40 protein-coding genes and 2 pseudogenes (1 of these 42 running past the window's edge) are annotated in these 57,671 nt (G+C 71.4%); 27 read left to right on the top strand and 15 right to left on the bottom strand.

Annotated features, from left to right (window positions below; all coding sequences use genetic code 11):
• Positions 1–737: the 5' portion of a MurT ligase domain-containing protein gene (locus NW895_RS35345; protein WP_289940938.1), read on the bottom strand. It extends 502 nt beyond the left edge of the window; 737 of the gene's 1,239 nt are visible here — the first part of the coding sequence; it begins with the start codon at positions 735–737; its stop codon lies off the left edge, out of view.
• Positions 738–844: 107 nt separating this feature from the next.
• Here NW895_RS35345 and def point away from each other — a divergent pair, with 107 nt between their 5' ends.
• On the top strand, positions 845–1,399 hold the full coding sequence (def, locus tag NW895_RS35340) for a peptide deformylase (RefSeq protein WP_289940936.1): 555 nt from the start codon (positions 845–847) through the stop codon (positions 1,397–1,399).
• A gap of 10 nt (positions 1,400–1,409) precedes the next feature.
• Here def and NW895_RS35335 read toward each other — a convergent pair whose 3' ends face one another.
• Positions 1,410–2,051, bottom strand: coding sequence for a TetR family transcriptional regulator (locus NW895_RS35335; protein ID WP_289940935.1), 642 nt, complete (start codon positions 2,049–2,051; stop codon positions 1,410–1,412).
• Between the two features lie 170 nt (positions 2,052–2,221).
• Between NW895_RS35335 and NW895_RS35330 the strand changes: the two genes are divergently transcribed.
• Together NW895_RS35330 and NW895_RS35325 are read left to right on the top strand one after the other, a co-directional pair.
• On the top strand, positions 2,222–3,448 hold the full coding sequence (locus tag NW895_RS35330) for an acyl-CoA dehydrogenase family protein (protein ID WP_289940934.1): 1,227 nt from the start codon (positions 2,222–2,224) through the stop codon (positions 3,446–3,448).
• 60 nt (positions 3,449–3,508) lie between these two features.
• Entirely contained in the window at positions 3,509–4,168 is a 660-nt protein-coding gene (locus NW895_RS35325; protein ID WP_289940933.1) for a transcriptional regulator, read from the top strand.
• A 9-nt stretch (positions 4,169–4,177) separates the two neighbouring features.
• Here the strand turns inward: NW895_RS35325 and NW895_RS35320 are convergent, their stop codons facing one another.
• From NW895_RS35320 to NW895_RS35300, 5 genes are all read right to left on the bottom strand, one after another.
• The gene (locus NW895_RS35320) at positions 4,178–4,414 is read right to left on the bottom strand and encodes a DUF6213 family protein (protein WP_289940932.1); all 237 of its coding nucleotides are present in this window, start codon (positions 4,412–4,414) and stop codon (positions 4,178–4,180) included.
• 25 nt (positions 4,415–4,439) lie between these two features.
• Positions 4,440–5,825, bottom strand: coding sequence for an NADP-dependent succinic semialdehyde dehydrogenase (locus NW895_RS35315; protein WP_289940931.1), 1,386 nt, complete (start codon positions 5,823–5,825; stop codon positions 4,440–4,442).
• A 65-nt stretch (positions 5,826–5,890) separates the two neighbouring features.
• Positions 5,891–6,367 (bottom strand): NUDIX domain-containing protein, encoded by a 477-nt coding sequence (locus tag NW895_RS35310; RefSeq protein WP_289940930.1) that lies wholly within the window; start codon positions 6,365–6,367, stop codon positions 5,891–5,893.
• On the bottom strand, positions 6,364–7,902 hold the full coding sequence (locus tag NW895_RS35305; RefSeq protein ID WP_289940929.1) for an ATP-dependent DNA ligase: 1,539 nt from the start codon (positions 7,900–7,902) through the stop codon (positions 6,364–6,366). Before NW895_RS35305 ends, NW895_RS35310 begins: the two co-directional genes overlap by 4 nt.
• A gap of 29 nt (positions 7,903–7,931) precedes the next feature.
• A complete protein-coding gene (locus NW895_RS35300) occupies positions 7,932–8,888 on the bottom strand; it encodes an NAD(P)/FAD-dependent oxidoreductase (RefSeq protein WP_289940928.1) in 957 nt (318 codons plus the stop codon).
• Between the two features lie 77 nt (positions 8,889–8,965).
• Here NW895_RS35300 and NW895_RS35295 point away from each other — a divergent pair, with 77 nt between their 5' ends.
• From NW895_RS35295 to NW895_RS35270, 6 genes are all read left to right on the top strand, one after another.
• The gene (locus NW895_RS35295; RefSeq protein ID WP_289940927.1) at positions 8,966–9,541 is read left to right on the top strand and encodes an XRE family transcriptional regulator; all 576 of its coding nucleotides are present in this window, start codon (positions 8,966–8,968) and stop codon (positions 9,539–9,541) included.
• Positions 9,542–9,671: 130 nt separating this feature from the next.
• The gene (locus NW895_RS35290; protein WP_289940926.1) at positions 9,672–10,637 is read left to right on the top strand and encodes an NADPH:quinone oxidoreductase family protein; all 966 of its coding nucleotides are present in this window, start codon (positions 9,672–9,674) and stop codon (positions 10,635–10,637) included.
• Positions 10,634–11,815, top strand: coding sequence for an acyl-CoA dehydrogenase (locus NW895_RS35285; protein ID WP_289940925.1), 1,182 nt, complete (start codon positions 10,634–10,636; stop codon positions 11,813–11,815). The genes NW895_RS35290 and NW895_RS35285 overlap by 4 nt, the downstream gene beginning before the upstream one ends.
• Positions 11,812–12,894: an acyl-CoA dehydrogenase family protein gene (locus NW895_RS35280; RefSeq protein ID WP_289940924.1), complete on the top strand. Its 1,083-nt coding sequence runs from the start codon at positions 11,812–11,814 to the stop codon at positions 12,892–12,894. Before NW895_RS35285 ends, NW895_RS35280 begins: the two co-directional genes overlap by 4 nt.
• 197 nt (positions 12,895–13,091) lie before the next feature.
• Positions 13,092–13,958, top strand: coding sequence for a phosphatidylinositol-specific phospholipase C/glycerophosphodiester phosphodiesterase family protein (locus NW895_RS35275; protein WP_289940923.1), 867 nt, complete (start codon positions 13,092–13,094; stop codon positions 13,956–13,958).
• A 105-nt stretch (positions 13,959–14,063) separates the two neighbouring features.
• Positions 14,064–14,258 (top strand): hypothetical protein, encoded by a 195-nt coding sequence (locus NW895_RS35270; protein ID WP_289940922.1) that lies wholly within the window; start codon positions 14,064–14,066, stop codon positions 14,256–14,258.
• A gap of 2 nt (positions 14,259–14,260) precedes the next feature.
• Here NW895_RS35270 and NW895_RS35265 read toward each other — a convergent pair whose 3' ends face one another.
• Both NW895_RS35265 and NW895_RS35260 read right to left on the bottom strand, forming a co-directional pair.
• Entirely contained in the window at positions 14,261–15,499 is a 1,239-nt protein-coding gene (locus tag NW895_RS35265; protein WP_289940921.1) for a phosphodiester glycosidase family protein, read from the bottom strand.
• Positions 15,500–15,562: 63 nt separating this feature from the next.
• Positions 15,563–15,946 carry a DUF779 domain-containing protein gene (locus NW895_RS35260; protein WP_289940920.1) on the bottom strand — a complete coding sequence of 128 codons (384 nt, stop codon included), beginning with the start codon at positions 15,944–15,946 and terminating at the stop codon, positions 15,563–15,565.
• 225 nt (positions 15,947–16,171) lie between these two features.
• Here NW895_RS35260 and NW895_RS35255 point away from each other — a divergent pair, with 225 nt between their 5' ends.
• The 3 genes from NW895_RS35255 to NW895_RS35245 all read left to right on the top strand — a co-directional run bounded on the left by NW895_RS35255 (position 16,172) and on the right by NW895_RS35245 (position 21,731).
• Complete coding sequence (locus NW895_RS35255; RefSeq protein WP_289940918.1) at positions 16,172–16,738, top strand: GNAT family N-acetyltransferase; 567 nt, start codon at positions 16,172–16,174, stop codon at positions 16,736–16,738.
• A gap of 220 nt (positions 16,739–16,958) precedes the next feature.
• On the top strand, positions 16,959–19,901 hold the full coding sequence (locus NW895_RS35250; RefSeq protein ID WP_289940917.1) for a LuxR family transcriptional regulator: 2,943 nt from the start codon (positions 16,959–16,961) through the stop codon (positions 19,899–19,901).
• Between the two features lie 825 nt (positions 19,902–20,726).
• Positions 20,727–21,731 carry a ParB N-terminal domain-containing protein gene (locus NW895_RS35245; RefSeq protein WP_289940916.1) on the top strand — a complete coding sequence of 335 codons (1,005 nt, stop codon included), beginning with the start codon at positions 20,727–20,729 and terminating at the stop codon, positions 21,729–21,731.
• Positions 21,732–21,807: 76 nt separating this feature from the next.
• Here the strand turns inward: NW895_RS35245 and NW895_RS35240 are convergent, their stop codons facing one another.
• Both NW895_RS35240 and hppD read right to left on the bottom strand, forming a co-directional pair.
• Positions 21,808–22,893, bottom strand: a complete 1,086-nt coding sequence (locus NW895_RS35240) for an alpha-hydroxy acid oxidase (RefSeq protein ID WP_289941114.1) — start codon at positions 22,891–22,893, stop codon at positions 21,808–21,810.
• A 31-nt stretch (positions 22,894–22,924) separates the two neighbouring features.
• Positions 22,925–24,025, bottom strand: coding sequence for a 4-hydroxyphenylpyruvate dioxygenase (gene hppD, locus NW895_RS35235; protein ID WP_289940914.1), 1,101 nt, complete (start codon positions 24,023–24,025; stop codon positions 22,925–22,927).
• A 248-nt stretch (positions 24,026–24,273) separates the two neighbouring features.
• Between hppD and NW895_RS35230 the strand changes: the two genes are divergently transcribed.
• From NW895_RS35230 to NW895_RS35185, 10 genes are all read left to right on the top strand, one after another.
• A complete protein-coding gene (locus NW895_RS35230) occupies positions 24,274–25,365 on the top strand; it encodes a prephenate dehydrogenase (protein ID WP_289940912.1) in 1,092 nt (363 codons plus the stop codon).
• A 134-nt stretch (positions 25,366–25,499) separates the two neighbouring features.
• Positions 25,500–27,986: an aminotransferase class I/II-fold pyridoxal phosphate-dependent enzyme gene (locus NW895_RS35225; RefSeq protein ID WP_289940911.1), complete on the top strand. Its 2,487-nt coding sequence runs from the start codon at positions 25,500–25,502 to the stop codon at positions 27,984–27,986.
• Positions 27,987–28,132: 146 nt separating this feature from the next.
• On the top strand, positions 28,133–29,248 hold the full coding sequence (dpgA, locus tag NW895_RS35220; protein WP_289941113.1) for a 3,5-dihydroxyphenylacetyl-CoA synthase DpgA: 1,116 nt from the start codon (positions 28,133–28,135) through the stop codon (positions 29,246–29,248).
• A complete protein-coding gene (gene dpgB / locus NW895_RS35215; RefSeq protein ID WP_289940910.1) occupies positions 29,242–29,928 on the top strand; it encodes an enoyl-CoA-hydratase DpgB in 687 nt (228 codons plus the stop codon). Before dpgA ends, dpgB begins: the two co-directional genes overlap by 7 nt.
• Entirely contained in the window at positions 29,925–31,262 is a 1,338-nt protein-coding gene (gene dpgC, locus NW895_RS35210) for a (3,5-dihydroxyphenyl)acetyl-CoA 1,2-dioxygenase DpgC (RefSeq protein WP_289940909.1), read from the top strand. Before dpgB ends, dpgC begins: the two co-directional genes overlap by 4 nt.
• 291 nt (positions 31,263–31,553) lie before the next feature.
• The gene (locus tag NW895_RS35205; protein WP_289940908.1) at positions 31,554–32,432 is read left to right on the top strand and encodes an alpha/beta hydrolase; all 879 of its coding nucleotides are present in this window, start codon (positions 31,554–31,556) and stop codon (positions 32,430–32,432) included.
• Between the two features lie 72 nt (positions 32,433–32,504).
• On the top strand, positions 32,505–32,738 hold the full coding sequence (locus NW895_RS35200) for an MbtH family protein (protein WP_289940907.1): 234 nt from the start codon (positions 32,505–32,507) through the stop codon (positions 32,736–32,738).
• A gap of 61 nt (positions 32,739–32,799) precedes the next feature.
• Positions 32,800–34,896, top strand: a complete 2,097-nt coding sequence (locus NW895_RS35195; RefSeq protein WP_289941112.1) for an ABC transporter ATP-binding protein — start codon at positions 32,800–32,802, stop codon at positions 34,894–34,896.
• Between the two features lie 228 nt (positions 34,897–35,124).
• Positions 35,125–35,778 carry a response regulator transcription factor gene (locus NW895_RS35190; protein ID WP_289940905.1) on the top strand — a complete coding sequence of 218 codons (654 nt, stop codon included), beginning with the start codon at positions 35,125–35,127 and terminating at the stop codon, positions 35,776–35,778.
• 18 nt (positions 35,779–35,796) lie between these two features.
• A complete protein-coding gene (locus tag NW895_RS35185) occupies positions 35,797–37,074 on the top strand; it encodes a HAMP domain-containing sensor histidine kinase (RefSeq protein WP_289940902.1) in 1,278 nt (425 codons plus the stop codon).
• Positions 37,075–37,352: 278 nt separating this feature from the next.
• Here NW895_RS35185 and NW895_RS35180 read toward each other — a convergent pair.
• Both NW895_RS35180 and NW895_RS35175 read right to left on the bottom strand, forming a co-directional pair.
• A pseudogene (locus NW895_RS35180) lies at positions 37,353–38,191 on the bottom strand (transposase); the annotation flags it as partial.
• A 532-nt stretch (positions 38,192–38,723) separates the two neighbouring features.
• A complete protein-coding gene (locus NW895_RS35175) occupies positions 38,724–39,458 on the bottom strand; it encodes a helix-turn-helix domain-containing protein (RefSeq protein WP_289940900.1) in 735 nt (244 codons plus the stop codon).
• 210 nt (positions 39,459–39,668) lie between these two features.
• Between NW895_RS35175 and NW895_RS35170 the strand changes: the two genes are divergently transcribed.
• A complete protein-coding gene (locus tag NW895_RS35170) occupies positions 39,669–40,631 on the top strand; it encodes an ATP-binding cassette domain-containing protein (protein ID WP_289940898.1) in 963 nt (320 codons plus the stop codon).
• A complete protein-coding gene (locus NW895_RS35165; RefSeq protein WP_289940897.1) occupies positions 40,628–41,419 on the top strand; it encodes an ABC transporter permease in 792 nt (263 codons plus the stop codon). The genes NW895_RS35170 and NW895_RS35165 overlap by 4 nt, the downstream gene beginning before the upstream one ends.
• A gap of 1,360 nt (positions 41,420–42,779) precedes the next feature.
• Here the strand turns inward: NW895_RS35165 and NW895_RS35160 are convergent.
• Both NW895_RS35160 and NW895_RS35155 read right to left on the bottom strand, forming a co-directional pair.
• Complete coding sequence (locus tag NW895_RS35160) at positions 42,780–43,085, bottom strand: transcriptional regulator (RefSeq protein ID WP_289940896.1); 306 nt, start codon at positions 43,083–43,085, stop codon at positions 42,780–42,782.
• The gene (locus NW895_RS35155; RefSeq protein WP_289940895.1) at positions 43,082–43,549 is read right to left on the bottom strand and encodes a hypothetical protein; all 468 of its coding nucleotides are present in this window, start codon (positions 43,547–43,549) and stop codon (positions 43,082–43,084) included. Before NW895_RS35155 ends, NW895_RS35160 begins: the two co-directional genes overlap by 4 nt.
• Before the next feature lie 536 nt (positions 43,550–44,085).
• Between NW895_RS35155 and NW895_RS35150 the strand changes: the two are divergent.
• The 3 genes and pseudogenes from NW895_RS35150 to NW895_RS35140 all read left to right on the top strand — a co-directional run.
• Positions 44,086–44,768, top strand: a pseudogene (locus NW895_RS35150) (transposase).
• 160 nt (positions 44,769–44,928) lie between these two features.
• Positions 44,929–55,860, top strand: a complete 10,932-nt coding sequence (locus tag NW895_RS35145) for an amino acid adenylation domain-containing protein (protein WP_354670150.1) — start codon at positions 44,929–44,931, stop codon at positions 55,858–55,860.
• Positions 55,857–57,671, top strand: a 1,815-nt coding sequence (locus tag NW895_RS35140) for a condensation domain-containing protein (RefSeq protein WP_289940894.1), incomplete at its 3' end; no start/stop codon positions are given. The genes NW895_RS35145 and NW895_RS35140, both read left to right, overlap by 4 nt.

Raw genomic sequence — 57,671 nt, 5'->3', positions numbered from 1 at the left:
ATCGGCCAGGCGGAGCCGTGCGGGTCGAGGACGTGGTCGCCGGACAGCGCCCAGCTCGCGGTGGGCCGGCGGAAGCCGCACTCGCCGCAGAACCAGTCGTCGCCGGGGCGCTGCATCACGCCACCGCAGGACGGGCAGGACCAGGCGTCGTCCTTCCACATCTGCCCGGCGGCGACCCAGATCACGTTGGGGGAGGAGGAGGCCGCCCACACCACCAGCGGGTCGTCGCAGTTGGCCACGATGACGGCCTTCGAACCGGCCAGGCCCTCACGCCAGTTCTCGGCGAGCATACGGGTCTCGGCGGCGCGGTCGAGCTGGTCGCGGGAGAGGTTGAGCAGCGCGATGCACTTGGGGTCGGTGTCCCGGGCGACCCCGGCGAGGTACTTCTCGTCGACCTCGATCACGCCGTACCGCGCGTCCGAGCCGCCCGCGAGGGCCGAGGTGATACCGGCCGGCATGTTCGCGCCGAGCGCGTTGGACACGACCGGCCCCGCGGCCCGCAGCGCCTCGGCGATGAGCCGGGTGGTGGTGGTCTTGCCGTTGGTCGCCGAGACCAGGACCACATCCAGGTTCTGGGCCAGCCGGGCCAGCAGGTCGGGGTCGAGCTTCAGGGCCACCCGGCCGCCGATCACCGAACCGCTGCCGCGCCCCGCGGCGCGCGATGCCGCCGCGACCGCCTTGCCCGCGGTCACGGCCAGCTTGGCCCGCGGCGTCAGCGGGTCCGAGTTGCCTGCCATCAGTTCTCGATCCTCCTTGCGTACGCGCCGCTCCTGCCTGACGGCAACGTGGTGGTGGTCAGCCTATCGAGATCCATTCGCACTCCCGAATCCGTACCCTTGCCGCCATGCGAAACGGCTCGATCCCGGGCGCCCGCGGGCGCGTCCGGCCTCTGACCCTGCTCGGCGACACGGTACTGCGCGAGCCGTGCCGGGAGGTCACCGACTTCGGTCCCGAACTGGCCTCACTTGTGGAGGATCTGTTCGCGACCATGTACGCGGCGCAAGGGGTGGGACTGGCCGCGAACCAGATCGGCGAGCCGCTCAGGGTGTTCGTGTACGACTGCCCGGACGACGAGGACGTACGGCATCTGGGGCATGTGGTGAACCCGCGGCTGGAAACGGCCGACGGGGTGGTGGTGCGGGGGCCGGAGGGCTGTCTGTCGCTGCCGGGGCTGGAGGCGGGGACGGAGCGGTACGACCATGCGGTGGTCGAGGGGTTCACGGTGACCGGGGAGCCGGTCACCGTCCATGGGACGGGGTTCTTCGCGCGGTGCCTGCAGCACGAGTGTGATCACCTGGAGGGGCGGGTGTACGCGGACCGGCTGACCGGCTGGCGCCACCGCCGGCTCATGCGACAGGTGACGCGCGCTTCCTGGCATGGGCGGGTGCCGCGTCCCTAGGGGACCACCGTCAGAACCCCGGACCTCCCAATTTGTCCCCCGCGGCGGCGAGCCGCCCCCACAACAGGTCGGCCAGGCTCCGCACCAGATCCGCTCGCGAGCACGGGCGCTCGCCCAGCCACCAGTCCCCGGCGGCGTGCATCATGCCGACGATGCCGTGCCCCCACACCCGCGCCAGCTGCTGACTCTCCGGCCCGAGGTCCAGCCGGTCCTCGATGACCTGCGCCAGCTCCTCGCCCATCCTGCGCAGCAGCGGCGCGCTGTGCTTGCCGACGTCGAAGCCCTGGTCGCCCTGTGAGCCTTCCGCCGGGTGCATCAGGAAGCGGTACACCTGGGGGCGCGCCTCGATGGCCGCCAGATAGGTGTCCAGCGTGGCCGCGACGCGTTCCCGTCTGTCGGCTGGGGCGTCCAGCGCGGCGCGGAGGGAGTCCAGCAGGGCGTCCGTGTGGCGCTTGGCCAACGCTGCGTAAAGTCCGCCCTTGTCGCCGAAGTGCCGGTAGAGGATCGGTTTGGTGATACCGGCCTCCGCGGCGATGGCGTTCATCGAGGCCTGGGGGCCGTCGCGCAGCACCACCCGGTCGGCCGCCTCCAGCAGCTCGCGCCGCCGGCGGTCGGCCGACCGCTGCTGATCGGTCCGCTGCGTGGTGTCCATGTGCTCTCCCCCACCCGTGCTGGTTCGGTGACGCCCTGCGCAAACTAACACTGAAACATGCCCTGCACATCGAACGGGCTGCCGACGGGTCACCAGGAGTTGACTTTCCTACCGGCCAGTAACAGACTGGTGTTACCGCAAGTAACAGCATGTGCGCCGCTGGAGGGGACATGGCCGAGTTCACCATGGAGCTCAATGACGAGCAGAAGGAGGTCCGGGACTGGCTCCATGGCTTCGCCGCCGATGTGATCCGCCCCGCGGCAGCCGAGTGGGACGAGCGTGAGGAGACTCCCTGGCCGGTCATCCAGGAGGCCGCCAAGGTCGGCATCTACTCCCTCGACTTCTACGCCCAGCAGTACTTCGACTCCACCGGCCTCGGCATTCCCATGGCCATGGAGGAGCTGTTCTGGGGTGACGCGGGCATCGCCCTGTCCATCGTCGGCACCGGCCTCGCCGCCGTCGGCGTCCTCGCCAACGGCACCGAGGAACAGATCGGCACCTGGATCCCCCAGATGTACGGCGACGTGAACGATGTCAAGGTCGCCGCCTTCTGCTCCTCCGAGCCCGACGCCGGATCCGACGTGGCCTCCATGCGCACGCGCGCGGTGTACGACGAGGCCAAGGACGAGTGGGTGATCAACGGCACCAAGACCTGGGCGACCAACGGCGGCATCGCCAACGTCCATGTCGTCGTCGCCGTGGTCGACCCGGAGCTCGGCTCCAAGGGGCACGCCTCCTTCATCATCCCGCCGAACACGCCCGGCCTGTCGCAGGGGCAGAAGTTCAAGAAGCACGGCATCCGCGCCTCGCACACCGCCGAGGTGATCCTCGACGGCGTACGCGTTCCCGGCTCCTGTCTGCTCGGCGGCAAGGAGAAGCTGGACGAGCGCCTCGCGCGCGCCCGGGAGAAGGCCAAGAAGGACGGAGAGCGGGTCAAGAACGCCGCGATGGCGACCTTCGAGGCGTCCCGTCCGGCGGTCGGCGCGATGGCGGTGGGCACCGCCCGGGCCGCGTACGAGGTGGCCCTCGACTACGCCAAGACGCGCGAGCAGTTCGGCCGGCCGGTCATCGACAACCAAGGGGTCGCCTTCCAGCTCGCGGACATGCGCACGCAGATCGACGCCGCGCGACTGCTGGTGTGGCGTGCCTCCTGGATGGCGATCAACGGGAAGCCGTTCACCGCGGCCGAGGGCTCGATGTCCAAGCTGTTCGCGAGCGAGACGGCGAAGAAGGTCACCGCGCAGGCGATCCAGATCCTGGGCGGCAACGGGTACACGCGGGAGTACCCGGTGGAGCGCATGCACCGTGATGCGGCCATTTACACCATCTTCGAGGGGACCAGCGAGATCCAGCGGCTGGTGATCGCCCGCACGTTGTCGGGAATGCCGATTCGATAGCGGGAGCCCTGGGTCAGGGCGGGGAACAGTATCCGTGTCGCCGACCTGACGGAGGTACCGATGGCCCGTACGGCCCGGGAGCTGCTGGAGACGATCACTGCCGAGCTGGCCCCGGACCCACGGGCCAACCCGCTCGTCCCGCTGATCGCGCGGGGCGCCGCCACCCGGGACACCCTCGCCCTGCTCGCCCTGGAACAGCGCTGGGTGATCGCCGCCGACCGCCGTGCCTTCCTCCACCTGGCGGAACGCGACGGCGAGGAGGCGGCCGGGTTCTTCGGGGCGCTCGCGGAGGGCGAGGCGCTGGCGGGGGAGCGGTTGGGGGCGTTCGCCGCAGCATGCGGCGTGGACGAGGCGCGGACGGCCGCGTACGAGCCGCTCCCCGGCTGCCAGACGTACCCCGCGTACGTAGCCTGGCTGGCCCTCAACGCCTCACCGGCCGATGTCGTCCTGGCACTCCACGCCAACTTCTCCGCCTGGGGAGGCTACTGCGCCACGATCGCCAAGGCCCTGCGCCGGCACTACGGCTTCCCGGACGAGGCCTGCTCCTTCTTCGACTTCTTCGCGGAACCGGCCCCCGAGCTGGACCAGAAGGCAACGGCCGCCGTGCAGGCGGGGCTGGACAGGGGCCGGCTCGACGAGAACCTCGCCTTCACGTACGGCCGCCTGCTCCAGAGCTACGAGGCGATGTTCTGGTCGACGCTGCACGAGCCGACCGCGTAGGGACCGACCCTACGGCGCAGCGCCACTGCTGTGCGCGATGCAGGCCACGTCGATACGGTCGGCCAGCTTGGCGAGCTCAATGGTCAAAGCCGCAACCGTGTCCTCGTCGAGCCCCTCCTCACCGGCCTCGACCAGACGCACCCACCGCCCGCCCACCATGCGGAGCAGCTTGCTCACGTCGGCCGCGGCCACCTGCAAGGTACCGCGGTCGTCGACGATCAGAGGCAGAGTCACTTCGCGGTTCACAGACGGGATCGTAGCCGCGGAAGCCTCACGCACCGTGCCAAACCGTCGTGATGTTGCAGAACTCCCGGATTCCGTGCCCGGACAGCTCACGCCCGTACCCGGACCTCTTCACTCCGCCGAACGGGAACGCCGGGTGGGAGGCGGTCATCCCGTTGACGTACACGCCACCGGCCTCCAGGTCCCGTACGAACCGGTCGACGTCGGTCTCGTCGCGGGTCCAGACGTTGGAACTGAGTCCGAACGGCGAGTCGTTGGCGATCAGGATCGCCTCGTCCAGGTCGCCCGCCCGGTACAGGGTGGCCACCGGTCCGAAGGCCTCCTCCCGATGGATGCGCATCTCGCGGGTGACGCCGGCGAGGACGGTCGGCGGGTAGTACCAGCCGGGCCCGTCGGGACGCTCACCGCCGCACAGCACGGTGGCACCGCCGCGCACCGCGTCGTCGACCAGCTCCTCCAGGTCGTCCCGGCCCCGCTCGCTCGACAGCGGCCCGACCTCCGTCTCCTCCTCCAGCGGGTCGCCGACCCGCAGCGCCCTCATGCCCTGCGTGAAGCGCTCGGCGAAGGCGTCGTACACGTCGGTGTGCACGATGAACCGCTTGGCGGCGATGCAGGACTGCCCGGTGTTCTGCACCCGTGCGTTCACCGCGACCTCGGCGGCCCGGTCGAGGTCGGCGGACGGCATGACGACGAACGGGTCGCTGCCGCCCAGCTCCAGCACCGTCTTCTTGACCATCTCCCCGGCGGTGGAGGCGACGGCACGGCCGGCGGGCTCGCTGCCGGTGAGGGTGGCCGCCCGGACGCGTTCGTCGCGCAGGACGTCGTCCACCGCCGCGGAGCCGATCAGCAGGGTCTGGAAGCAGCCCTCGGGGAAGCCCGCCCGGTGGAACAGGTCCTCCAGGTACAGGGCGGTCTGCGGCACGTTGGAGGCGTGCTTGAGCAGGCCGACGTTGCCCGCCATCAGCGCGGGCGCCGCGAACCGGACCACCTGCCACAGCGGGAAGTTCCACGGCATCACCGCGAGGACCGGGCCGAGCGGCCGGTAGCGGACCAGGACGCGGGAGGCGCCGGAGTCCTTCACATCGGACGCGGCGGGCTCCTCGTCGGCGAGCAGCTCCGCAGCGTGCTCGGCGTACCAGCGCATCGCCCTGGCGCACTTCGCGGCCTCCGCGCGGGCCTGCTTGATCGGCTTGCCCATCTCGGTGGTGATGACGCGGCCGATCTCCTGCTGGTCCTCCTCCAGGAGGTCGGCGGCCCGGTTCAGCAGACGGGCGCGCTCGTCGAAGCTGGTCGTGCGGTACGTACGGAAGGTGGCCTCGGCGAGCTGGAGCCGGCGCTCCACCTCCTCCTCGCCCATGGCCTCGTACGTCTTGAGTGTCTCCCCGTTCGCCGGGTTCACCGTCGCGATGGGCATGACCGACCTCCCTCGGAGCGGGCTGTGCTTCGACCTTCCCGCGCGGTACCGGGTACCGCATCTCGTCAGTCCGAGTGCTCCGCCAAGCGGTCGAGAAACGCGGCCTGCGCCTTGACGATCACGTCCCGGGCCCGGTCCACGCCGAACCACGCCACGCGGTCCAGCTCGGGGAACTCCTGGAACCGCCCGGACTTCGGCGGCCACTCCATGCGGAAGGTGCCGGGGGCGATCGTCGCGGGGTCGAGGTCGGCCTCGATCGCCCAGACCGTGACGATCTTGCCGCCTGACTGCCGGACCTCGCCGAGGGCGATCGCCTCACCGTCGGGCGGCGGCAGACCCAGTTCCTCCTGGAACTCACGGCGGGCGGCCTCCCAGGCGGTCTCGCCGGGGCCGTACTCGCCCTTCGGTACCGTCCACGCCCCGGCATCACGCCGGGCGAAGAAGGGGCCTCCCATGTGGCCGAGCAGCACCTGAAGGCCGTCGTCGGGGGCGCGACGGAAGAGCAGCAGGCCCGCGCTGCGTCTGCCGACGGGCTCCGTCATGGCCTCACCTCCGGGTGGGCGGCCAGCAGCGTGTCCACCGTGTCCGCGTCCTCAGGGCGCTTGTCCTCGCGGTAGCGGACCACGCGGGCGAAACGGAGGGTGACGCCGGCCGGGTAGCGGGTGGACCTCTGCAGGCCGTCGTAGGCGATCTCGACGACGAGTTCGGGGCGTACGGTCACCACATACCCGTTGTCGTCGACGGCCAGCTCCTGGAGCCGTTCGGTCTGCCAGGCCAGCATCGCGTCGGTCATGCCCTTGAAGGTCTTGCCGAGCATGGCGAGGCCGCCGTCGGCGGTGCGGGCGCCGAGGTGCAGGTTGGAGAGCTTCCCGGTGCGGCGGCCGTGGCCCCACTCGGCGGCCAGGACGACCAGGTCGAGCGTGTGGACGGGCTTGACCTTCAGCCAGGACGCGCCGCGCCGGCCCGCGCTGTAGGCGGCGTCCAGTGCCTTGACCACGACGCCCTCGTGGCCCCGCTTCAGCGTCTCGGCGAGGAACTCCTCCGCCGCCCTCACATCCTCCGGTCCGGACACGACCGTGCGCCGCACCCGCATCGGCTCCGGCACCAGACGGGACAGCTCCGCGTGCCGCTCGGTGAACGGCAGGTCCAGCAGGTCGCGGCCGTCGACGGACAGCGCGTCGAAGAACACGGGGGAGACGGGCACCTCCTGCGCCGCCCTCGCCACGTCCACGCGGGAGCCGACGCGCCCCGCGGTCTCCTGGAAGGAGCGGGGACGGCCGTCCCCGTCGAAGGAGATCACCTCGCCGTCGAGGATGAACCGCTCGCCCCTCAACTCCCGCGCGGCCGACGTCACTTCGGGCAGGCGGTCGGTGATGTCGTCGAGGGTGCGGGTGTAGATCCGTACGGTCTCGCCGTCCCGGTGCACCTGGACGCGGATGCCGTCCAGCTTCTCCTCGACCGCGCAGCCGCCGAGCTTGTCGACGGCCTCCGCCACCGAGGAGGCGCTGTGCGCCAGCATCGGCAGCACGGGGCGGCCGACGGTGAGCCGGAACCGGTCCAGGGCGGGGATGCCGTCCGTGAGCAGGGCCTCGGCCACCGTCTGCAGGGAGCCCGCGAGCATCACCGCCCGCCGCACGTCCGCCGGGGGCGCGCCGGTCGCCTCGGCCAGGCCCTCGACGGCGACGGCGTCCAGTGCGCCCTGCCGGACCTCGCCGGTGATCAGGCCGAGCAGGAAGCGCTGCTCCTCCTCCGTGGCCGCGCCCATCAACTCCCCGACGAGACGGGACCGTTCGGCCTGCGAGCCGGGCCCCGACACCCTGCCGAGCTCGGTGAGCCGGGCGTCCACCTCGCGCACGGTCAGGGTCGGACCGTCGGCCGGTTCGACGCGGCGGCCGAGCACCTTCCAGCCGACGCCGAGCCGCCCCTGCGGCAGCCGTCCCGCCAGATACGGGATGACCACCGGAACGTCCTCCGCCTCCGCGTCCCGGAACAGCTGAGCGAGCAGGGCGATCTTCCGGGACCGCGCCGAGGTGGCGGCGACCTCCCGGGACACACGGGCCAGCCGGGTCAGCAGCATGCAGCCATGGTGCACCTCGGGCGGCCCCTCTACACCTGTACGGCCGCGTCCAGGTCGGTCATGAGCAGCTCGCCGTTGATCGTGGCCGCCGCCCGGTATCCGCCGGCCGCCGCGTGCACGACCTGCTCGGCGAAGCCCATCGCGTTGCCCACCGCCCACACCCCGGGCACCGTCGTCAGGCCCGTCTCGTCGACCACCGGGTACGCCCCGAACGGAGTCTCGCGCAGCTCGGCACCCAGCCGCTCCAGCAGACCCGTCCGCGGTACGGCGCGGGGCGCGACGAACAGCACCGAGCGGTCGTGAGTGGTTCCGCCGGCGAGCCGGACCCCGGTGAGCCGGTCCTCCTCGACCACCAGCCCGGCGACCTCGCCGGGCACCACCTGGACCCCGGCCGCGGCGAGGCGGCGCAGGTCCTGGTCCGGCAGCTCGTCCTCGGCGACGGTGTGCAGGAAGAGGACGACGTCCTTCGACCACTGGGAGACCATCAGCGCCTGGTGCACGCTCATGGGCGTCGAGGCCAGCACGCCGAACGCCTGGTCGCGCACCTCCCAGCCATGACAGTACGGGCAGTGCAGCACGTCCCGTCCGAACCGCTCGGCCACGCCCGGCACGCCCGGCAGCTCGTCCCGCAGCCCGGTGGCGATCACGAGCCGCCGGGCGCGTACGGTCCGCCCGCCGGCGAGCACCACGGCGAAGTCCCCGGAGTCGTGCCTGATGGCGTCCACCGCCCGGTCCCCGACGAGCTCCACGCCGTACCGGGCGATCTCCTCCCGGCCGACGGCCAGGAACTCGGCGGGCGGCATGCCGTCCCGGGACAGATAGCCCTGCATGTGGGCGGCGGGCGCGTTGCGCGGCTCGCCCGCGTCGACGACCAGCGTGCGGCGCCGCGCCCGGCCCAGGACCAGCGCGGCGGACAGCCCGGCCGGGCCGCCGCCGACGACGATCACCTCGTACGGCTCGTCGTGCCGCTCGATGTTCTCGGTCATGGTGACCACCTCCGCGACGACGGTCACCCACCCGGTGCGGCATTGACAAACATGTTTGCCGAAACTGCAATGAGGAGATGACCACCGACGACGTGCTCGCGGGCGTGGGGCCGAGGCTCCGGCGGATCCGGAAGGAGCGGGAGGTGACCCTGGCGGCGCTGTCCGAGGCGACCGGCATTTCCGTCAGTACCCTGTCCCGCCTGGAGTCCGGCCTGCGTAAACCCAGCCTCGAACTGCTGCTGCCGATCGCGCAAGCGCACCAGGTGCCCCTGGACGAGCTGGTCGGCGCCCCGCCGGTCGGGGATCCCCGGGTGCGGTCCAAGCCGATCGTCCGGGGCGGCCGCACCCACTGGCCGCTCACCCGTCAGCCCGGTGGGCTCCAGGCGTACAAGGTGCTGGAACCGCAGCGGACGCTGGAGCCCGACCTGCGGATCCACGAGGGCTACGAGTGGCTGTACGTGCTGTCCGGGAAGCTGCGGCTCGTCCTGGGCGAGCACGATGTCGTGCTGCGGGCAGGGGAGGCCGCCGAGTTCGACACGCGGGTGCCGCACTGGTTCGGGTCGACGGGGGAGGGGCCGGTGGAGTTCCTGAGCCTGTTCGGGCCGCAGGGGGAGCGGATGCACGTACGAGCAAAGCCCGCCCGGGGGACGTGACACACCTGACTGTTCCCGGGACTGTTGCCGGACTGTTCCCAGATGGCAAGCGACCGCTTAGTATGCTGGGGACCCCGGTCATACCCCGGTCATACCCCGGCCAGACGACGCAGTCCCGTGGAGGCCCCGCATGCAGGCATGGCAAGTGCACGAGAACGGCGAGCCGAGCGAGGTGATGCGCCTTGAGGACGTGGCGCCGCCGACGCCCGGCGACGGCCAGGTCCTGCTGCGGGTGCGCGCCGCGAACATCAACTTCCCGGACGCACTGCTGTGCCGGGGGCAGTACCAGGTCAGGCCGCCGCTGCCGTTCACGCCGGGCGTGGAGATCTGCGGCGAGACCGAGGACGGGCGCCGGGTCATCGCCAACCCCGCACTGCCGTACGGCGGTTTCGCCGAGTACGCCGTCGCGGACGCCGCCGCCCTCCTGCCCGCGCCCGACGCGCTGGACGACGCCGAGGCCGCCGCCCTGCACATCGGGTACCAGACGGGCTGGTTCGGGCTGCACCGCCGGGCCGGCCTGGAGGCCGGGGAGACCCTGCTCGTCCACGCTGCCGCTGGAGGGGTCGGCAGCGCGGCCGTGCAGCTCGGGAAGGCCGCCGGCGCCACCGTCATCGGTGTCGTCGGCGGCTCCGAGAAGGCGGCCGTCGCCCGGGAGCTGGGCTGCGACGTGGTGATCGACCGGCGCGGCGAGGACGTCGTCGCCGCCGTGAAGGAGGCCACCGGCGGCCGCGGCGCCGACGTGATCTACGACCCCGTCGGCGGTGCGGCCTACGCCCAGTCCGCCAAGGTCGTCGCCTTCGAGGGCCGGATCGTGGTCGTCGGCTTCGCGAGCGGCACGATCCCCAGTCCGGCGCTGAACCACGCACTGGTGAAGAACTACTCGATCCTCGGCCTGCACTGGGGCCTGTACAACACCAAGAACCCCAAGCTGGTGCAGCACTGCCACGAGCAGCTCACCGAGCTGGCCGCCCGGGGCGCGATCAAGCCGCTGGTCAGCGAGCGGGTGCCGCTGAGGGAGACCGCGGCCGCGGTGCAGAAGGTGGCGGACGGCCTGACCACCGGCCGGATCGCCGTCGTCCTGGAGGAGGCAGCATGATCGACGCCGAGGAACTGCGCCGCCGTACACGGGAGTTGCTGGCCGCGCACCAGCCCGCGCAGACGGACCGACTGGACTTCCTCCGGGCCCGCTTCGACGCCGGACTCGCCTGGGTGCACTACCCGGAGGGCCTCGGCGGACTGGGCGCTCCCCGCTCCCTCCAGGCCGTCGTCGACACCGAGCTGGAGGCGGCCGGGGCCCCCGACAACGACCCGCGACGCATCGGCATCGGCCTCGGAATGGCCGCGCCGACGATCCTCCAGTTCGGCACGGAGGAGCAGAAGCAGCGGTACCTCAAGCCCCTGTGGACGGGCGAGGAGGTGTGGTGCCAGCTCTTCAGCGAGCCCGGCGCCGGGTCCGACCTGGCCGCGCTCGGCACCCGTGCCGTACGTGAGGGCGACGACTGGGTGGTCAACGGGCAGAAGGTGTGGACATCCAGCGCCCATCTCGCCCGCTGGGCCATCCTCATCGCCCGCACCGACCCGGACGTGCCCAAGCACCGGGGCATCACGTACTTCGTCTGCGACATGACCGACCCGGGTGTCGAGGTCCGGCCGCTGCGGCAGATCACCGGCGAGGCCGAGTTCAACGAGGTCTTCCTCACCGATGTCCGCATCCCCGACTCCCGCCGCCTGGGCGAGGTCGGCGACGGCTGGCGGGTCGCGCAGACGACCCTGATGAACGAGCGCGTCTCCATCGGCGGGATGCGGCTGCCCCGCGAGGGCGGCATGATCGGCCCCGTCTCGAAGACCTGGCGGGAACGCCCCGAGCTGCGCACCCACGACCTGCACCAGCGGCTGCTGAAGCTGTGGGTCGAGGCCGAGGTCGCCCGCCTCACCGGGGAACGCCTGCGCCAGCAGCTCGTCGCCGGGCAGCCCGGCCCCGAGGGCTCCGGCATGAAGCTGGCCTTCGCCCGCCTCAACCAGGAGATCAGCGGCCTGGAGGTCGAACTCCTCGGCGAGGAGGGCCTGCTGTACGACGACTGGACCATGCGCCGCCCGGAGCTGGTGGACTTCACCGGCCGGGACGCCGGATACCGCTACCTGCGCTCCAAGGGCAACAGCATCGAGGGCGGGACCACCGAGGTCCTGCTGAACATCGTCGCCGAGCGCGTCCTGGGCCTGCCCGCCGAGCCGCGCACCGACAAGGACGTCGCATGGAAGGACCTGGCCCGATGAGCACGCAGCCCGACCTGCTCTACTCGGAGGAGGAAGAGGCGCTGCGCGCCGCCGTCCGCGACCTGCTCGCCGACCACTGCGACGCGCCGGGCGTCATCGCCCGCACCGAGTCCGGCACCCCGCACGACCTTCAGGCGTGGAAGGCCCTCACCGACGGCATGGGCCTCGCCGGCCTCCTCGTGCCCGAGGCACAGGGCGGCCAGGGAGCCACCCACCGCGAAGCCGCCGTCGTCCTGGAGGAGCTGGGCCGGGCCGTCGCTCCCGTGCCGTACCTGACCAGCGCCGTCGTCGCCACCGAGGCCCTGCTGGCCTGCGATGCCGACGACCTGCTGGCCGAGCTGGCGTCCGGTCGCACCATCGGCGCCCTCGCCGTCGCCCTGAACGTCGCCCCGGGCGGCGCCTACCCGCTCGTACGCCACGAGAACGGCGCCCTCCACGGTGAGCTGACCGGCATCGCGGACGCCGTCGTGGCCGACGTGCTGCTCGTGCCCGCGGACGACGGCGGGCTGTACGCGGTGCGGGCGGACGCCGTGACCGTCACGGAACAGGTGTCCCTGGACCTGACCCGTCCGGTGGCGAAGGTCGTCCTCGACGGGGCGCCGGGGCGCCTGCTGGGCGACGCCGAAACCGCCGTACCACGGGCCCTGCGGGCCGGGGCCGGGCTGCTCGCCTCCGAGCAACTGGGCGTCGCAGACTGGGCGTTGACCGAGACGGTGCGTTATCTGAAGGAACGCAAGCAGTTCAACCGGCCCGTCGGCGGCTTCCAGGCGCTCAAGCACCGGCTCGCCCAGCTGTGGCTGGAGGTCGTCAACCTCCGCGCGGCCGCACGCAACGCCGCGGACGCCCTCGCGACCGGGGAGGACGCCGACGTGGCCGTCGCCGTCGCCCAGGCGTACGCGGCCTCCGTCGCGGTGCACGCCGCCGAGGAAGCGCTGCAACTGCACGGCGGCATCGGTATGACCTGGGAGCACCCGGCGCACCTGTACCTGAAGCGGGCCAAGGCCGACTCGATCGCCTACGGCACCGCGGGCGCCCACCGGGAGGCACTGGCCGGACTGGTCGACCTCCAGGCCCCCTGACCTACACCTGGGTGAAGCACCAGGAAGGCCCGGCCCCTGGAATGCGCCTCCAGGGGGCGGGCCTTTCGCCGTGCCCAGCCCCGGTGAAGCGAACGTACGGCGGCGGTCCGGCCAACTCCCCGCACGGGCCTGCTCCTTGAGCCGACCGGGACGCATACTCGCAAGGGTTCCGTCCGGCACTTCCAGGGAGGCAGAGCATGGCCCTCACCACCCGTCGCAGAGCCCTCAGCACCCTCGGCGCCGCCCTCGCGGGCTCGGTCGCCCTGCCCGCCGCCCGCGCCCTCGCGGGCGAACAGCAGCACGGCCCAAGGCCGTTGTGGCGCGCCCACGCCCACAACGACTACGAACACCCCCGCCCGCTGCTCGACGCCCTGGACCACCGTTTCGGCAGCGTCGAGGCCGACATCCACCTCGTCGGCGACCAACTCCTCGTGGCCCACGGCCCGGAGGACCTCGACCCGTCCCGCACCCTGGAGTCCCTCTACCTCGACCCGCTCGCCGCCCGCGTCAGGGCCAACCACGGCTCGGTCCACCGGGGTGACCGCCGATCCCTGCAACTCCTCATCGACCTCAAGACCGAGGGCTCGTCGACATACCTCGAACTCGACCGTCACCTCAAGCGCTACAAGCGTCTCTTCACGACGTACGCCCACGGCCGGGTGTGCCCCGGCCCGGTCACCGCCGTGATCTCCGGTGACCGGGCGGCCCGTGCACCCATGGAGGCCCAGACCGTCCGGCGGGCCTTCTACGACGGCCGGATCGGCGACCTCACAAGCGCCGCCCCGGCCTCCTTCGTCCCGCTGATCTCCGACAACTGGACGCTGCACTTCACCTGGCAGGGCGTGGGCGCCTTCCCCGGCGCCGAGCGGCAGAAGCTGCACGCCGTCGTCGGCGCGGCGCACGCACGGGGGCAGCGGGTGCGGTTCTGGGCGACCCCGGACCTGCCGGGCCCCGCCCGGGAGGCGGTGTGGACCGAACTGCTCGCCGCCGGCGTCGACCACCTCAACACCGACGACCTCGCAGGCCTGGAGGCCTTCCTGGACGCCCACGACCAGCCGGCCTAGGACACCACACGTTCGGGGGACACGTCAGCCGCCCGGACGAACCCTCCGCTACGCCACACTTGCGGCCGAACGCCGCGAAACGGACGTGGCGGAGGAGGTTGTCCGATGGCCGTTTCCATCTCTGTGGTACTGCTGCTCCTGGTCCTGGCAGTGATCTTCCTGCGCAACGGCGGGCTGAAGATCTCGCACGCGCTGGTCTGCATGCTGCTGGGCTTCTACCTGGCCAGCACCAGCATCGCCCCGACGATCCACAGCGGCCTCACGGCGACGGCGGACCTCGTCGGCAGCCTGAGACCGTGAGGTCACGGCGCCCGGAACACCCCGATGCCGTTCGGGACGGGACGTTCCGCTCCGCCGCTGGGGTGGTTGCGCACGGAGACGACGGACGCGCCCGGTTCGCGGGCCACCAGGGTCGTCGAGCCTCCGCCGTCCAGGCTGAAGGCATCGACCGAACCCAACTCCCGCATGACATCGGCGACTTCCGCGATCGTCAGACCGCTGCGGTACTGGGTCGCCCCGTCCAGCGCGAGCAGTAGCACGCGCCGCCCGCCGTCCGCGATCCCGACGGCGGTGCGCACCGCCGAGGTCCGGCCGTCGAGGCCCGGGAGCGGCTGACCGTCCGTCAGGACCGGGTAGCCGCCGAGGGCGAAGCTGTAGGGGATCCGGGTCGCGGCCGCCACCAGGCTGTGTCTCACCCGCACCCGATCGCCGGTGGAGAGCTTCCGCAGGTGCTGCGCGCCGGCCTCCCGGCCGACCAGCACGGTCGTGCCCGCGGCGATCGGACCCTTGCCCGGCGTGTCGGAGGCGGCGACGACCCGGCCGTCGCGGAGCGTCACCTCGTAGGTGTCCGTGCTGCACGGGGCGGCCCGGTCGGTGTCCGTGCCGCAGGTGGCGCGGACCCGGGAGGCGCTGCCCCACTTCGGGGTGAACGCGCCGATGGACCCCACCGGCAGGGCGTACTGGTTGAGCCCGCCGAGCGGCAGCCGCCCCTCGGGTGTGCGGATCGACCCGCGCAGGGCGAGCCCGTCCAGCCGGGCCCGCCGGTCGATCCCGACGCCGAACACGTCCTCGGTGGTCGTGCCGGGCGGCAGCGCGGGGCCGAAGCGCTGGCCGTCCGGCACCGCCGCCTTCAGCGCCCGGCCGCCCGCGATCGCCGGTCCCACGCTCGCACCGGTCGCCTCGACGCCCGGGTGCTGGGTTTCGCTGATGTTGAAGAAGTCGCCGTTGATGCCCGCGATCGCCCCCTGGGCGTCGGCCAGCTGCGAGACGCGGCCCCGCGCGGCCACCGCTCCCGGATGCAGCAGGCCGAGACGTACGTGCGGGTCGCGCAGGTCGACGCTCAGTAAGTGAGCGTGCGTCACGCCCCCTGCCGCCGGGATGTCGAACTCCTCGTAGCGGACACCCGGCGCGACCCCGCCGGCCTCCTGCACTGCGCCGGCCGGTGCCGCCCCCACCAGGGCGACACCGGCCAGCGTGCTGAGCAACGCGAGAAACGTCAGTGCCGATCCACCCGCTCCGGAACGCTTGCGACGACTCGTCACCCTGCCTCCTGATGTCCCGTCAACTCCCCTCAGTGGAGCAGAAGACGGTGACTTCGGAGGCGGTCAGGCGCCGACTACGCGAGAACGGATGAGAAAGCGCACCCCCTCGGGTGCCTCCAGCGAGAAACCGCTGCCCCGGCCCTCGACCACGTCCACGATCAGCCGGGTGTGGCTCCACACCGCGTACTGGCTCCGCGAGATCCAGAACGGCACCGGCTCCGCCACTCCCTCGACGTCCAGTTCCGCGAGCAGCACGTCCGACTCGCCCGTACGGAACTCGCCCGCGGGATAGCACATGGGGGCGCTGCCGTCGCAGCACCCGCCGGACTGGTGGAACATCAGCGGGCCGTGTGCGGCGCACAGCCGGCGCAGCAGGCCGGCGGCCGCGGGGGTGAGTGCGACGCGCGGGATCTCCTCGGGACCGACGTGCGGGGTGTCCTCGTCCATGCCGACCAGGACAGCACACGGGAGGTTGCGAGAGGGTTGCGTACTCAGCCGTTGCCCGTGCTGTCGCGCGGCAGCAGGGTGACGCGGTGGAAGTTGCACGGTGGAGGTCTACATCGTCGCCTGCTCACCGCCCCGCTTCCAGAGCTTGAGCGATTTGTAACCGGCACGTGTGGTCCCTCCGGCATTCCGGGCGGGTTTGTTCCCCCGGCCGTCTACGCTCTGTGCATGGACATGACCGCATTGCTGCTGGAGACGGAAGCCGCTCCGGGCGCTCCCGCTCTCCTTCTGCGTCCCTGGAGACCGTCGGACGCGTCCGTTCTGGCCGAGTTGTACCGGGACGGGGCACTGCGCCGCTGGGCGAGCGCCGGCGTCGACGGCATGGGGGGCGCGGAGCGGTGGCTGGAGGAGCAGCGACGGGGATGGCAGCGGGGGGACCGGTTCGCGTTCGCGGTCGTCGAACCCGTCGGCGAAGCCGGGGACGGGCAGGTCGTAGGCAACGCGGTCCTCAAGAACGTCAGCCCCGGTGCGCCGGCGGCCGAGGTCGGCTACTGGACCGCGGCGCACGCACGCGGGCGGGCAGTCGCCCCCCGGGCGTTGCGGGCGGTGACGGACTGGGCCTTCGCCACCTTCGGCGACGGCGGACTGACGCGCCTCGACCTTCTGCACCAGATCGACAACGTGGCGTCCTGCCGCGTCGCGGAGAAGACCGGATACGCCTTCAGCGCGCTCCTGCCCGCTTCGCCGCCCGCGTTCCCCCTGGACGGGCACCTTCACATGCGCACCGTCCACTGATCGAATCCGGGACATCCGTCGCACGGATCACTCCAGTCCGATTCAGTCGCATATCGCGGCGCAATTCAACAAGACCGGACGTCTCGTATCGATGGCGCGCATTTTTCTGGTGTGGCAGAATTGGGCCGGGTGGGACAAGTCAGAGTGGAACGATCATTGTCGGCTCTTTAGTGAGATTTGCTGAAGGGAACGCATGGTCAGGATACGGGGGAACTGACTCATGGAACTGGTGGAGCGGGGCACCGCGTTATCGATAATGAACGACACGCTTGAGGCGTGTGCGGCCGGGCGCGGCGGAGTGGTGCTGCTGAGCGGCGCGGCGGCCACCGGCAAGACGGCGCTGCTGCGTGAGCTCGGCGCGCGCGCCGCATCCGCGAAGGTGCTGTTTGTGCAGGCCACAGCGTCAGATGCCGAGCGTTCTCTGCCGCTGGGCGTGATCGAGCAGCTGCTGCTGGGCTGCGCGGTGCCGGGCGCCCGCGCGGAGGTCGCCGTCGGACGCAACGACTGGGGCGCGGCAGCCGGCCCGCAGGACCCGGGGGCGGGGGCGCTGCCCGCGTCCGTGGTGAATGATCTCACCGGAATTTGCGGCATTCTGATGGAAAAGTCGGAAGAAATTCCGCTGGTACTGTGCGTGGACGACGTACAGCATGCCGATCCCTATTCGCTGGAATGCCTGCTGTATCTGGCGCGGCGAAGTGAAACTGGCCGAATTCTGGTGGTGCTCGGAGAGAGCAGCAGCTTCCCGGTGGAGAATCCGCGATTCCGTATAGAGCTGCTCCGGCTGCCGAGCTGCCGGCACGTCCGGCTGCGCCTGCTCACCCGCCAGGGCGTCGGCCGCATGATCGCCGCCGACCAGGACGGGTGGCGGGCGCGCCCGCTCGTCGAGGAGTTCCACCGGTTGAGCGGCGGTAGCCCCCTGCTGGTACGGGCCCTGCTCGACGACCTCCGCCAGCGGAGCGTGCCGGACGTCGAGGCGAACGGCGGCCCGACGGGCGAACGCCTCCCCGGGCCGGCCTTCGAACAGGCCGTCACCACCTGCCTGTACCGCAGCGACGTCACCTTGCGGAACGCCGCATGGGCCCGCGCGGTGCTCGGCCCCGGCGCCTCCCACGCGACCCAGGCCGACGTCCTCGCCACCACACCGGAGTTGGCGCGCCGGAGTCTGGACGCACTGGGGGAGACGGGGCTGTTGAGCTCCGGCTGGTTCCGCCACGAAGCGGTCCGGTCGGCCGTCCTGCACAGCATGGACCCGGTGCACCGCACCCGCCTCGAAGCCCGCGCCGCCCAGGTGCTGCACGACCACGGCGCGTCGGCGACCGTACTGGCCCGGCACCTGATCGCGGCGGAACCCTTCGACGCCCCTTGGGCGTTGCCCACGCTGCTGGAGGCGGCCAACCGGGCACTGGCCGACGACGAGACCGGCCTCGCCCTTGACTGCCTGCGGGCCGCCCGCGACAAGTGCACGGACGAGCGGCAGGCCCTGTCGATCAAGGCCCTGATCATGCGGGTGGGCTGGCGCTCCGGCCCCGGCGCCGGTTCCGGTCAGCTGCCCGAACTGACCGCCGCCGCCCTCGCCGGGCAACTGGGACCCCGGGACACCGAGTCGCTGATCGCGCACCTGCTCTGGTTCGGCCAGCTCGACCAGGCGCTCGACGTGCTCGACACCGCCGAACGGCGCGCCACCCCCGCGTCCGGCCCCGGCAACGGCGACACCCGGCCGGGCCCCCGGGAACGCTTCGACGCCGTACGGCTGCGCATGGCCGTCCGCTTTCCGGGACTCTCGGGGCCCACACCCTCCGGCATGGTCGGCGCCCTGCGTCGCTGCCTGCCCCACACGCAGGGCGTCGAACAGCGTGCCATGCGGCTGCTGGCCGGAATCCTGGACGGGGCCCCCGGCGAACAGCGCGAACGCGATGTCGCCAGCGCACGGGCCGAACAGATGCTCCAGGGCACCCGCCTGGACGACCACACGCTCCCTGTCATCCTCATCGCGCTGTCGGTCCTCTTCGTCGTCGACGAACTGGACAAGGCCGTCTCCTGGTGCGGCCTGCTGGTGAAAGAGGCGGAGGAACGCCGCGCACCGATGTGGCAGGCCCTGTTCGCGACGGCGAAGGCCCTGGTCGAGATCAGACTGGGCGAACTGGAAGCCGCCCGGGAATCCGCCCGCAGCGCCCTCACCCTGGTCCCGCCCGAGGGGTGGGGAGTGGCCGTCGCGGCACCGCTCGGCGCGCTGCTGTACACCGAGGCCGCCACGGGCAGACTGGAGGAGGCTGCCGACCGGCTCGGCGAACCCCTGCCCGACGCGGCCCTCCATACGTGGGGCGGCGTGCTCTACCTCTGGGCGCGCGGCCACTACTACCTCGCCGCCGGACGGCCGTACGCGGCCCTGGACGACTTCCTGGAGTGCGGCAGGCTGACCACCCGCTGGGGCCTCGACCTGCCGGCCGGTCCGCCCTGGCGCGCCGACGCCGCCCAGGCCTGCCTCGTCCTCGGCGACACAGGACGCGCCCGCACCCTCGTCGAGGACCAGCTCGACCGGGTCGGCGAGCACCGCACATGGGCCCGCGGTGTCACCCTGCGCGTCCTCGCGGCCACCGTGCCCGTCACACAGCGGCCGGCCCTCCTCGAAGAAGCCGTGGACATCCTCAGGGAGCGCGGCCACCGCTACGAAGCGGCCCGCGCCATGGACGACCTGGCCCGGGCCCACCGCGAACTCGGCAACATCGGACCGGCCCGGACACTGGCCCGTACGGCGCTGCGGCTGCTGCGCGCGTGCGGGGTCGAGCAGCCGGCGTACGACATGCCGCCCGCCCCGTCCGGGACGGTGGCCGACACCGGAGTCGAACAACCGTCCACGCATGAGCGGTCGTGGCCGTCGACGGACGGAGCCCGCCCGCAGCCGGTGGACGAACTCAGCGACGCTGAGCTGCGCGTGGCGACGCTCGCCGCCCGTGGACACACCAACCGGCAGATCGCCGCCCAGCTGTTCATCACGGTCAGCACCGTCGAGCAGCACCTGACCCGCGTGTACCGCAAGCTCAACGTCAGGCGCCGCACGGGCCTGGCGGAGCTGCTGGAGCACCGCTCCGAGCAGCCGGAGCAACCCGAACGCACCACGGCACAGGGCGAGGACGGGACCCGGGACCGGATGCGGTCCTGTTAGGGCCTGTTGCGAAAGTCCTGGCACGCCCCCGGCCGTCAGGCGGTCGGGGTCGCGCCGGTGCACCGGGGCACGACGTCGCAGGGCTCGGCCCCGGAAGTGCACGGCTTGTCCCCCTTGTGCGCGGCAGCGGTCCCGTGTCCCGACAGTTCTACGAGACGTCCGGTCACACGACGGTCAGAAAACCCTGTGTGACCGGTGACCAGTGTGTGACCTCCGCACGGCCACCCTGGTACCCGAACCCGTGCCCGCTCCTCCCCCTGAGACGCCGCCGGCTCCCCCTACGGCCGGTGCCCGGTCCGTGCTCTCCGCCCCTCTAGGGGAGCGCATAGGGGTGGCTAGGGGTGCCAGTCACCGTGATCCCGTTGATAGGGGTACTGGCCGCAAAGCGGCTGCGTTACTGTGGCTGCTCATCGAGGGCTAATCACCGCAGGTAGTGCGGTGAGGCCAGGTGAAAGTGAATAACACCGGCTTCGGACTGGGTTCTCGCATTCGACTGCACACGCCACTTCTCACCCATCCACCGCACCGCCCGGAACGAAGGCGGTACGGCATTCATCCGGCCCACTCGGGAATGCGTCGGAGACCCCGGCGACTCCGTGTCCGGAGTGCACGTCGAATCCCGGTTCCGACCGCCGACCAGGCCAACCACCCTCGCCGGCGCACCTCCTGGACGACGAGGTGCGCCCGTGCACGCCCTGCTGCGCCCTCGGCGCGGAGGGGCCGGCAGCTTCAGCCAATGGGGAGGCGGAGCGGCCGTCGACGTGCCGGTGGCGCGCGTTCGAGGGCACACCCGGGCACCGGGCACATCAGTTCACATAGGGGGAAGTGGAATTGCAAGCTGGGCACGGGACGGTAGATCAGAACCTGGTTGTCGAAGTCGAAATCGAATCCCTTTCCACAGGCGATTCACCGCGTGTCTCCGGAGCCGATCCGGAACACGTGGAGGCTCTCGTGGCGGCACAGACGCCGCTGCCTCCCATCATCGTGCACCGTCCGACCCTGCGGGTCATCGACGGACTGCACCGGCTGAGCGCCGCGCGGCTCCGCGGCGACGACAAGATCAGCGTGGTGTTCTTCGACGGCGACGAGGCCGAGGCCTTCGTCCTGGCGGTGGAGTCCAACACCACACACGGGCTTCCGCTGACCACGGCGGAGCGCAAGCTGGCGGCCCGGCGCATCATCGCCTCGCATCCGCAGTGGTCGGACCGCATGATCGCCTCGGTCGCCGGCATAGCTCCGGGGACGGTCGCGGCGATACGCCGGCAGAGCCGGCACGGCGCGGCGGCCGAGACCGCCCGCATCGGTCAGGACGGGCGGATCCGCCCCGTCAACATCGCCGAAGGACGCAGACTGGCCGGGCAACTCATCGCCGAGAACCCCGGGCTGTCGCTGCGTCAGATCGCCCGCGCGGCGTCCATCTCCCCGGAGACGGCCCGCGACGTGCGCAACCGCATGCTCCGCGGCGAGGACCCGCTGCCGAAGCCGCGCACCCGCAAACACGCCGAAGGCGGCACCCCGCGCCAGGAGACCACGAGCAACCTCGCCGTCCCCACCGTCAGCACCGTGCTCGAACGGACCCAGGTGCAGCACCGCACGGCGGTGGTGGAACGGCTCAGGGCCGACCCCGCCCTGCGGTTCAACGAGACGGGCCGCACCCTGCTGAGGCTGCTCACGGTCAACACGGCCAGCGCCCAGAACTGGGAGGAGATGATCGACAACGTACCGCCGCACTGCGGCGGCATCGTGGCCCGCCTGGCCAGCGAATGCGCGGGCATGTGGGCGGAGTTCGCCACGCGACTGGAGCAGCGCACGGTCGCCGAGAGCGCCTGAGCGAGGCGCACCGGAGAACCGGTGAACCGGTGACGGCGGGCCCCGACAGGGGCTCGCCGTTTTCGGCGTTCACCTTCTATGCTCCTCGCCGGACCGTGCGCAGACCGCCGGCCGCTCCCACGCCGGGGCAGCCCGCCAGGCCCAGGGCGTCCCGCAACTCGTCGGCCAGCAGCTCCAGCACCCGGCTCGCACCGGCCTCGCCGCCCGCCGCCAGCCCCCACAGCACCGGCCGCCCCAGCAGGACGCCGCAGGCTCCCAGGGCGAGCGCCCGCAGCACGTCCGTACCACCGCGCACACCGCTGTCCAGCAGGACGTCGCAGCGGCCGGCGACGGCGGCGACCACCTCGGGCAGCGCCTCGATGCTGGGCACCGCTCCGTCCAGCTGCCGACCCCCGTGGTTGGAGACCACCACGGCGTCCACTCCGCACTCGGCGGCCCGCACCGCGTCCTCGGGCGACAGCACGCCCTTCAGCACCAACGGAAGCCGGGTGTGCTCCCGCAGCTCGGCCACGGACGACCAGGTCACCGCGGAGGAGAAGGTCTCGCCGGTGTGCGCGGCCACCGCCGACCCGGCCCCGGAGGGTCTGCGGTGCGCCGTCGACGGCGCCGCCGCGAGATGGGCGGCCCGGACGCCGTCAGGCAGGGCGAACCGGTTGCGCAGGTCGCGCAGTCTGCGGCCCATCCACGGCACGTCGACCGTGAGCATCACCGCCTCCGCCCCCGCGTCCTCCGCCCTGCGGACCAGGTCCAGCGCCCGGCCCGGCTCCCGGAGCCAGTACAACTGGAACCAGACCGTGCCGCCCACCGCGGTGATCCGCTCGATCGGCACGCTGCTCAACGTGCTCACCGTGAACGGCACCCCCGCCCGCTTCGCCGCACGGGCGACGGCGAGTTCCCCCTCCGGATGCAGCAGCCGCTGGTAGGCGACGGGCGCCACCGCCACGGGCATCCGCACCGGCCGCCCGAGCAGCGCGGCGTCCGTCGTGCACCGCGCCACGTCCCGCAGCACCCGGGGCACGACGAACACCCGCTCCAGCGCGGCCCGGTTGGCCTCCAGGGTCGTCTCGCCGCCGCTGCCCCCGGCCACGAAGTCCCGCACCCCCGCCGGCAGCACGGCGGCGGCGAGCCGCTCGACGTCGGCGAGACAGAGCGCCTCCTCCAGCCGGTGCGCCCCGGATACGGCGGCGTCCACGTCAGCGCCGGGGAAATCCACGCTGCTTCGTCCGCTCCAGTTCCACGGCCTCGTACAGCGCCTTGATGTTGGCGCTGCCGAAGGTCGCCGCGCCCTGGCGTTCGATGACCTCGTAGAAGATCGTCTGCCGAGGGTGCTTCGAGGCGGTGAAGATCTGGAACAGCCGCCCGTCGTGGTCCTCGTCGGCGAGCACGTTCGTCTCCCGCAGGTCCGCCAGCCGCCCCGCGTCCAGCCCCATGCGCTCGCCGAGCAGGTCGTAGTAGGCGGACGGCGTACGCAGGAAGGTGACACCGCGTGCGGACAGGGCCCGTACGGCGGCGACCGCGTCACGGGAGGAGAACGCCAGGTGCTGGACGCCCGCTCCCTGGTGCCCCTTCAGGAACTCGTCTATCTGCCCGGGGGCGGCGGACACGTCCGGCTCGAGCAGCGTCAGCGTCACCGAACCCGACGGGCTCTGCACGACCGTCGACTCCATCGCCTGGGCGCCCACGACGATGCGTTCCCGGAAGATGTCCCGGAAACCGAGGGCCGTGCGGTAGTAGTCGACGGTCGGCCGCAGCTCGCCCGCGTTCAGGCACACCGCCACATGGTCCAGTGCGAGCAGCCCCGCGTCGCCTTCGGCGGCCGGCTCCGCGCCGGTCACCGGGGAGAAGCCCGCGGGCAGACCCGGCCCCTCATCAGGTTCGCGCTGGACGAACGTGTGGACGACGTCGCCGAAGCCGCCGACCGCCGCCGTGACGGGATCACCGGCCGCATGCCGCGTCGGCCGCCGTACCGCCCGGGCCCCGCGGTCCACCGCAGCCCGGAAGGACGCCTCCACATCCGCGGTGCGCAGCGCGATGTCGGCGACGCCGTCCCCGTGTGCGAGGACGTACCCCGCCCCCGGGTGCTGGTCCGACGTCGCCTGGGTGAGCGCCAGGGTGATACCGCCCTGACGCAGCGCCGCCCCGCGGTGCCGCGACGAAGCGCTCGTGCCGACCACGGTGAAGCCGTACTCGTCCACCCAGGAGGACACGGACGCCTCCAGGTTCGTGACATACATCCCGACGTGGTCGATCGAGAGGTCCTCCAGCGGAACCGCTGCTTTCGATGAATCCAGCATGTGTGTCTCCGGAAAAGGAGAGAACAGGGTTTTTGGAACTCCATGGTTCGAGGTGAGTTTCATGGATTGATGCGAACTCTATGGTTCTGGTTCGGGAAAACGAACTGTCCGACCGTCCGGGACGGTTGGGTCCGGGGAAGACGTCCGGGAAATGTGGCGGCCATACGGGGCGGTGCGTAAACTCGCCTGGCCTTTCGGTTCCTGAACGATGGCCTTTTGTGAACGGGTGATGTCTTGTGCTGCGCACCATGGCCGTCATCGGCACCGGTCTCATCGGTACCTCGGTAGCCCTCGCCGCGCGCCGGCGGGGAGTGACGGTGTTCCTCACGGACCGTGATCCCGTGGCCGCGCGGACGGCCGCCGCCCTCGGTGCCGGGCACGCCCGCGCCCCCGTGGGGCCGGTCGACCTGGCGGTGATCGCGGTGCCGCCCAGCCAGGTCGGCGCTGTGCTCGCCGACGCCCAGACGAGTCGGCTCGCCCTCGACTACACCGACGTGGCCAGCGTGAAGGCCGGTCCCGAGCGGGCCGCGCTGAGCCGTGCCCCGGACCCCGAGCGGTACGTCGGCGGTCATCCGCTGGCCGGCCGCGAGCGCTCCGGGCCGCTCGCCGCCCGCGCCGAGCTGTTCCAGGGCCGCAACTGGGTCCTCACCCCGTCGCCGGTGACCTCGCCCGACACGTTCGACCGTGCCCTCGGCCTGGTGGAACTGTGCGGTGCCGTCCCGGTGGTGATGCCCAGCCAGGAACACGACAGTGCCGTGGCCGTGACCTCGCACGTCCCGCACCTGGTGGCCAGCCTGATGGCGGCCCGGCTCCGGGACGCGCCGGCCGGGACGTCCCGGCTCGCCGGGCAGGGCCTGCGCGACGTCACCCGGATAGCGGGCGGTGACTCCCGGCTGTGGGGCGACATCCTGCAGTCCAACGCGCCCGCGATCGCCGATGTCCTCAGGGCCCTGCACGCCGATCTGTCCCGGCTGGTGCCCGCGCTGGACGCGCTCGCCCGGACCGGTGACGGGGACCGGGAGCCCGGCATGCGCACACTGGTGGACCTGCTGGACCGGGGCATCCTCGGCCTGGCCGGCATCCCCGGCGCCCGGCCCGTCCCGACGGCCGGTGACCCCCGCGTGCGGGTACGGGTGGCGGACCGCGCCGGTGAGCTGGCCCGGCTGGTGACGGCCGCCGTCGGCCTGGGCGTGGTGGCGGAGGACGCCGAGGTCGACGGCGACGCCGACGGTCTCGTCGTACGCTTCGCCGTGCCGTCCGAGGCCGCCGACCGCATGGTCGCCGAGCTGCGCGAAGAAGGCTGGCCCGCAGTGCGGGAGAACGTCGTGCTGCCGGTGTGACGCCGGAATCCGCATGCCTGTCCAAGTGCCCGAACCGGCCGGTTGGACGCTGTTGTTGGCGGTCCGTGATCCGTGTGACGCTGAACGCCGGATAAGGGCCGTCCCGTGGAGCGCGGACAACCGGGGGGAAATCCATGGTGCATTCCGACGGTCGCGTGCGTACTGCACGTGACGGCAGCACCGGGCGTGCGGAAAAGGGACGTGGGGGAAACGGGCGTCCGGAAAGCGGGAGTCCGGAAAGCGGGAGTCCGGAAAGCGGGAGTCCGGAAAATGGGCGTCCGGTAATTGGGGGTTCAGGTGACGGCGGAACCGAGTCGCCGTATCCGGAGCGCTCCCCGGCACCCGAATGCGGTGCGTCCGCGAACCGGGAGATGTTCGAACGCACCGGTCTGCGGCAGGGCGTACGCCGCGGTCCGGGAACGCCGGAGACCACCGTCAAGCTCCTCGGCCGGCCATGGCCGGCACCGCTGGTGGTCGGACCGCTCACCGCCGCGCCCCGGCCCGGCGCCGAGCTGGCGGTGGTGCGGGCGGCGGGCGCGGCGGGTCTGCCGCCCGTCGTGAGCGCCTTCGCCGAGCGGACCTTCGGCGAACTGGCCTCCGCCGCCGAGGTCCCGCCGTGGCTGCGCACCTACTCCTTCCAGGACGCCGGGACGGGGCGTGAGCTTGCCCGACGGGCCGAGGAGGCCGGCTTCCACGCCGTGGTCCTCGCGCTCGGCGACCGCGACGCCATCCGGCTCGGCCCCGTCGCCGCCCCCGTCAACCTGCCCGCCACCGGCCCGATCACGGACGTACGGCGGCTGCTCGACGCCCACACCGACTGGGCCGCCGTGGCGCGGCTGCGCTCGGCCACCGCACTGCCGCTGCTGCTGTCCGGGGTGCACACCGCCGCCGACGCCCAGCGGGCGGTGGACGCGGGCGCCGACGGCATCGTGGTCACCGACCTCGCCGCACTGCCGCGGATCGCCGAAGCCGTGGCCGACGGCTGCCCGCTCCTGCTGAGCGGCGGCGTGCGCCGCGGCGCGGACGTCCTGGCCGCGCTCGCCTCGGGCGCCGACGCCGTCGTCGTGGGCAAACCCGTACTGGAGGGGCTGCGGGCCGGGGGACGCGCCGGTGTGACCGAGACCCTGCACGGGCTGGTCCGGGAGCTGACCGAGGCGATGGCGTTCACCGGCACCGGCACGGTCGCCGACGCCGGCCCCGACCTCATCCGCATCGCACCCGGCCCGGCCCGCCCGCGGCCCGGCACCGGGCCCGCGCACACGTCACACGGCTCACCGGGCGCACGGACGCCCGCCCCCCGCCGGCCGGTGACCGAGGAGTCCGCACCGGGCCTGCGCAGGTCCGACCTGCACGCGAGCCTCAGCGACCCCGTCCTCGACACCATGACCTTCCTCAACGAGGTCACCCTGCGCTACCCGGACGCGATCTCCTTCGCCCCCGGCCGCCCCTACGACGGGTTCTTCGACACCGAGCAGATCTTCCGCCACGTACGGACGTACCTCGACCACCTGGCGGAGCAGGGCAGTTCACCGCAGCAGATCCGGACCGCGATGTACCAGTACGGCCCCACCGCCGGCCAGATCCGCGAGATCATCGCCGACGCCCTGCGCGCCGACGAGGGCATCGACGTCCCCGCCGAATCCGTCGTGGTCACCGTCGGCGCCCAGGAAGCCATGCTGCTGGTGCTGCGCGCCCTGATCACCGGCCCCGACGACGTGCTGCTGGTCGCCAGCCCCTGCTACGTCGGCATCACCGGCGCGGCCCTCCTCCTCGACATCGCGGTGACCCCCGTGGAGGAACGCGAGAACGGCCTGTCCTGCGCGGACCTGGAGGCCGCCGTCCTCAGGGAGCGGGCCCGCGGCCGCCGCCCCCGCGCCCTGTACGTCGTCCCCGACCACTCCAACCCGTCCGGCACCACCATGGACGAGCGCGGCCGGGCCGAACTCCTCGACCTCGCGGCCCGGTACGGCATCCTCGTCCTGGAGGACAGCCCGTACCGCCTGGTCAGCCCCGGCCCGCCGCTGCCCACGCTGAAGTCGATGGACCGCACCCGCACGGTCGTCCACCTCGGCTCCTTCTCCAAGACGGTCTTCCCCGGCGCCCGCGTCGGCTTCGTCGTCGCCGACCAGCCGGTCGTGGACGACGACGGCCGCACCCACCTCCTCGCGGACGAACTCGCCCGCATCAAGAGCATGGTGACCGTCAACACCTCGTCCCTCAGCCAGGCCGCCGTCGCCGGCACCCTGCTGACCGCGGACGGCCGGGTCTCCGAGCTGAACGCGGCGGCCGCCACCTACTACGGCGACGCCATGCGGGCCACACTGCGGGAGCTGGACGCGCATCTGCCCGCCGCGCGCCGGACGGCCCTGGGCGTCAGCTGGAACGAACCGACGGGCGGCTTCTTCCTGACCGTCCGCGTGCCCTTCCGCGCGGACAACGCCGCCCTCACCCGCTCCGCCCAGGACTTCGGCGTCATCTGGACGCCGATGACGTACTTCTACCCCGACGGCGGGGGGCTCGACGGCATCCGGCTGTCGACCAGCTACCTCACCCCCGCCGAGATCACCGAGGGCACGGCACGGCTCGCCCGGTTCATCGAAGCCGAGGCCGAGCGGCCGTAGCCACGCCCGACCACCGACCCGTGACACAGCAGAAGGGACAGGCACGTGACCGGCACCAGTGACGCACGACTGCGCAGCAAGCCCCGCATGTGGGGGTGGACCTTCCGATGAGCATCGACACCGCCCCTCCCGAGATCCTCGGCGAAATGCCCGAGGTGGAGCCGAAGGACACTCGTCCCTTCGGCCGTCTCCCCGCCTACCCGCGGATCGTGGGCGTGGGCACGGCCGTGACCCCCACCTCCTACACCCAGCAGGACGTCCTCGACGCCTTCGACATCACCGACCCCAAGGTGCGGTCGGTCTTCCTCAACAGCGCCATCGAGCGGCGCAACCTGACCCTGCCGCCCGCGGACGCCGACGGGGTCCGCAGCCCGGAGTCGCAGGGCGACCTCATCGACAAGCACAAGGAACTCGCCCTGGAGATGGGTGCCGAGGCCCTGCGCGCCTGCCTGAAGCGGGCCGGCGCGGACCTCGCCGACCTGCGGCACCTGTGCTGTGTGACCTCCACCGGCTTCCTCACTCCCGGGCTGAGCGCCCTGCTCATCCGGGAACTCGGCATCGACCGGCACTGCAGCCGCAGCGACATCGTCGGGATGGGCTGCAACGCCGGACTCAACGCCCTCGGCGTGGTGGCCGGCTGGGCCACCGCCCACCCCGGCGAACTCGCCGTCGTCCTGTGCGCGGAGGCCTGCTCCGCCGCCTACGCCATGGACTCCTCCATGCGGACCGCGGTCGTCAACAGCCTGTTCGGGGACGGCGCCGCGGCCGTCGCGCTCGTCGCGGGCCGCGACCCGGCACTCGGCGTGCCGGACGCCCCGCGAGGGCCGACCGTGCTGAAGTTCGCCAGCTGCATCATCCCCGAGGCCGTGGACGCCATGCGCTACGACTGGGACCGCACGCTGGAACGGTTCAGCTTCTTCCTCGACCCGCAGATCCCGTACGTCGTCGGCGCGCACGCCGAGATCGTCGTCGACCGCCTGCTGGCCGGCACCGGCCTGCGGCGCAGCGACATCCGGCACTGGCTGGTGCACTCCGGCGGCAAGAAGGTCATCGACGCCGTCGTCGTCAACCTCGGTCTGACCCGCCACGACGTGCGGCACACCGTGGGCGTGCTGCGCGACCACGGAAACGTCTCCAGCGGTTCCTTCCTGTTCTCCTACGAACGGCTCCTCGACGAGGCCGTCACCCGGCCCGGCGAGTACGGAGTGCTCATGACCATGGGGCCCGGCTCCACGATCGAAACGGCATTGGTGCGATGGTGACCACGAAGACAGCCCCGCAGACCCCGCTCACCCTCGCACTGGACGGAAGCGAGCCGCTCACGGCGGCGACGGTGAAGGCCGTCACCGTGCTGTGCGACCAGGCCGAGGACGCGGCCGACGGCATCGTGACGGTACGTGTCACCGGCGCCCCCGACCTCACCTGGACCAGCGGAGTCGACGTCATCTTGGTCACCAAGTGGGAACGGGTGCTGCGCCGGCTCGAACGGCTGCCCCGCGCCACGGTCGCCGTCGCCTCCGGCGACTGCGGCGGCACCGCGCTGGACGCGTTCCTCGCCGCCGACATCCGTATGGCCCTGCCGGACACCCGGCTGCTCGTGCCCCGCGACGCCACCGCCACCTGGCCCGGCATGGCCGGCTACCGGCTGGTGCAGCTGGCCGGTGCCGCACGCACCCGCAAGGCCGTGCTGTTCGGACATCCGATCGCCGCTGCCGAGGCGCTGGACCTCGGCATCGTCGACGAGATCGCCGAGGACCCGGCCGCCGCCCTGGCCGCCGCCGCCGAAGTGACGCGCGGGGTGTCCGGCCAGGAACTCGCCATTCGCCGCCAGTTGCTGTTCGACGCCACGACGACCAGCTTCGAGGACGCCCTCGGCGCCCACCTCGCCGCGTGCGACCGCGCCCTGCGCCAGAGCACCGGACGGACGGTGGAGGCCTCATGACGGCGCCTCCGCCCATCCGGCCGGACCACGGCGACGTCCAGACCGCCTGGAAGGAACTGTCCGCCGAATCCGGTGCGATCACCCGCGTCGAGAACCTGCTGACGGACCTGCCCGCCCCCGCCGCCCGCACCGCACGGCAGCGGGCCGAGGCCGCGGCGGCCCACGACGCGGCACGCGCCCTGCGCACCCGGTTCCTGGACGCGTACGCCGACGCCGTGTACGACCGGCTCACCAACGGCCGTGCCCTGCGCCCCCGGCTCGACGAACTCCTCGCATCGGCCGCCGACGCCTTCCCCGGCCTCGTGCCGACCGCGGCACAGCTCGCGGACGAAGCCGGACTCGCCCAGGCGGGCAAGGAAGGGCACGAGATCGACCAGGGCATCTTCCTGCGGGCGGTGCTGCGCTCGCCGACCGCGGGAGGGCACCTGCTCGACAGCATGCTCCAGCCCACCGACCGTGCCCTGCGGATGCTGCCCGACTTCACCCGCACCGGCGTGGCCGACCTGGAAGCGGTGCGGATCGAACGGCGCGGCGACGGCGTGGCACGCCTCACCCTGTGCCGCGACGACTGCCTCAACGCCGAGGACGTCCGGCAGGTCGACGACATGGAGACCGCCGTCGACCTCGTCCTGCTCGACCCCGCCACCCGGCTGGCACTGGTGCGCGGCGGGCCGATGAGCCATCCACGCCACCGGGGCCGGCGGGTGTTCAGCGCCGGCATCAACCTCAAGAGCCTCAGCTCCGGCGGGATCCCGCTCGCCGGGTTCCTGCTGCGGCGCGAACTCGGCTACCTCCACAAGATCCTGCGGGGCGTGTTCAGCGACCACCCCGGTCAGTGGCACTCACCCCGCATCGAGAAACCGTGGGTGGCCGCCGTGGACGGCTTCGCCATCGGCGGGGGCATGCAGCTGCTGCTGGTCTTCGACCACGTGATCGCCGCGTCCGACGCCTACCTCAGCCTGCCGGCGGCGAAGGAGGGGATCATCCCGGGCGTCGCCAACTTCCGTCTCGGCCGCTACGCCGGCCCACGGCTGGCCCGGCAGGTCGTGCTGGGCGGGCGCCGCATCCGCGCGAGCGAACCCGACGCCCGGCTGTTGGTCGACGAGGTCGTGGAGCCGGAGGAGATGGACGCCGCCGTCGAACGCGGCCTGACCCGCCTCGACAACGCGGCCGTGCTCGCCAACCGGCGGATGCTGAACCTCGCCGACGAGTCGATGGACGCCTTCCGCGGCTACGTCGCGGAGTTCGCACTCCAGCAGGCGCTCAGGCTGTACAGCGAGGACGTCCTCGACAAGGCCGGCCGCTTCGCCACACCGGCAGCCGAAGGGAGCTGACGCGATGCCGGTCGTCTTGGCCACCGACACCGAGGAGCCCGGCCGTGTGCGGCGGGCTCGCCGGGTGTCGGGGTTGACGGCGGTCGGCCGTCGTGTGAGTGCTTCGGCGGCTGAGCCGGCAGCCGGGCGAGGGGAGTGGATGCGGTGGCCGGTGGCCGGTGGTCTTGGTCCCCGGTGCCCGGGGGGCTGGCCGTGTGCGGCGGGCTCGCCGGGTGTCGGGGTTGACGGCGGCCGGTCGTCGTGTGAGTGCTTCGGCGGCTGAGCTCGAAGCAGACGAAGGGAGTTGACGCGATGCCGGTCGTCCGTGCGGGCGGGGTCAGCCTCGCCTACGACGAGTACGGCGCGGGTGAGCCGGTGGTCATGGTCACCGGCACCGGGGCCCCCGGCCGTATGTGGCGCACCCACCAGGTGCCGGCCCTCACGGCGGCCGGCCACCGTGTGATCACCCTGGACAACCGGGGCATCCCGCCCAGCGACCCGTGCCCCGACGACTTCACCCTGGACGCCATGGCGGGGGACGTCGCCCGGCTCATCGAGCAGCTGGACGTGGGCCCCTGCCGGGTCGTCGGCTACTCGCTCGGCGCGATCGCCGTCCAGGAACTGCTGCTGGCCCGCCCGGACCTGGTCCGGCAGGCGGTGCTGATGGCGACCGCGGCCCGGGCCGACGCCCTGACCGAGGCCATGACGGCCGCCGACCTGGAACTCGGCGACGCCGCCACCAGGCTTCCGCCCCGCTTCAGCGCGTACGTGAAAGCCCTGCAGAACCTCTCCCCGCGCACCCTCAACGACGACGAACGCCTGCAGGACTGGCTCGCCGTCTTCGAGCTGGCGTCCCCCGACCCGACCGCCTTCCGCGGGCAGCTCGGCCTCCAGCTGATCCCGGACCGCCGCGCGGCCTACCGGCGCATCAGCCGCCCCTGCCTGGTCATCGGGTTCCAGGACGACCTCGTCGTCCGCCCGCACCTGTCGCGCGAGGTCGCGGCCGCCATCCCCGGCGCCCGGTACACCGAGATTCCCGGATGCGGACACTACGGATATCTCGAGAACCCGGCTGCCGTGAATTCCGCGATCATCGAATTCTTCAACCACGACCGACAGGCCGTGAATTCACGCTCGCGCATTGCCCACTTGGACGGCCTTGTAGGTCCCGCGGGCGTGCGGCTAGCGTGAACCAGGTTCCGCCCGCAAAGAAATACCACGCAAGGCAACGCAAGCCGACGAGGGAAAGCGATCGGAGCAGTCATGCCGAACCCGTTCGACGACGAAAACGGTACCTTTCTCGTCCTGGTCAACGACGAGAACCAGCACTCGCTCTGGCCCGCCTTCGCCGAGGTGCCGGCCGGCTGGAAGACCGTGTTCGGCGAGGACACCCGCAAGTCCTGCCTGGAGTACATCGAGAAGAACTGGACGGACATGCGGCCCAAGAGCCTCGCCGAGCAGATGGACAGGCTGGAGCAGGCCGAGGCCGCCGGTTAGACAGACGGGTCAGTAACACCCCGCCCGACAACGACAGCGAAAACGGGAGGTTTTCGTGGCCATGATCGGCCCGGGGCCGATGGTGATACGGGGGATGGGGCCGGACGAGTCGGTGACCAGGCAGCGTATCAAGCCCGGCACGGCGAAAAGGATCGTCCCCTATACAAAACCGTACCGAGCCCACATCGCCCTTCTCCTGGTCGTCACCGCGCTCAACGCAGGAATAGCGGTGGCCACCCCAGTCCTGTTCAAATACATCATCGACAACGGCATCGCCAAGGGAGACACCTCGCTCGTGGTGTGGATCTCCGTGGCGGTCGCCGCACTCGCCCTGCTGGGCACCGGCCTCGGCTTCGTCGAAGCCTGGTACTCCGGCCGCATCAGCGAGGGGCTGATCTACGACCTGCGCACCCGGATCTTCGACCACGTGCAACGGCAGCCGCTGGCGTTCTTCACCCGCGCCCAGACCGGCGCACTCGTCAGCAGGCTCAACACCGACGTGGTCGGCGCACAGCAGGCGGTGACCTCGCTGCTGTCCACCGTGGTGTCCGCGGGGCTCACCCTGGTGCTGGTGCTGGCCGCCATGCTCTACCTCTCCTGGATCGTCACCCTCGTCTCGCTGGTGATCATCCCGCTGTTCATCATCCCTGGCCGCGTCGTCGGCAGCCGCCTGCAGCGGATCATGCGGGAACACATGCAGGTCAACGCCGAGGTCGGCTCGTTCATGAACGAGCGGTTCAACGTCACCGGCGCGCTGCTGGCCAAGCTCTACGGCCGCCCCGGCAGCGAGACGGGACAGTTCTCCCGCCTCGCCCGCAAGGGACGCGACCTGGGCATCATGACCTCCGTCTACGGCAAGATGCTCTTCCTGACGATGACCCTGGTCGGCGCCCTGGCCACCGCGCTGGTGTACGGCGTCGGCGGCGGCCTCGTCATCGACGGCACCTTCCAGATCGGCACCCTGGTCGCCCTCGCCACCCTGCTCACCCGGCTGATGGGTCCCATCAACCAGCTCTCCGGCGCCCAGACGGCCGTCCTGACCGCGCTCGTCAGCTTCGACCGCCTCTTCGAGATCCTCGACCTCAAGCCGCTGATCTCCGAGAAACCCGGCGCCAAGCCCCTGCCGGCGACCACCGCCGAGGGCACGGCACCCGAGGTCGAGTTCGACGGCGTGTCCTTCCGCTACCCGAAGGCGTCCGACGTCTCGCTCGCCTCCCTGGAGTCGATCGCCCTGCCGATGCCGGAGCGCACCCAGAACACCTGGACGCTGAGCGACCTCAGCTTCACCGCGCCCGCCGGCAAGCTCACCGCCCTGGTCGGCCCGTCCGGCGCGGGCAAGACGACCATCACCCACCTGGTGCCGCGCCTGTACGACCCGGTCGAGGGCGCCATCAGGATCGGCGGGCACGACCTGCGCGACGTGACCCTGAAGTCACTGAACGAGACCGTCGGCATGGTCACCCAGGACGCCCACCTCTTCCACGCGACGATCCGCGACAACCTCACCTACGCGCGGCCCGACGCCACCGAGCAGGAACTGATCGACGCCTGCAAGGCCGCCCAGATCTGGGAGCTCATCGAGTCGCTGCCCGACGGCTTCGACACCGTCGTCGGCGACCGCGGCTACCGGCTGTCCGGCGGTGAGAAGCAACGCGTCGCGATGGCCCGGCTGCTGCTGAAGGCACCGCCCATCGTCGTTCTGGACGAGGCCACCGCGCACCTCGACTCCGAGTCCGAGGCCGCGCTGCAACGGGCCCTGAAGACCGCCCTCAAGGGACGTACGTCGCTGGTGATCGCCCACCGGCTGTCCACCATCCGCGACGCCGACCAGATCCTCGTCATCGACAAGGGCCGCGTCCAGGAACGCGGCACCCACGAGGAACTGCTCGCCCTGGACGGGCTGTACGCCGAGCTGTACCGGACGCAGTTCGCGCACCAGCCGTCGGCCAACGGCAACGCGCCGATGCCCGAACCGGAGCCGGTCGGCGCGCCGCCCGGCGCGGTCCTCAACGGAGGCCCCGGCGGCCCGATGCCCGGTGGCGCACCGGGCGGACCCGGCCTGTTCCTCTTCCCCGCACCGCCCGGCGGTGAGGGCGGCCCCGGCCCCGGCGGCCCGGGCCCGAGACTGCTCGGCGGCCCTCCCCCGGGGCAGGACTGAACCGAACGCGGCCGGCGTGACCCTGCGGTGTCCGTGGCGGGACTTCTCGCCGCGGACACCGCACGTTCGCGTGTCGGCCCCGCTACTGTGAGGAACCGGTGTGCCCGGCGTAAGGTCCGCGGTGGACTGTGACCAGTGTGTGACGATCGGTCGGGCATCGTGAGCAGCCATGATCCGCTTCTCCCGATCGCCCGGCCCGGTCGCACCCCGTCTCATGGGGGGTGAGCGGTGAGGGTGCTGGTGGTCGAGGACCACGTACAGCTCGCGGACTCGGTGGCCCGCGTACTGCGTCGTGAAGGAATGGCCGTCGACGTCGTCTACGACGGGGAGGGAGCGCTCGAACGCGCGTCGGTCGTCGACTACGACGTCGTCGTCCTGGACCGGGACCTGCCCGGAGTACACGGCGACGAGGTCTGCGGCGTCCTGGTCTCCGAACCCGTCCACACCCGCGTCCTGATGCTCACCGCGTCCGGCACCATCGCCGACCGCGTGGAGGGCCTCACCCTCGGCGCGGACGACTACCTCCCCAAACCCTTCGCCTACGCCGAACTCGTCGCCCGCATCCGCGCGGTCGCCCGGCGTGCCCGACCCGCCGTACCGCCCGTCCTGGTCCACGGCGACCTGCGGCTCGACCCCGCGCAACGCCTCGCCACCAGGGCGGGGGAGCGGCTCGCCCTGACCCCCAAGGAGTTCGCCGTCCTGGAGTACCTGATGGCGGCCGAGGGCCGTGTGGTGTCCGCCGAGGAACTCCTGGAACGGGTCTGGGACGAGGCCGCCGATCCGTTCACCACCACGGTCAAGGCGACGATCAACCGGCTGCGGTCCAAGCTCGGCTCCCCGCCGGTGATCGACACCGTGCCCCGCGGCGGCTACCGGATCTGACGAAGTGATGTGAGAACCATGCGTCCGCTCAGCTCACCCCGCGCGCTCCGGCTGCGCTCCTGGGCCGCGCGCCGGCTCCTGCCCCGCCGGGTCCGGGTACGGCTCACCCTCCTGTACGGGCTGCTCTTCGTGGCCTCCGGCGCCGTACTGCTGGGCATCACCTATGTGCTGGTCAACCGCCCCAACGGCATCTACATCTACCGGCGCCCCGTCATCGACGGCCCCGCCTCACCCGGCGACGGCCTGCACGTGTACCCCGACGGGCAACTCCCCAGCAACGTCGATCCCATCGCCGAGACACAGCGGCAGCAGGCCCTGGAACAACACGCCGCCGAGATGCACCACCTGCTGGTCCAGTCCGGCATAGCCCTGGCCATCATGTCGGTGATCGCGATCGGCCTGGGCTGGCTGGTCGCCGGGCGCGTGCTGCGCCCGCTGCGCACCATGACGTCCACCATCCAGCGGATCTCCGCCCGCAACGTGCACGAACGACTGGCCGTCGAGGGCCCCGGCGACGAACTGAAGGACCTCGCGGACACCGTCGACGGACTCCTCAGCCGGCTGGAGAGCGCCCTCGACTCCCACAAACGGTTCGTGGCCAACGCGGCGCACGAGCTGCGCACCCCGCTCACCGTCGAGCACGCGCTGCTGGAGGAGTCGCTCATAGACCGCGACGCCACCGTCGACTCGTTCCGCTCCAACTTCGAACGCCTGCTCGACCTCAGTCGGCAGCAGGCCCGCCTCCTGGAGTCGCTGCTGACCCTCTCCAGCAGCGAACGCGGCCTGGACCACCAAGAGCCCCTGAACCTGTCCGAGGTGGCCGACCAGGTCGTCGACGGCCGCCGCAGGGACGCCCAGACACGCGGGCTGCGCCTGGAGGCCACGATCGGCACAGCGGACATCTGGGGCGACGGCGCCCTGGTGGAACGGCTGCTCGCCAACCTCCTGGACAACGCCCTGGACTACAACGTGCCCGACGGATGGGTCCAGATCTTCACCGGCGTCCAGAACGGCCGCTGTGTCGTCCGCGTGGCCAACACCGGCCCCGAGATCCCCCCGGACCGGGTCGCCCGGCTCTTCGAACCGTTCCAGCGTCTCGACCGGGTCGCCGGCGACGGCCACCACGGCCTCGGCCTGTCCATCGTCCGGTCCATCGCCACCGCGCACGGCGCCACCCTCATCGCCCGTGCCCGCCCCCGGGGCGGACTCGCCGTGGAAGTGTCCTTCCCGCCGCGCACGGCCGGCCTCCCGGCTCCGACGCCGATCCCGGTTTCCCTGAGCGACCCTCTTTCCTAAGGGCTGTCCCGCTTGCAGCCGGGGGTCCCAAAAGCCCCGCGTCATGTGTCCCTGGTGTCGGCTCCGAGGTCCAAACAGATGCTGGTTTGCCCCACAGCTTGGTGCATCGATGGCGAACACGTCCGCGCTGCGGCCGGAGCCGAGTAGATCACCCGTCTTGCATGCGGGAACCCTACCGTCGGCGGGAACGTTTCCTTTCCCTGTGTGCGCCGTGGCTTGGTGCCTTTCTTGTGGTGGGCGGGGCGGGTGTAGGTCGCCCCGGTGGCAAGGACGCGCCCGACGTCGTGGCGTGAAGCTGGGCGGCCGTTGTCGATCCGGGAGGGCGTTCGGGGCCGGGTGTTGAGGGTTTCGGTGCACGCTCTGGTGATGAGGTCTTCGTGTGCAGGTTCCGGAATCCCCGCCTGATGCGGGCCGGGGTGAGCTTGTTCGCCTTCGGTCGGTTTCTCCCAAGGCCGTCGCAGATCAGCGGCGAGCGGACGGGCGAGCCGGAGCTGGGGTGGGCGAGATCGCCAGCCATGTCCAGCGGTCCGCCGCCTGCGGGCTCCGCAACCGAGGCTTCGTCCAGTCCAGGGTCTGCTTGAACGGGCGAGAGGTGTGCTCGATGTCGAAGCGTCGGAGGAAGGACTGCCAGCAGCGGTCGACATCGGCCATGGTGGCGTCCGTGCCCGACCACGGCAGCCGCACCGGCTTGTTCACCCCGCCCGACGGCAGGTCCTCGACGACCAGGCGGATGACGGTGCCCTCGATGATGGGCAGCGGCCCCTCGTAGTCGCTCCAGGCTGCCCGTCTCGTCAGCCGCGGATGCAGCCGGTCCCACGCCTGCGCGGGGGCCTTTCCGTAGAGACGGATATCAGTGACCGTCACTGGCTGCTCGTCGCCCCAGGTGTCCGGGTCACCGAGGTGAACTCGCCCCGTGCTTGGGCGGTCGGCCGCCTTCGGGGTTCGTAGACGCGTGGTGGCGTCGGCCGGCGCATCACCCGGCCCGAGCGCAGCCGGCCGAGGATCTCGACAGGCAGGGAGCCCAGCAGGTGCGCGATGCGCGGGGCGTCGTACCCGGAGTCGATTACGACAAGGACGACGGGTCTCCCTCGTGCCACTGCCCGGCGGCGATGAGTCGCTACCTACGAACCGATCTGGCCAACGCCGACGCGCCGCCCGTCTGGCCGCTCGCCTCACGCAGTCGGAGGACCACTTGTCCAGACGCCTCGGCGAGAGAGCGTGGGCCGAGTCCGGGTTGGGTGGCTGCGCCGATGTCGCCGAGCTGAGGACCACGATTACGCATCTCGAACAGCGCAACGCCGAGCTGACCCGTCGGGTTAAGGACGGAGAGGCCGAACTCGAAGCGGCACGCGCCGCGAACCGTCAGCTGACAAGAGCCCTGAACCAGGGATTGAACGGTCTGAACGCCTGCAACGTCCGGCGGGCGGCCTTGCTTCCGGGCTGGGGATTTAGCAGCTCTCCGGGTGAGTGGAGGAGAATTCTGCGACAGGTCACCTTGCGTAGCCTTCACAAGCATCGCCCTTGTTGAGTGAGTCCGGGCATGCATGCCCGGACTCACGTCGCCGACCCCTGGTCGTAGTTCAGCGGCACCTTCGGCGGAGTAGTGCCCGGCCTCGCCCCCGGGATCGGGCGCGGCCAACGTGACCCGCTCAGCCGGTTTCGGATGTCTGTTGAGGGCGGGTGGGGTAGACCTTGTGCCAGTGCTCGGCCGAGCGGACCAGGTCGTCGATGACGTGGCGGAGGAACTGGCTCGTGTTCTCCAGTCGGGCACCGGCAGGGGTGGTGACGCCAAGCTTCCGGGCTCCGGCCGCGCAGGCTTCGGCGATCCGGGTCTGGTTGCGCGCGCTGGCCATGATGGATGTGAACACCGCGTCGTCTTCGATGACGTAGCGTTCGGCGCGGCTGCGGGGGTCGCGCTCTCGCTTGATGAGTGCCTGGTTCTCCAAGTAGCCGATGGCCTTGGAGACGGAGGCGGGACTGACCCGCAGGCGTCGCACGAGGTCCGCAGAGGTGAGGCTGCCGCTGTCGGTGGTGAACAGCGCGGCGAGCACCTTGGCCATCATCTGCGGGAGCCCGGCCTGAATCATCAGCTCCACGCTCTGCGCGTCCACCTCGTCCACGATCCGCGGATCGCGCCCGCCGAGGTCGACCCTTCCCGGTGAGGTCGCTGCCGCTGGGGTCCTGCGCTGACGCACGTGCCCTGCGCCCACTTGGTGCGCCGCCTCGGCGTGGTAGCCGCGCGGCCCGCCATTGCGCATCACCTCGCGGGTGACGGTTGAAGTCGGCCGCCCGATGCGGCGGCCGATGGCGGCGTAGGTCAGCCCCTCGCGCAGGCCCGCGGCGATCTGCTGCCGGTCCTGGAGCGTGAGTCGGTCGCCAGGCATCGGGGCGTCCTCCACTGTTCGACGTACGAACCAGCTTAATGCAACGCCCTTCCGTTGCATTACCTGTCACCGGTCATGCAACGATTGGCCTTGCTCACCTGCACAAATGCTGTTGCTTCACGTGAATGCGATTGACGAATCAATGCATGCAACGCAACTATTACTGAGTCATGAAGGCCGGCTGAAAGCTCATCGACGGAAGCGAAACCCATGACCACCAACCTCGGCCCCCCTGCCCTTTCGGTGACCGCGGTACGCAAGGCGTACGGCGACCACGTGGTGCTGAGCGGCATCGACCTCGACATCCCCGCAGGATCGGTTTTCGCGCTACTCGGCCCGAACGGCGCAGGCAAAACCACGATGGTGCAAATCCTGTCCACGCTCATCCGCGCTGATGCCGGCGACATCCGGGTCGCCAGCCACGACGTGGTCCGTGATCCGGACGCGGTCCGTGCCGCGATCGGCGTCACCGGCCAGTTTTCCGCGGTTGACGGCTTTCTCACCGGCGAGGAGAACCTGCTGCTGATGGCCGACCTGCACCACCTGACCCGCCGGGAACGGCGGCAGTGCGCCACCGACCTGCTGGCGCGATTCGACCTGGTGGACGCGGCCCGCAAGCCTGCGGCGACGTACTCCGGCGGGATGCGCCGCCGCCTGGACCTCGCGATGACGCTCGTCGGCCGCCCCCGGGTGATCTTCCTCGACGAGCCGACTACCGGCCTCGATCCGCGCAGCAGGCGGACCATGTGGGAAATCATCCGCCGTCTGGTGACCGACGAAGGCGTCACGATCTTCCTCACCACCCAGTACCTCGATGAGGCCGACCAGCTCGCCGACCGGATCGCGGTGCTGCACCAGGGAAAGATCGTCGCCCAGGGCACGGCACAGGAGCTCAAGCGGCAGGTCGGCGGGGGCCACACCACCCTGCGGTTCGCCAACGCACGCGACCTCGACTACGCGGCCCAGACCCTGGACGTGGTGTCCCGCAACGATGAGGCACTCACTCTGCAGGTCGCCAGCCAGGGCGACGTCCGGTCGTTGCGTGCACTCCTTGACTGGCTCGACCGCGCCTCGCTCACCGTAGACGAACTCCATGTCCACACCCCCGATCTCGACGACGTCTTCTTCGCACTGACGGGCAACCCCGTCGCGGAACAGGAGTCCGTCCGATGAGCACCGCCACCCACGCCTTCACCGATTCGGTGACCATGCTGCGCCGCCAGTTGCGGCACATGCTGCGCTACCCGACGCTCACCCTCACGGCCGCCGGGGTCCCGGTGGTCTTCCTGCTGCTGTTCGTCTATGTCCTCGGCGGCATCCTCGGCAGCGGCCTCGGCGGGCCGTCGGGCGGCCGGGATGCCTACGTGAACTACGCCGTCCCTGGCGTCATTCTGATGACCGCGGCCACCGCGGCCCAGGGCACCGCGATCTCGGTGGCCTTCGACATGACCGAGGGCATCGTCGCCCGGTTCCGCACCATGGCCATCGCCCGGGTTTCGGTGCTCACCGGCCACGTGCTGGGCAGCCTGGCCCAGACCCTGCTGAGCATGACCATCGTCACCGGCGTCGCACTACTGGTGGGCTTCGAGCCCACCGCAGACTTCGGTGAATGGCTCGGCGTGATCGGCGTGTGCGTGCTGATCATCTTCGCGCTCACCTGGCTGTCGGTCGCGCTGGCCATCATGGCCAAGAGCGTCGCAGCCGCGAGCAACATGCTGACGCCACTGATGATCCTGCCGATGATGGGAAGCGGATTCGTCCCTACTGACTCGATGCCCGCCGGGCTTCAATGGTTCGCCGACTACCAGCCGTTCACCCCGTTCATCGAGACCCTGCGTGGGCTGCTGATGGGCACCCCGATCGGCAACAACGCGATTCTCGCCCTCGGCTGGTGCGCCCTGATCGCCCTGGGCGGCTACCTGTGGGCCACGAAGCTCTACAACCGCGAGCCCACGCAGTGAGCGGCTTAGTTGTCGGTTCTTAACCACCTAGCCGGTCGAGATGAGTCCACTCGGATTCGCGGCCGACTCGGGGGGGGGCGCCGCGTCGATGAAACCCGGAAGTTCCTCAACGAGGCTGCGTGCGTGATCGGCCGGCGGCGCCGGCAGATGTGCGGGGGCGGGGCACGGCGGCAACCGGCCCCAGGTCGAGCCGGGCCTCCACACGCCGATCAGAATCGAGGATGCCAAGCTTGGCCCGGCAGTAATCCCTCGATTCAGCTAGCCTGCCACACCTGTTGCTGCCGCTACGGTGAGCTGCACCGGTGTTGAGCTGCACGAACGACCGTCTGTGAACATGTCACAGTGCGAGCCCCGGAGAACTCGCTGTGCCCCACGTGTACGCCCGGGCTGACGCCTGATCGCGGGATGAGCGCCGGACGCGGCCGGGGAATACAGTCTTTCTTCCCCGGCCGCCGTCTGTCGGCGATGGCCGTGGTCATCCGGCCGGACTGAGAGGCCGCTGCGCCTCCTCCAGTTCCCGGACCAGGCCGACCGGCCAGCATTACCGCGGCGAGGGCGTTGGCGAGCGTGATCTGCGTCGGGCCTGCCGCGTGGGCAGTGCGTGACGGTTGTACTCCTCGGGTGCTGGCGGCCCGAAGTACTGCTCGTACGCCTTGTGGATGCTGTTGATGCAGTACGCGCGGAACTGGCCGACCAGGGTGTCCGGCGAGGCCTTCGGGAGCTTCGCGGCAGGCTCTTGAAGTGGAGCTGGCCCTTCGCGCCCTGAATGCGGGGGGCCGCTCGGACCATGGCGCGCAGCACGGTGTCCAGGACGGAGGAGGCGAGGACCTGGGCGGCCGCGTGCTTGCTGATGGGGAGCATGTCGATGCGCCTCAGCTGTTCCTCGCGCCAGTTCTCCGGGGGAGGTCGGTTTCACCTCGCTCCCCCCGTACCGGCGGCGTCCCAAGGCGGGCCGCGGGAGCCCGGCTGCTGATGCTGCGGTCGCACCCCGAACGCGAAGTCCCGCTCACCTTCTGCGCACCGGAGCCAGCAGCCCCGACGGAAGATGCGCGAGGCGACCGAGGCGGCACACTATCTGGCGACAGCGGTGTTCGGCGGCTTCTTCGGCTCCAGGCTGGCCGCCCGGATGCGCGGCGGGGGCGCGGGCTTCGAGGTGTACGCGGGACGGGACGTCAAGCTGGACACCGGCCGGGTCTTCGTCCGGGTGCGGGTGGCGCCCCACCTGGCCGGGGAGACTCTCGCCGGAGTGCGTGCGGAACTACGCCGAGCGGGTGAGGAACCATCGGGACGCGGAAGTGGCGCGCCGGGGGCGTACGGTTTCCCCTCTCCCGCCCGACCATCGGGTTGCGCGGGAGTCCGGCTACTGCTTCGCCGGGTCGGCGAGTGCCGCGATGCGCCGCAGCTCTGCCAGATGTCCGGCGAGAGCGGTGCGGCCCGCGTCAGTGAGGGCGAGCCAGGTGTGGGTCCGGGAGTTCACGGGTGCCTTCCTGACGGTGGCGTAACCCGCCTCCTGCAGCACTTTCATCTGTTTGCTCAGGACGGAGTCGCTCACCCCCAGGGCGTCGCGCACTGCGGAGAACTCCATGGATTCCACCGCGGCGAGCATGGCGCAGATCTGCAGCCGGTTCGTCGGATGGATCACCTCGTCGAGGCCGGACGCGGTCATGGCCGACGCAGGAGGTCGTGCCGCAGGGCGTCGTCGTTGCTCCTGCTGACGTAGATGGTGAAGGCCAGCGCCGCGAGGCCTGCCACCGACATGGCACCCGGCAGGTCCGCGGCCAGCTTGAGGACCAGGCCCAGGCCGCCGAGGACGATGAGCATGATCAGGTACAGGCCGTTGAGCTGACGGGTGCCGGGCGCGGACAGGGAGCGATTGACGGAGACGCCTCGGGAGCGGGCGACGGTCAGGGTGAGCGCGGCGGGCAGTAACACTCCGCCAACGAGAACCCCTGTGGGCACCATGCTTCCGCCGACATCGATCGAGAGGAAGGCGAGACCGACGCCCAGGCCGAGCCCCGCGTGGTACCACCAGGGGGCGGCGGCGCGGTCAGCGACCGCGGCACGGGCGGCGGCGGCGCTGTCGAGGGCGGCACGGGCGGCGGCAGGTCCTTCGGGCGTGACGTTTTCCATGTTGGAAAGTCTACCCCGACTTTCCAACATGGAAAGTCCCTCGGCAAGCTCAGATCCAGCCCCGCTCGCGGGTCAGAAGTCCTTCGTGCCGCGGTACATGGCTTCCAGGACCCGCTGTTCCTGGTCGGGGGGGTGTCTTCCGCCCGTACCGTCGGGGGCACGAGGCATAGCGCCTCATCAGCCCGCTCCTTCTGGCGTCGGACGCCGTGGAGTTGTTCGCAGCGGACGTGCCACAGGGCGGCGGGGCACGCTTATCGGCGCCGTCGGGTGACGACCGATCCCGAGGCGGAGCCGTTGTCCATGGGGCAGAACGTACTCTTCCTGTGCGCCAACGCTGTCGGGATGACCCTGGGACTGTTGGGAGCCGACTGGTTGTTCTCGTCGCTGGGACGAGCGAGCTGGCCGTTCACGGTCCGACGGGCACGCATCTCCTGGGCGATCAGACGGTGGTTGATGCAGTAAGTGGTCGAACAGACTGAACCGATGTGATATCACGTTCGATCAAGGAGAAGCTGAAGCCGTGGAATGATCCCGACGTGACTGCTGTGATCACTGCGTCGAGTCCGTACTGGACGGGTCTGTTCGTCGGCTGAGCCCGCGTCGGTTCGGGAAGCTGATCACTGCGCTACGGTGGGAGGCGGCAGGCCCGGTTCGCAAGGGTCGGCCGTGGAGCCTGCCGTTGGAGGACCGGGTACTGGTCGCCGAGTACTGGTGCCGCAAGCGATTTCGCAGGGACACCGTGCTGATCGTGGACGGCACCCTGGTGTTCCCCGCGTGACCAAACAGGGTTGCCGAGCAGTCGAAGAACTACTGGTACTCGACCAACCACCACGTCGTCATCGACGCCGACACCCGGCTCGTCGTCGTCGCCGTCGGCCGGCCACTGCCGGGCAACCGCAACGACTGCAAGGTGTGGGAGCTGTCCGGGACAAAGGCCGCTGTCGGCAACACCACCGCGATTGCGGACGGCGGCTACCGTGGCACTGGCCTAATCATTCCGCACCGCCGCCAACACGGCCAGGGCGAACTGCCGGCCTGGGAAGGGGAGTACAACACTTCCCACCGCAAGATCCGCGCCCGCGTCGAGCACACCTTCGCGCGGATGAAGGGCCGGAAGATCCTCCGTGACTGCCGTCTGAAAGGCGACGGCGTTCACCACGCCAAGCTCGGCATCACCCGCCGCCTGTACGACCGAGATCATTTGCGGGACAGCCCTTAGCATGTAATCCGCGGCGCCATTCCGCGCGCGCATCCACCATTCCTGTCAGCCCGTCCAACCGTGCGCCGCGCACGGTTGGACGGGCTGGTCCGAAGCCGACGAAACAGCAGATGCTGATGGCTCGCGCTCGCGTTCGGCGAATGGGGAACGAGGGGGAAAGATGAACGGAAACACCGGTCGCGCCCTGCCCATGTTCGACGCACAAGAGGGAATATGGCTGGCGCAACGGGTGGACGGCTCCCGCCGTTCGTACAGCGCCGGCCAATACGTCGAAATTCACGGACCGATCGACGCACACGTATTTGAACGCGCACTCCGGCACGTCGTGACCGAGACGGAAATACTGCGCACCCGCTTTGCCGAAGACGGCGACAAGGTCCTCCAGATCATCGACCCGCCCGCGGAACCACCGCATTCCGGTGACGACCTGCTCCACCTCGTCGATCTCACCGGAACCGACGATCCGCAGACGGCCGCCGAGCGGGCCATGCAGGCGGAACTCCTTGAGGAAACCGGCCACCACACCGGAAGGCTTTTCTCCCACACCCTTTTCCGGCTGAATCCCAACAGCCACATCTGGCTTCAGCGCTACGACCACCTCCTCATGGACGCCTTCGGCTGCTCCCTGCTGGCCCGCAGGACCGCCGAGGTCTACACCGCGCTCCTGCGAGGACAGACTCCCGCCCCCGTGGCCCACAGTCCGCTCAGCGATCTGCTGACGGAAGAGTCCGCCTACCGGGCCTCCGAGCAGTACGCACGCGACCGCCAGTACTGGCACGACCACTTCGCCGACCGGCCCGAGACACCCGCCGTACCCGGCCACGCAGCGACAGCCGGCACCGGCGGCGGCATCCCCGACGTGCTGCGCGCGACGGGCCACCTGCCGCCCGGCACCGTCGCGGCCCTGCGCACGGCCGCGGCCCGGGCCGACGTGAGCTGGCCCCGGCTCGTCATCGCCGCGGTCGCGGCCTTCACCGCACGCCTGAGCGGATCCGCCGAAGCCGTCCTGAGCGTCCCGGTCTCCGGCCGCATCAGCGACCAGGCCCGGCGCACCCCCTGCACCCTGGCCAACATGCTGCCCGTCCGCCTGTCCACGGCGGCCGGCACCAGCCTGCTCGACCTGGCCCGCGAGGCCGGCCGGGAGGTCGACGCCCTCCTCGTCCACCAGCGCTTCCGCGGAGAACAGCTGCGCCGCGACCTCAACTGGCCGCACGGCGACCGCCGGCACTTCGGGCCGTACGTCAACGTCATGCCGACGGCCGGCGAGACCCTGGACTTCGGACCGCACCGCGGCATCGTGCGCGACCTGTCGACCCGCCGCGCCGAGGACTTCGGCGTCCTGGTCAGCGGCTGGACCGCGGACGAAGGCATGCGTGTCACCTTCGAGGCCAACTCCGCGCTCTACGACCACGACTGGGTCCTGGCCACCCAGCGGTCCTTCCTCACCTTCCTTGAAGGTGCCGTCAGGCGACCCACCGCGCCCCTGGGGCGGATCGGCACGTTCGAAGCGCCCCCGGACGCCGGCACCACCGGAACGGCCGTGCCGGACGCACTCGTGCCCGAGTTGTTCACGCGTTGGGCGCGGCGGTCGCCGGAGTTGCCGGCCGTGCGGTGTGGTGAGGCCGTGTTGACGTATGGCGAGTTGGAGGTGCGGGCGAACCGTTTGGCGCGGTATCTGGTGGGTCTCGGTGTGGGGTGTGAGGACCGGGTCGGGGTGTGTCTGCCGAGGTCGGTGGATGTGGTGGTGGCGGAGTTGGCGGTGTGGAAGGCGGGTGGGGCGTTCGTGCCGCTGGATCCGGAGTATCCGGCGGACCGGCTGGGCTTCGTGGTGGCGGACAGTGGTGTGCGGGTGGTGGTGGGGTCGGGGGTGCCGCCGTTCGGTGGGGTGCGGTGGGTGGCTCCGGACGATCCGGAGGTGGAGGCTCAGGCGGGTGGTCCGTTGGGTCTGGAGGTGCTGCCGGATCAGTTGGCGTATGTGATTTATACGTCGGGTTCGACGGGGCGGCCGAAGGGTGTGGCGGTGGCTCATGGTGGTGTGGCGAACCTGGTGGGGGCGATGCGGCCGGTGCTGGGTGTGGGTGAGGGTGTGACGGCTTTGCAGTTCGCCTCGTTCAGTTTTGATGCGGCGGTGCTGGATGTGGCGGTGACGTTGTCCTCGGGTGGCACGCTGGCGATCGCGGGGGAGGTGGAGCGTGCCGATGCCGCTGCGTTGGCGGCGATGATCGGTGCGGTGGGGGTGCGGACGGCGAGTGTGGTGCCGTCGTTGTTGGGTGTGCTGGATCCGGATGCGGTGCCGGGTGTGGGGACGTGGGTGCTGGGTGCGGAGTTGTTGACGGCGGATCTGGCGAGTCGGTGGGCGGGTCGGGCGCGGGTGTGGAACACGTACGGTCCGACGGAGGCGACGGTGATGGCCACCGCGGGTGCGGTGGATGCGGGGATCGGCCCGCAGGACCGGCCGCCGGCCATCGGACGCCCCCTGAACAACGTCCGCGTCCACGTTCTCGACGGTGCCCTTCAGCCGGTGGCTCCGGGTGTCGTGGGTGAGCTGTATCTGACGGGCCCCGGCCTCGCTCGCGGTTATGTCGGGCGGCCCGGTCAGACGGCGGAGCGGTTCGTGGCCTGCCCGTACGCCCCCGGTGAGCGCATGTACCGCACGGGTGATCTGGCCCGGTGGACGGCGGAGGGTGAGCTGCTGTTCGCGGGGCGGGCGGATGAGCAGGTGAAGATCCGTGGCTTCCGGGTGGAGCCGGGGGAGGTCCAGACCGTTCTGGCGGGGCACGGGTCCGTTGCCCAGGCCGCCGTGGTCGTACGCGAGAACCGGCTGGTCGGCTATGTGGTACCCGCCGCCGAGACGGTGGACGTGCGGGACGTACGGGCGTACCTGTCGCAGCGGCTCCCGGAGTTCATGGTGCCCACGCTGGTGGAACTTGACGCCCTGCCGCTGACCGTGAACGGCAAGCTCGACCGGGCGGCCCTGCCCGCGCCGGATGTAACCACCGCAGGAGCCGGACGCGGGCCCGCGACAGCGCTGGAGGAGATGCTGTGCGGCCTGTTCGCGGAGGTGCTGGGGCGGGAGCGGGTGGGCGTGGAGGCGTCGTTCTTCGCCTCCGGTGGTGACTCGCTGATGGCGATGCGCCTGGTGGCGAGGGTGCGCGCGGTGCTGGATGTGGAGCTGGGGATCGGGGAGTTGTTCGCGGAGCCGTCGGTGGCCGGGCTGGCGCGGGTGGTCGATGCACGCCTCGGACGGCACGGTGACGGTGGTCCGCCGTTGCGCGCGATGGAGCGTCCCGAGGTGCTGCCGTTGTCGTTCGCCCAGCAGCGGATGTGGTTCCTGAACCGGTTGGAGGAGACGGTTCCGGGTGCGGCCGCGGCGTACAACCTGCCGTTGGTGCTGCGTCTTTCGGGCGACCTCGACGTGGATGCGCTGGAGGCGGCGCTGGGGGATGTCGCCGAGCGGCACGAGAGCCTGCGGACCGTGTTCCCCGATGTCGACGGCACCCCCTACCAGCACATTCTGACCAGCGCGGAGGGACGGCCACCGCTGACGGTCGTCCGACTTCCCGGAGCCGAGGGCATCGACGCGATGCTCGCCGAGCACGCGCGGTGTGGTTTTGATCTGCGGGTCGACGTGCCGTGGCGCGTGTTGCTGATGGTGGCCGGGCCGGGTGAGTTCGTGTTGTCGGTGGTGGCGCATCACGTGGCGGTGGACGGCTGGTCGATGGGTGTGCTCGCGCGGGATCTGGGCGCGGCGTATGCGGCTCGGTGCGCGGGGCGGGTGCCGCAGTGGGACGGGCTTCGGGTCCAGTACGCGGACTACGCGCTGTGGCAGCGGGAGATGCTCGGGGGTCCGGACGACGGTGGGCCCGGACTGGTGGACCGTCAGCTCGACTTCTGGCGGTCGGAATTGGCAGGCGTTTCGGGGGAGTTGACCCTGCCGGTGGACCGGGTACGGCCGGCGGTGCCGTCGTTCGTGGGGCGTGTGGTGCCGCTGGGGGTGGGTGCCGGGACGCACGCCGGGCTGGTGGAGGTCGCCGGGAAGGGCCGGGCGACGATGTTCATGGTGGTGCACGCGGCGGTGTGTGTGCTGCTGGCGCGGATGGGCGCGGGGCGGGATGTGGTGCTGGGGACGCCGGTGGCGGGGCGGTCGGACACGGCGCTGGAGGACTTGGTCGGGTTCTTCGTGAACACGCTGGTGCTGCGGGCGGACGTCTCGGGGGATCCGACGTTCGCGGAGGTGCTGGAGCGGGTGCGGGCGGCGGACCTGGCGGCGTACGCGCATCAGGAGGTGCCGTTCGAGCGGCTGGTGGACGAGCTCAACCCGGTCCGCTCGCTCTCCCGCAACCCGTTGTTCCAGGTGATGCTGGCGCTGCAGAACGTCCCCGAACCCGAATGGCACCTACCCGGTGCGCAGGTCCGGTCGGCCTCCATGGTCGCCCCGGCCGCCAGGTTCGATCTCGCGATCACCCTCACCGAACGCCGAGACGAACAGGGCGCCCCCGCAGGTCTCACCGGTGACATCCTCTACGCCACGGACCTGTTCGACGAGGAGACCGTCGAGGCGCTGGCGCGCCGGCTGGCGCGGGTGCTGGAGCAGGTCGCCGCGAACCCCGGTCTGAGGCTCAGCGACGTCGACGTGCTGACCGACGACGAGCGCACCCGGCTGACCGCCGACTGGAACGACACCGCGACGGCCGTGCCGGACGCACTCGTGCCCGAGTTGTTCACGCGTTGGGCGCGGCGGTCGCCGGAGTTGCCGGCCGTGCGGTGTGGTGAGGCCGTGTTGACGTATGGCGAGTTGGAGGTGCGGGCGAACCGTTTGGCGCGGTATCTGGTGGGCCTCGGTGTGGGGTGTGAGGACCGGGTCGGGGTGTGTCTGCCGAGGTCGGTGGATGTGGTGGTGGCGGAGTTGGCGGTGTGGAAGGCGGGTGCGGCGTTCGTGCCGCTGGATCCGGAGTATCCGGCGGACCGGCTGGCTTTCATGATCGCTGACAGTGGTGTGCGGGTGGTCGTGGGAAGCGGTGCGGCATTCGGTGGGGTGCGGTGGGTGGCTCCGGACGATCCGGAGGTGGGGGCGCGGTCCGGTGAAGCGCTGGGGCTGAGGACGGTGCCGGATCAGTTGGCGTATGTGATTTATACGTCGGGTTCGACGGGGCGGCCGAAGGGTGTGGCGGTGGCTCATGGTGGTGTGGCGAACCTGGTGGGGGCGATGCGGCCGGTGCTGGGTGTGGGTGAGGGTGTGACGGCTTTGCAGTTCGCCTCGTTCAGTTTTGACGCGGCGGTGCTGGATGTGGCGGTGACGTTGTCCTCGGGTGGCACGCTGGCGATCGCGGGGGAGGTGGAGCGTGCCGATGCCGCTGCGTTGGCGGCGATGATCGGTGCGGTGGGGGTGCGGACGGCGAGTGTGGTGCCGTCGTTGTTGGGTGTGCTGGATCCGGATGCGGTGCCGGGTGTGGGGACGTGGGTGCTGGGTGCGGAGTTGTTGACGGCGGATCTGGCGAGTCGGTGGGCGGGTCGGGCGCGGGTGTGGAACACGTACGGTCCGACGGAGGCGACGGTGATGGCCACCGCGGGTGCGGTGGATGCGGGGATCGGCCCGCAGGACCGGCCGCCGGCCATCGGACGCCCCCTGAACAACGTCCGTACCTATGTACTCGACGACCTGCTGCAACCCGCCCCGCCCGGAGTCACCGGCGAGCTGTACGTGGCAGGTCCGGGGGTGGCCCGGGGTTATGTCGGGCGGCCCGGTCAGACGGCGGAGCGGTTCGTGGCCTGCCCGTACGCCCCCGGTGAGCGCATGTACCGCACGGGTGATCTGGCCCGGTGGACGGCGGAGGGTGAGCTGCTGTTCGCGGGGCGGGCGGATGAGCAGGTGAAGATCCGTGGCTTCCGGGTGGAGCCGGGGGAGGTCCAGACCGTTCTGGCGGGGCACGGGTCCGTTGCCCAGGCCGCCGTGGTCGTACGCGACAACCGGCTGGTCGGTTATGTGGTACCCGCCGCCGACACGGTGGACGTGCGGGACGTACGGGCGTACCTGTCGCAGCGGCTCCCGGAGTTCATGGTGCCCACGCTGGTGGAACTGGACGCCCTGCCGCTGACCGTGAACGGCAAGCTCGACCGCGCCGCACTCCCCGCTCCCGACTTCGCCGACCGTGCGGCCGGACGCGCACCCGAGACGGACACCGAGCGGCACCTGTGCGGTCTCTTCGCGGAGGTGCTGGGGCTGGAGCGGGTCGGCGCCGAGGCGTCGTTCTTCGACTTGGGCGGTGACTCGCTGCTGGCGATGCGGCTCCTGGCCCGCGTCAGGGCGGTGCTCGACGTGGAGCTGGGGATCGGGGAGTTGTTCGCGGAGCCGTCGGTGGCCGGGCTGGCGCGGGTGGTCGACGCGGGCCACGGCCTGGGCGGGAGCCGGACGGTGGTGCGGGCGTGGGAGCGTCGTCCCGACGTACTGCCGTTGTCGTTCGCCCAGCAGCGGATGTGGTTCCTGAACCGGCTGGAGGAGACGGTTCCGGGTGCGGCCGCGGCGTACAACCTGCCGTTGGTGCTGCGTCTTTCGGGCGACCTGGACGTGGATGCGCTGGAGGCGGCGCTGGGGGATGTCGCCGAGCGGCACGAGAGCCTGCGGACCGTGTTCCCCGACGTCGACGGCACTCCCTACCAGCACATCCTGAGCGGTGAGGACGCCCGCCCGGCACTGCCCGTGGTGGAGTGCGGCGACGCCGACCGGCTCCAGGACGTGCTGGCCGAACACCTCCGGTGCGGCTTCGACCTGCGGGTCGATGTGCCGTGGCGGGTGTGGCTGGTGATGGCCGGGCCGGGTGAGTTCGTGTTGTCGGTCGTGGCGCATCACGTGGCGGTGGACGGCTGGTCGATGGGTGTGCTCGCGCGGGATCTGGGGGCGGCGTATGCGGCTCGGTGTGCGGGGCGGGTGCCGCAGTGGGACGGGCTTCGGGTCCAGTACGCGGACTACGCGCTGTGGCAGCGGGAGATGCTCGGCGACCCCGACGACCCCGACGGGGTGATGGCACGGCACCTCGACTTCTGGCGGTCGGAGCTGGCGGGGGTGTCGGGAGAGCTGACGCTGCCCGTGGACCGGGCCCGCCCGGCCGTGCCGTCGTTTGCCGGGCGTGTGGTGCCGGTGGACGTGGATCCGGCCACGCACGCCGGGCTGGTGGAGGTCGCCGGGAAGGGCCGGGCGACGATGTTCATGGTGGTGCACGCGGCGGTGTGTGTGCTGCTGGCGCGGATGGGCGCGGGGCGGGATGTGGTGCTGGGGACGCCGGTGGCGGGGCGGTCGGACACGGCGCTGGAGGACTTGGTCGGGTTCTTCGTGAACACGCTGGTGCTGCGGGCGGACGTCTCGGGGGATCCGACGTTCGCGGAGGTGCTGGAGCGGGTGCGGGCGGCGGACCTGGCGGCGTACGCGCATCAGGAGGTGCCGTTCGAGCGGCTGGTGGACGAGCTCAACCCGGTCCGCTCGCTGTCCCGCAACCCGTTGTTCCAGGTGATGCTGGCGCTGCAGAACGTCCCCGAACCCGAATGGCACCTGCCGGGGGTGGAGGTACGGCAGACGACGCTCCTGCGGGAGGCCGCCGCCCGGTTCGACCTGTCCGTGTCCCTGACGGAACGGCACGACGCGCAAGGAGCGCCGGCAGGTCTCACCGGAGAGATCCTCTACGCCACGGACCTGTTCGACGAGGAGACCGTCGAGGCGCTCGCGCGCCGGCTGACGCGGGTGCTGGAGCAGGTCGCCGCGAACCCCGGCCTGAGGCTCAGCGACGTCGACGTGCTGACCGACGACGAGCGCACCCGGCTGACCGCCGACTGGAACGACACCGCGACGGCCGTGCCGGACGCACTCGTGCCCGAGCTGTTCACCCGCCGCGCGCGGCAGGAACCGGACACGGTCGCCGTCGAGTCCGCCGAACGATCACTGACCTACGGGGAGTTGGCGGCGGACGCCGGGCGCCTCGCGCGCTACCTCATCGACGCCGGAGTCGGTCCGGAGTGCCGCGTGGCGGTCGTGGTGGAGCGGTCGGCGGCGATGGCCGTCGCCCTCCTCGCCGTGGCGACGGCGGGCGGCGTGTATGTGCCCGTCGACGCCGACTACCCGGCGGACCGGACGGAATACCTGCTCAGGGACTCCGACCCGGCCGTGGTGCTGTGCCTGGCCCACACCCGGGACGTCGTACCCGAGTGGTATACGGGCCGCGTCGTCGTGACCGACGACCCCGCGGTGGCCGAAGCGGTCGGGGCGTACGACGGCGGGCCGGTCGGGGACGACGAGCGCACCGTGCCGTTGCGGGCCGGCAACGCGGCCTACGTCATCTACACCTCGGGCTCGACGGGACGCCCCAAGGGCGTCGCGGTGCCGCACCACGGCCTGCGGAACCTCGTCGTGGAGAACACCCGGCGGTACGCCATGGACGCGGACACCCGCGTCCTGCAACTGGTCTCGCCGAGCTTCGACGTCGCCATGGCCGACATCTGGCCCGTGCTGTGCGCGGGCGGCCGGCTCGTCCTGGCCCCGCCGAGGCTGGCCCTGTCCGGAGAGGAACTGACGGACCTGGTCCGCACCCGGCGCATCACCCACGCGGCGATACCCCCGACCTTCCTGTCCCAGATGCCGTGCGACCACCTGCCCGACCTGCGCGTACTGATCACCGGAGGTGAGGCGCTCCCCGAGGAACTGCGCCGGCGCTGGACCGCCGACCGCGCCATGTACAACCAGTACGGGGTCACCGAGGCGGCGGTCATCTCGACCGTGGGCCGGATCGGCGACCACGACGGCCCACCTCCGATCGGCCGGCCCGTGGCCAACACCCACGTGTACGTGCTGGACGAGCGGCTGCGACCGGTGCCGGCCGGTGTGGCGGGGGAGCTGTACGTCGCCGGTGCCGGGCTCGCGCGCGGCTACCTCGGCCGTGCCGGACTGTCGGCCGGGCGGTTCGTGGCCTGCCCGTACGGCAGCGGCGAGCGGATGTACCGCACCGGGGACGTGGTGCGGTGGACCGGCGACGGCGAGCTGGTCTTCGTGGGGCGGGCCGACGACCAGATGAAGATCCGGGGTCACCGGATCGAACCCGGCGAGATCGAGGCCGCCCTGGCGGGCTGCCCCGGGGTGCGCCAGGCCGCGGTGATCATCAGGGAGGACCGCCCCGGAGACCGCAGGCTGGTCGGCTACGTCGCCGCCGACGAGCAGACCGTGGACGGCCGGACGATACGGGACACGGTCGCCGGCCTCCTGCCGGAGTACATGGTGCCCGCGGCCGTGGTCGTCCTCGACACGCTGCCGCGCACCGCGAACGGCAAGGTGGACCGCGCCGCGCTGCCCGCACCCGACTTCACCGGACGGACCACCGGCCGCGAGCCCCGCACCGAGACCGAGCGCGTCCTGTGCGGGCTGTTCGCCGAGATGCTGGGCCTGGAGCAGGTCGGCGTCGAGGACGGCTTCTTCGAACTCGGCGGCGACTCCATCAGCTCCATGCAGCTGGTCTCGCGGGCCCGCCGGGCCGGACTTCTGCTGACCCCCCGTCAGGTCTTCGAGGAGAAGACGCCGGAACGACTCGCGGCGGTCGCACAGCCCGCTGGGAAGGCCGCGGCGACCGCCGACCTGGGCGTCGGCGAGGTGGCGTGGACCCCGGTGATGCGAGCGTTCGGGCCACGGGCCGCCGGGCCGCTCTTCGCGCAGTGGATGACGGTGGGGGCACCGCCCGGGCTCGGACTTGGGGTGCTGGCCGCCGGTCTCACGGCCGTACTGGACACCCACGACATGCTGCGCGCCCGGACCGTCCCCGGTGCGCGGACGCTGGTGGTGGGTGAGCGGGGCTCGGTGGAGGCCGCCGCGCTCATCTCCCGGGTGGAGGCCGGACCCGCGGACCTGGACGAGTGCGCCGGGCGGGCGGCCCGGGCGGCGGCGGAACGGCTGGACCCGGCGGCGGGCGTGATGGTCCAGGCCGTGTGGGTCGACGCCGGCCCGCACACGGTGGGCCGACTGGTGGTCGTGGCGCATCACCTGGTGGTCGACGGGGTGTCGTGGCGGGTGCTGCTGCCGGACCTCCAGGCGGCCTGCGAGGCGGTCGCCGACGGGCGCCGGCCGGTGCTGGATCCGGTGGGCACGTCGTTCCGGCGCTGGTCGCACCTGCTGTCCGAGCAGGCGGCCTCCGCGGCACGGGTCGCCGAACTCGACGCCTGGACAGCCCTGCTGGGCGAACCCGAGGCCCCCTTGGGCGGTCGTGCTCTGGACCCGGTGACGGACACCGCCGACACTCTGCGCCGCCGCTCGTGGGTGATTCCGGCGGAGCAGGCGGCCGTGCTGGTGGAGCGGATGCCGGCCGCGTTCCACTGCGGCGTGCACGAGGTGCTGCTCGCCGGGCTGGCCGCCGCGGTCGTGCGGTGGCGGCAGGACACGGCACCCCGTACGCTCCTCGTGGCCGTGGAGGGCCATGGCCGTGAACCGCTCGACGGCGTCGACCTCGCCCGCACGGTCGGCTGGTTCACCAGCGCGCGTCCGGCCCGGCTGGACCTCACGGACACCGACGTCGAGGACGTCGCTACGGGCGGCCCGGCCGCGGGCCGCCTCCTGAAAGCGGTCAAGGAACAGGTACGGACGGTGCCCGGGGACGGCCTCGGCTACGAACTGCTGCGCCACCTCAACCCGGACACGGCACCGGTCCTGCAAGCCGCCCCGGCACCCCAGATCGGCTTCAACTACCTGGGCCGGTTCACGGCCGCGGCACCTTCCGGCACGGTCGGCGCCTGGCAGCTGGCCGGCGAGGCGGCGGTCGGAGGCTCGGCCGACCCCGGGCTGCCCGCGATGCACGCGCTGGAGGGCCTCGCGGTCGTCCGGGACACCCCGGCAGGACCCGACCTGTCCGTCACGCTCAACTGGCCCGCCGCACTGCTGGACGAGGACGACGTGGAGCGGCTGGGACAGGCCTGGGTGCACATGCTGGGCGGCCTGGCGGCCCACACGTCCGAGCCGACCTCGGGCGGGCACACCCCGTCCGACTTCGGTCTCCTCGACCTCGACCAGGACGAGATCGAGCAATTCGAAGCGATGGCAGCAAAACTGGAGGAAGGGCTGTCCCGGTGACGTCTTCAACAGCTTCCCAGGGAGCCGCCCTGGCGGAAATATGGCCGCTGTCGCCCCTGCAGGAGGGGCTGCTGTTCCACTCCGGCTTCGACGACAACGGCCCCGACGTCTACGCCGTGCAGTTCGACCTGGCCGTCGACGGACCGCTGGACGCCGAGCGGTTACGCGCCTCCTGGCAGGCCCTGCTCACCCGGCACGCGGCGCTCCGGGCGAGCTTCCAGCGCCGCAAGAACGGCAAGGCCGTGCAGCTCATCACCAGGAACGTGCCGCTGCCCTGGCGGCAGGCCGACCTGTCGCACCTGGCGGAGCCGGACCTGTCCGAACAGGCCGGGAAGCTCGCCGCACAGGAACGCGCGGAACGCATGGACCTCACGGTCCCGCCCCTGCTCCGACTGCTGCTGATCCGGCTCGGCGAGCACCGCCACCGCCTCATCGTGACCTCCCACCACCTCCTCATGGACGGCTGGTCGATGCCGGTGCTGCTCGGCGAACTCGCCGCCGTGTACGAGGCGGGCGGCGACGCCTCCGGCCTCCGCCGGGCCGCCTCCTACGGGGAGTACCTGGCGTGGCTGAACCGCCAGGACAAGGACGCGGCGCGCGCCGCCTGGCGGACGGAGCTCGCCGGGCTCGACGAACCGACCCTCGTGGCGCCGTCGGACCGTGGCGGCGAGCCGGTCCTGTCGGCGGAGAGCTACGTGGAACTCTCCGCCGGCACCACCCGGGCGCTGGCCGACTGGGCCCGTACGCACGGCCTGACGGTGAACACGGTCGTCCAGGGCGCGTGGGCGCTGGTGCTGGCCCGGCTGGCCCGGCGTACCGACGTCGTCTTCGGCGCCACGGTCGCCGGCCGCCCCGCGGAGCTGCCCGGAGCCGAGTCGATGGTCGGCCTGCTCATCAACACCCTGCCGGTACGGGTGCCGCTGGACGGCGCCCAGCCGATGGTCGAGATGCTGACGCGACTCCAGGAACGGCAGTCCCGGCTGATCGACCACCAGCACCTCGGCCTGGCCGAGATCCAGCGGATCGCCGGCCCGGGCGCCGTCTTCGACACCCTCGTCGTCTTCGAGAACTACCCCACGTCCGACGCGGGGCGTTCCGCTCCCGGCATGCCGACCTTCTCCGCCTCCGCGGGACAACAGGCCACCAACTACCCGCTCACTCTCGGCGTCCTCGTCACCGACCGCCTCCAGGCCCGGGTCACCTACCGGCCCGACCTGTTCGACCAGGAGCGGGCCGCGGAGGTGGGACAGCGGCTGGTGCGGGTGCTGGAACGCATAGTGGCCTCCGATCCTGAGGTGCCCGTCGGCCGGGTCGACGTGCTGGACGAGTCCGAGCGGTCGCGGGTGACGGTGTCCTGGAACGACACGGCGGGGGCTGTGCCGGATGGGTCGGTGCCGGAGTTGTTCGCGCGTTGGGCGGGCCGGTCGCCGGGTGCGGTGGCGGTGCGGTGTGGTCAGGAAGCGCTGACGTATGGGGAGTTGGAGGTGCGGGCCAACCGTTTGGCGCGGTATCTGGTGGGGCTTGGGGTGGGGCGTGAGGCGCGGGTGGGTCTGTGTCTGCCGCGGTCGGTGGAGATGGTGGTGGCGGAGCTGGCGGTGTGGAAGGCGGGTGGGGCGTTCGTGCCGCTGGATCCGGAGTATCCGGCGGACCGGCTGGCTTTCATGGTGGCGGACAGTGGTGTGCGGGTGGTGGTGGGGTCGGGTGTGGTGCCGTTCGGTGGGGTGCCGTGGGTGGCTCCGGACGATCCGGAGGTGCAGGCGCAGTCCGGTGAAGCGCTGGGCCTGATCCCGGTGCCGGATCAGTTGGCGTAT

The organism is Streptomyces sp. S.PNR 29, from assembly GCF_030386795.1.
Taxonomy (GTDB): Bacteria; Actinomycetota; Actinomycetes; order Streptomycetales; family Streptomycetaceae; genus Streptomyces.
Note: the sequence above shows the minus strand (reverse complement) of the source record. Positions and strands in the feature narration are given on the sequence as shown.

Bases quoted from the DNA above. Each gene is read 5' to 3' on its own strand.
- def (WP_289940936.1), top strand. From the start codon at position 845: ATGCGAAACGGCTCGATCCCGGGCGCCCGCGGGCGCGTCCGGCCTCTG.
- NW895_RS35335 (WP_289940935.1), bottom strand. From the start codon at position 2,051: ATGGACACCACGCAGCGGACCGATCAGCAGCGGTCGGCCGACCGCCGG.
- NW895_RS35330 (WP_289940934.1), top strand. From the start codon at position 2,222: ATGGCCGAGTTCACCATGGAGCTCAATGACGAGCAGAAGGAGGTCCGG.
- NW895_RS35325 (WP_289940933.1), top strand. From the start codon at position 3,509: ATGGCCCGTACGGCCCGGGAGCTGCTGGAGACGATCACTGCCGAGCTG.
- NW895_RS35315 (WP_289940931.1), bottom strand. From the start codon at position 5,825: ATGCCCATCGCGACGGTGAACCCGGCGAACGGGGAGACACTCAAGACG.
- NW895_RS35310 (WP_289940930.1), bottom strand. From the start codon at position 6,367: ATGACGGAGCCCGTCGGCAGACGCAGCGCGGGCCTGCTGCTCTTCCGT.
- NW895_RS35305 (WP_289940929.1), bottom strand. From the start codon at position 7,902: ATGCTGCTGACCCGGCTGGCCCGTGTGTCCCGGGAGGTCGCCGCCACC.
- NW895_RS35300 (WP_289940928.1), bottom strand. From the start codon at position 8,888: ATGACCGAGAACATCGAGCGGCACGACGAGCCGTACGAGGTGATCGTC.
- NW895_RS35295 (WP_289940927.1), top strand. From the start codon at position 8,966: ATGACCACCGACGACGTGCTCGCGGGCGTGGGGCCGAGGCTCCGGCGG.
- NW895_RS35290 (WP_289940926.1), top strand. From the start codon at position 9,672: ATGCAGGCATGGCAAGTGCACGAGAACGGCGAGCCGAGCGAGGTGATG.
- NW895_RS35285 (WP_289940925.1), top strand. From the start codon at position 10,634: ATGATCGACGCCGAGGAACTGCGCCGCCGTACACGGGAGTTGCTGGCC.
- NW895_RS35280 (WP_289940924.1), top strand. From the start codon at position 11,812: ATGAGCACGCAGCCCGACCTGCTCTACTCGGAGGAGGAAGAGGCGCTG.
- NW895_RS35275 (WP_289940923.1), top strand. From the start codon at position 13,092: ATGGCCCTCACCACCCGTCGCAGAGCCCTCAGCACCCTCGGCGCCGCC.
- NW895_RS35270 (WP_289940922.1), top strand. From the start codon at position 14,064: ATGGCCGTTTCCATCTCTGTGGTACTGCTGCTCCTGGTCCTGGCAGTG.
- NW895_RS35260 (WP_289940920.1), bottom strand. From the start codon at position 15,946: ATGGACGAGGACACCCCGCACGTCGGTCCCGAGGAGATCCCGCGCGTC.
- NW895_RS35255 (WP_289940918.1), top strand. From the start codon at position 16,172: ATGGACATGACCGCATTGCTGCTGGAGACGGAAGCCGCTCCGGGCGCT.
- NW895_RS35250 (WP_289940917.1), top strand. From the start codon at position 16,959: ATGGAACTGGTGGAGCGGGGCACCGCGTTATCGATAATGAACGACACG.
- hppD (WP_289940914.1), bottom strand. From the start codon at position 24,025: ATGCTGGATTCATCGAAAGCAGCGGTTCCGCTGGAGGACCTCTCGATC.
- NW895_RS35230 (WP_289940912.1), top strand. From the start codon at position 24,274: ATGGCCGTCATCGGCACCGGTCTCATCGGTACCTCGGTAGCCCTCGCC.
- NW895_RS35225 (WP_289940911.1), top strand. From the start codon at position 25,500: ATGGTGCATTCCGACGGTCGCGTGCGTACTGCACGTGACGGCAGCACC.
- dpgA (WP_289941113.1), top strand. From the start codon at position 28,133: ATGCCCGAGGTGGAGCCGAAGGACACTCGTCCCTTCGGCCGTCTCCCC.
- dpgB (WP_289940910.1), top strand. From the start codon at position 29,242: ATGGTGACCACGAAGACAGCCCCGCAGACCCCGCTCACCCTCGCACTG.
- dpgC (WP_289940909.1), top strand. From the start codon at position 29,925: ATGACGGCGCCTCCGCCCATCCGGCCGGACCACGGCGACGTCCAGACC.
- NW895_RS35205 (WP_289940908.1), top strand. From the start codon at position 31,554: ATGCCGGTCGTCCGTGCGGGCGGGGTCAGCCTCGCCTACGACGAGTAC.
- NW895_RS35200 (WP_289940907.1), top strand. From the start codon at position 32,505: ATGCCGAACCCGTTCGACGACGAAAACGGTACCTTTCTCGTCCTGGTC.
- NW895_RS35195 (WP_289941112.1), top strand. From the start codon at position 32,800: ATGATCGGCCCGGGGCCGATGGTGATACGGGGGATGGGGCCGGACGAG.
- NW895_RS35185 (WP_289940902.1), top strand. From the start codon at position 35,797: ATGCGTCCGCTCAGCTCACCCCGCGCGCTCCGGCTGCGCTCCTGGGCC.
- NW895_RS35175 (WP_289940900.1), bottom strand. From the start codon at position 39,458: ATGCCTGGCGACCGACTCACGCTCCAGGACCGGCAGCAGATCGCCGCG.
- NW895_RS35170 (WP_289940898.1), top strand. From the start codon at position 39,669: ATGACCACCAACCTCGGCCCCCCTGCCCTTTCGGTGACCGCGGTACGC.
- NW895_RS35165 (WP_289940897.1), top strand. From the start codon at position 40,628: ATGAGCACCGCCACCCACGCCTTCACCGATTCGGTGACCATGCTGCGC.
- NW895_RS35160 (WP_289940896.1), bottom strand. From the start codon at position 43,085: ATGACCGCGTCCGGCCTCGACGAGGTGATCCATCCGACGAACCGGCTG.
- NW895_RS35155 (WP_289940895.1), bottom strand. From the start codon at position 43,549: ATGGAAAACGTCACGCCCGAAGGACCTGCCGCCGCCCGTGCCGCCCTC.
- NW895_RS35145 (WP_354670150.1), top strand. From the start codon at position 44,929: ATGAACGGAAACACCGGTCGCGCCCTGCCCATGTTCGACGCACAAGAG.